54 protein-coding genes and 1 other annotated feature (2 of these 55 cut by a window edge) are annotated in these 55,121 nt (G+C 72.7%); of the genes, 23 read left to right on the top strand and 31 right to left on the bottom strand.

Annotated features, from left to right (window positions below):
• The 5 genes from xoxF5 to EOE48_RS00735 all read left to right on the top strand — a co-directional run.
• Positions 1-1,788, top strand: the 3' portion of a protein-coding gene (gene xoxF5 / locus EOE48_RS00755) for a lanthanide-dependent methanol dehydrogenase XoxF5 (protein WP_127726864.1). 15 nt of this gene lie to the left of the window's left edge; only the last 1,788 of its 1,803 coding nucleotides appear in the window; its start codon lies off the left edge, out of view; the stop codon is at positions 1,786-1,788.
• Between the two features lie 144 nt (positions 1,789-1,932).
• The gene (locus EOE48_RS00750; RefSeq protein ID WP_127726863.1) at positions 1,933-2,544 is read left to right on the top strand and encodes a c-type cytochrome, methanol metabolism-related; all 612 of its coding nucleotides are present in this window, start codon (positions 1,933-1,935) and stop codon (positions 2,542-2,544) included.
• Entirely contained in the window at positions 2,544-3,404 is an 861-nt protein-coding gene (gene xoxJ / locus EOE48_RS00745) for a rare earth element methanol dehydrogenase accessory protein XoxJ (RefSeq protein WP_127726862.1), read from the top strand. Before EOE48_RS00750 ends, xoxJ begins: the two co-directional genes overlap by 1 nt.
• A complete protein-coding gene (locus EOE48_RS00740; protein WP_127726861.1) occupies positions 3,401-3,940 on the top strand; it encodes a PQQ-dependent catabolism-associated CXXCW motif protein in 540 nt (179 codons plus the stop codon). Before xoxJ ends, EOE48_RS00740 begins: the two co-directional genes overlap by 4 nt.
• Positions 3,941-4,335: 395 nt before the next feature.
• Complete coding sequence (locus EOE48_RS00735) at positions 4,336-6,594, top strand: TonB-dependent siderophore receptor (RefSeq protein WP_246153881.1); 2,259 nt, start codon at positions 4,336-4,338, stop codon at positions 6,592-6,594.
• Between the two features lie 28 nt (positions 6,595-6,622).
• Here EOE48_RS00735 and EOE48_RS00730 read toward each other — a convergent pair whose 3' ends face one another.
• From EOE48_RS00730 to EOE48_RS00720, 3 genes are all read right to left on the bottom strand, one after another.
• Positions 6,623-6,943: a c-type cytochrome gene (locus EOE48_RS00730; RefSeq protein ID WP_127726859.1), complete on the bottom strand. Its 321-nt coding sequence runs from the start codon at positions 6,941-6,943 to the stop codon at positions 6,623-6,625.
• Positions 6,944-7,001: 58 nt separating this feature from the next.
• Complete coding sequence (locus tag EOE48_RS00725) at positions 7,002-8,270, bottom strand: PQQ-dependent sugar dehydrogenase (RefSeq protein ID WP_127726858.1); 1,269 nt, start codon at positions 8,268-8,270, stop codon at positions 7,002-7,004.
• A 102-nt stretch (positions 8,271-8,372) separates the two neighbouring features.
• Complete coding sequence (locus EOE48_RS00720) at positions 8,373-9,821, bottom strand: amidase (RefSeq protein ID WP_127726857.1); 1,449 nt, start codon at positions 9,819-9,821, stop codon at positions 8,373-8,375.
• Positions 9,822-10,113: 292 nt separating this feature from the next.
• Between EOE48_RS00720 and EOE48_RS29055 the strand changes: the two genes are divergently transcribed.
• Positions 10,114-10,260, top strand: coding sequence for a hypothetical protein (locus tag EOE48_RS29055; RefSeq protein WP_187371278.1), 147 nt, complete (start codon positions 10,114-10,116; stop codon positions 10,258-10,260).
• A 127-nt stretch (positions 10,261-10,387) separates the two neighbouring features.
• The gene (locus EOE48_RS29050; protein WP_187371277.1) at positions 10,388-10,525 is read left to right on the top strand and encodes a hypothetical protein; all 138 of its coding nucleotides are present in this window, start codon (positions 10,388-10,390) and stop codon (positions 10,523-10,525) included.
• A 60-nt stretch (positions 10,526-10,585) separates the two neighbouring features.
• Here the strand turns inward: EOE48_RS29050 and EOE48_RS00715 are convergent, their stop codons facing one another.
• The 10 genes from EOE48_RS00715 to EOE48_RS29045 form a co-directional block, all read right to left on the bottom strand.
• Complete coding sequence (locus tag EOE48_RS00715; protein ID WP_127726856.1) at positions 10,586-11,863, bottom strand: leucine-rich repeat domain-containing protein; 1,278 nt, start codon at positions 11,861-11,863, stop codon at positions 10,586-10,588.
• Positions 11,860-12,831 (bottom strand): hypothetical protein, encoded by a 972-nt coding sequence (locus EOE48_RS00710; RefSeq protein ID WP_127726855.1) that lies wholly within the window; start codon positions 12,829-12,831, stop codon positions 11,860-11,862. Before EOE48_RS00710 ends, EOE48_RS00715 begins: the two co-directional genes overlap by 4 nt.
• Positions 12,832-12,904: 73 nt before the next feature.
• Positions 12,905-13,849, bottom strand: coding sequence for a YncE family protein (locus EOE48_RS00705; RefSeq protein WP_246153880.1), 945 nt, complete (start codon positions 13,847-13,849; stop codon positions 12,905-12,907).
• Positions 13,846-14,385: an SRPBCC family protein gene (locus EOE48_RS00700; RefSeq protein WP_127726854.1), complete on the bottom strand. Its 540-nt coding sequence runs from the start codon at positions 14,383-14,385 to the stop codon at positions 13,846-13,848. Before EOE48_RS00700 ends, EOE48_RS00705 begins: the two co-directional genes overlap by 4 nt.
• 103 nt (positions 14,386-14,488) lie before the next feature.
• Positions 14,489-15,085: a DUF447 domain-containing protein gene (locus EOE48_RS00695; RefSeq protein WP_127726853.1), complete on the bottom strand. Its 597-nt coding sequence runs from the start codon at positions 15,083-15,085 to the stop codon at positions 14,489-14,491.
• A gap of 4 nt (positions 15,086-15,089) precedes the next feature.
• Positions 15,090-16,562 (bottom strand): DUF6513 domain-containing protein, encoded by a 1,473-nt coding sequence (locus EOE48_RS00690; RefSeq protein ID WP_127726852.1) that lies wholly within the window; start codon positions 16,560-16,562, stop codon positions 15,090-15,092.
• A complete protein-coding gene (locus tag EOE48_RS00685; RefSeq protein WP_246153879.1) occupies positions 16,559-17,176 on the bottom strand; it encodes an amino acid kinase family protein in 618 nt (205 codons plus the stop codon). The genes EOE48_RS00690 and EOE48_RS00685 overlap by 4 nt, the downstream gene beginning before the upstream one ends.
• Before the next feature lie 9 nt (positions 17,177-17,185).
• Entirely contained in the window at positions 17,186-17,884 is a 699-nt protein-coding gene (locus EOE48_RS00680; RefSeq protein ID WP_127726851.1) for a (5-formylfuran-3-yl)methyl phosphate synthase, read from the bottom strand.
• Positions 17,884-18,402 carry a DUF3280 domain-containing protein gene (locus tag EOE48_RS00675; protein WP_127726850.1) on the bottom strand — a complete coding sequence of 173 codons (519 nt, stop codon included), beginning with the start codon at positions 18,400-18,402 and terminating at the stop codon, positions 17,884-17,886. The genes EOE48_RS00680 and EOE48_RS00675 overlap by 1 nt, the downstream gene beginning before the upstream one ends.
• A gap of 178 nt (positions 18,403-18,580) precedes the next feature.
• The gene (locus tag EOE48_RS29045; protein WP_187371276.1) at positions 18,581-18,745 is read right to left on the bottom strand and encodes a hypothetical protein; all 165 of its coding nucleotides are present in this window, start codon (positions 18,743-18,745) and stop codon (positions 18,581-18,583) included.
• Positions 18,746-18,828: 83 nt separating this feature from the next.
• On the opposite strand from EOE48_RS29045, the gene EOE48_RS00670 reads away from it, so the two are divergent.
• Positions 18,829-21,150 carry a leucine-rich repeat domain-containing protein gene (locus EOE48_RS00670; protein WP_127726849.1) on the top strand — a complete coding sequence of 774 codons (2,322 nt, stop codon included), beginning with the start codon at positions 18,829-18,831 and terminating at the stop codon, positions 21,148-21,150.
• Positions 21,151-21,186: 36 nt separating this feature from the next.
• Here EOE48_RS00670 and EOE48_RS00665 read toward each other — a convergent pair.
• Positions 21,187-22,415 (bottom strand): IS3 family transposase gene (locus EOE48_RS00665; protein WP_127726848.1). Its coding sequence is split into 2 segments (ribosomal slippage): positions 21,187-22,127 and positions 22,127-22,415, totalling 1,230 coding nucleotides; the frame shifts between segments, so codons are not numbered across the junction.
• Positions 22,018-22,134: a sequence feature (AL1L pseudoknot), on the bottom strand. It overlaps the preceding gene by 117 nt.
• Positions 22,416-22,513: 98 nt before the next feature.
• Here EOE48_RS00665 and EOE48_RS00660 point away from each other — a divergent pair.
• On the top strand, positions 22,514-22,699 hold the full coding sequence (locus EOE48_RS00660) for a leucine-rich repeat domain-containing protein (protein ID WP_127726847.1): 186 nt from the start codon (positions 22,514-22,516) through the stop codon (positions 22,697-22,699).
• An 87-nt stretch (positions 22,700-22,786) separates the two neighbouring features.
• Here EOE48_RS00660 and EOE48_RS00655 read toward each other — a convergent pair whose 3' ends face one another.
• The 3 genes from EOE48_RS00655 to pyk form a co-directional block, all read right to left on the bottom strand.
• Positions 22,787-24,148 carry a PepSY-associated TM helix domain-containing protein gene (locus EOE48_RS00655; protein ID WP_127726846.1) on the bottom strand — a complete coding sequence of 454 codons (1,362 nt, stop codon included), beginning with the start codon at positions 24,146-24,148 and terminating at the stop codon, positions 22,787-22,789.
• 66 nt (positions 24,149-24,214) lie between these two features.
• A complete protein-coding gene (locus EOE48_RS00650; protein ID WP_246153878.1) occupies positions 24,215-24,550 on the bottom strand; it encodes a hypothetical protein in 336 nt (111 codons plus the stop codon).
• Between the two features lie 82 nt (positions 24,551-24,632).
• A complete protein-coding gene (gene pyk / locus EOE48_RS00645; protein ID WP_127726844.1) occupies positions 24,633-26,063 on the bottom strand; it encodes a pyruvate kinase in 1,431 nt (476 codons plus the stop codon).
• Between the two features lie 207 nt (positions 26,064-26,270).
• Between pyk and EOE48_RS00640 the strand changes: the two genes are divergently transcribed.
• On the top strand, positions 26,271-27,110 hold the full coding sequence (locus EOE48_RS00640) for an AraC family transcriptional regulator (RefSeq protein WP_127726843.1): 840 nt from the start codon (positions 26,271-26,273) through the stop codon (positions 27,108-27,110).
• Between the two features lie 73 nt (positions 27,111-27,183).
• Here EOE48_RS00640 and EOE48_RS00635 read toward each other — a convergent pair whose 3' ends face one another.
• Positions 27,184-28,401 (bottom strand): CoA transferase, encoded by a 1,218-nt coding sequence (locus EOE48_RS00635; protein WP_127726842.1) that lies wholly within the window; start codon positions 28,399-28,401, stop codon positions 27,184-27,186.
• A gap of 202 nt (positions 28,402-28,603) precedes the next feature.
• On the opposite strand from EOE48_RS00635, the gene EOE48_RS00630 reads away from it, so the two are divergent.
• A complete protein-coding gene (locus EOE48_RS00630; protein ID WP_127726841.1) occupies positions 28,604-29,011 on the top strand; it encodes a DUF2000 family protein in 408 nt (135 codons plus the stop codon).
• 73 nt (positions 29,012-29,084) lie between these two features.
• The gene (locus EOE48_RS00625) at positions 29,085-30,467 is read left to right on the top strand and encodes an amidohydrolase (protein WP_127726840.1); all 1,383 of its coding nucleotides are present in this window, start codon (positions 29,085-29,087) and stop codon (positions 30,465-30,467) included.
• A gap of 70 nt (positions 30,468-30,537) precedes the next feature.
• On the opposite strand, the gene EOE48_RS00620 is transcribed toward EOE48_RS00625, so the two are convergent.
• The 3 genes from EOE48_RS00620 to EOE48_RS00615 form a co-directional block, all read right to left on the bottom strand.
• Entirely contained in the window at positions 30,538-31,287 is a 750-nt protein-coding gene (locus EOE48_RS00620) for an outer membrane protein (RefSeq protein ID WP_127726839.1), read from the bottom strand.
• An 80-nt stretch (positions 31,288-31,367) separates the two neighbouring features.
• Complete coding sequence (locus EOE48_RS29040) at positions 31,368-31,535, bottom strand: hypothetical protein (RefSeq protein ID WP_187371275.1); 168 nt, start codon at positions 31,533-31,535, stop codon at positions 31,368-31,370.
• Positions 31,532-31,741 carry a hypothetical protein gene (locus tag EOE48_RS00615; protein ID WP_127726838.1) on the bottom strand — a complete coding sequence of 70 codons (210 nt, stop codon included), beginning with the start codon at positions 31,739-31,741 and terminating at the stop codon, positions 31,532-31,534. Before EOE48_RS00615 ends, EOE48_RS29040 begins: the two co-directional genes overlap by 4 nt.
• Before the next feature lie 129 nt (positions 31,742-31,870).
• On the opposite strand from EOE48_RS00615, the gene EOE48_RS00610 reads away from it, so the two are divergent.
• On the top strand, positions 31,871-32,737 hold the full coding sequence (locus EOE48_RS00610; protein WP_127726837.1) for a DUF6502 family protein: 867 nt from the start codon (positions 31,871-31,873) through the stop codon (positions 32,735-32,737).
• Positions 32,734-33,741, top strand: coding sequence for a DUF5666 domain-containing protein (locus EOE48_RS00605; RefSeq protein WP_127726836.1), 1,008 nt, complete (start codon positions 32,734-32,736; stop codon positions 33,739-33,741). Before EOE48_RS00610 ends, EOE48_RS00605 begins: the two co-directional genes overlap by 4 nt.
• Positions 33,742-33,756: 15 nt before the next feature.
• Here EOE48_RS00605 and solA read toward each other — a convergent pair whose 3' ends face one another.
• The 3 genes from solA to EOE48_RS00590 all read right to left on the bottom strand — a co-directional run bounded on the left by solA (position 33,757) and on the right by EOE48_RS00590 (position 36,648).
• Positions 33,757-34,899: an N-methyl-L-tryptophan oxidase gene (solA, locus tag EOE48_RS00600; RefSeq protein WP_127726835.1), complete on the bottom strand. Its 1,143-nt coding sequence runs from the start codon at positions 34,897-34,899 to the stop codon at positions 33,757-33,759.
• A 104-nt stretch (positions 34,900-35,003) separates the two neighbouring features.
• Positions 35,004-35,552, bottom strand: a complete 549-nt coding sequence (locus EOE48_RS00595; protein ID WP_127726834.1) for a DUF2087 domain-containing protein — start codon at positions 35,550-35,552, stop codon at positions 35,004-35,006.
• Between the two features lie 184 nt (positions 35,553-35,736).
• The gene (locus EOE48_RS00590) at positions 35,737-36,648 is read right to left on the bottom strand and encodes a LysR family transcriptional regulator (RefSeq protein ID WP_127726833.1); all 912 of its coding nucleotides are present in this window, start codon (positions 36,646-36,648) and stop codon (positions 35,737-35,739) included.
• Between the two features lie 111 nt (positions 36,649-36,759).
• Between EOE48_RS00590 and EOE48_RS00585 the strand changes: the two genes are divergently transcribed.
• Complete coding sequence (locus EOE48_RS00585; RefSeq protein ID WP_127726832.1) at positions 36,760-37,965, top strand: MFS transporter; 1,206 nt, start codon at positions 36,760-36,762, stop codon at positions 37,963-37,965.
• A 206-nt stretch (positions 37,966-38,171) separates the two neighbouring features.
• Here EOE48_RS00585 and EOE48_RS00580 read toward each other — a convergent pair whose 3' ends face one another.
• Positions 38,172-39,053, bottom strand: a complete 882-nt coding sequence (locus EOE48_RS00580; protein WP_127726831.1) for an HAD hydrolase-like protein — start codon at positions 39,051-39,053, stop codon at positions 38,172-38,174.
• A gap of 50 nt (positions 39,054-39,103) precedes the next feature.
• A complete protein-coding gene (locus EOE48_RS00575; RefSeq protein ID WP_127726830.1) occupies positions 39,104-39,709 on the bottom strand; it encodes a hypothetical protein in 606 nt (201 codons plus the stop codon).
• A gap of 176 nt (positions 39,710-39,885) precedes the next feature.
• On the opposite strand from EOE48_RS00575, the gene EOE48_RS00570 reads away from it, so the two are divergent.
• Positions 39,886-40,644 carry a Sir2 family NAD-dependent protein deacetylase gene (locus EOE48_RS00570; RefSeq protein ID WP_127726829.1) on the top strand — a complete coding sequence of 253 codons (759 nt, stop codon included), beginning with the start codon at positions 39,886-39,888 and terminating at the stop codon, positions 40,642-40,644.
• Here the strand turns inward: EOE48_RS00570 and EOE48_RS00565 are convergent.
• Positions 40,632-42,383 (bottom strand): AsmA family protein, encoded by a 1,752-nt coding sequence (locus tag EOE48_RS00565; protein WP_127726828.1) that lies wholly within the window; start codon positions 42,381-42,383, stop codon positions 40,632-40,634. The two genes, EOE48_RS00570 and EOE48_RS00565, sit on opposite strands and share 13 nt — an antisense overlap.
• A 320-nt stretch (positions 42,384-42,703) precedes the next feature.
• On the opposite strand from EOE48_RS00565, the gene EOE48_RS00560 reads away from it, so the two are divergent.
• Together EOE48_RS00560 and EOE48_RS00555 are read left to right on the top strand one after the other, a co-directional pair.
• The gene (locus EOE48_RS00560) at positions 42,704-43,459 is read left to right on the top strand and encodes a CoA transferase subunit A (protein WP_127726827.1); all 756 of its coding nucleotides are present in this window, start codon (positions 42,704-42,706) and stop codon (positions 43,457-43,459) included.
• An 18-nt stretch (positions 43,460-43,477) separates the two neighbouring features.
• Positions 43,478-44,143, top strand: a complete 666-nt coding sequence (locus EOE48_RS00555; protein WP_127726826.1) for a 3-oxoacid CoA-transferase subunit B — start codon at positions 43,478-43,480, stop codon at positions 44,141-44,143.
• Positions 44,144-44,200: 57 nt separating this feature from the next.
• On the opposite strand, the gene EOE48_RS00550 is transcribed toward EOE48_RS00555, so the two are convergent.
• The gene (locus EOE48_RS00550) at positions 44,201-44,929 is read right to left on the bottom strand and encodes a prephenate dehydrogenase (RefSeq protein ID WP_127726825.1); all 729 of its coding nucleotides are present in this window, start codon (positions 44,927-44,929) and stop codon (positions 44,201-44,203) included.
• Between the two features lie 389 nt (positions 44,930-45,318).
• Between EOE48_RS00550 and trpS the strand changes: the two genes are divergently transcribed.
• The 3 genes from trpS (at position 45,319) to EOE48_RS00535 (ending at position 48,831) form a co-directional block, all read left to right on the top strand.
• The gene (trpS, locus tag EOE48_RS00545; protein ID WP_127726824.1) at positions 45,319-46,329 is read left to right on the top strand and encodes a tryptophan--tRNA ligase; all 1,011 of its coding nucleotides are present in this window, start codon (positions 45,319-45,321) and stop codon (positions 46,327-46,329) included.
• A gap of 144 nt (positions 46,330-46,473) precedes the next feature.
• A complete protein-coding gene (locus EOE48_RS00540) occupies positions 46,474-47,697 on the top strand; it encodes an MFS transporter (RefSeq protein WP_127726823.1) in 1,224 nt (407 codons plus the stop codon).
• A 75-nt stretch (positions 47,698-47,772) separates the two neighbouring features.
• Entirely contained in the window at positions 47,773-48,831 is a 1,059-nt protein-coding gene (locus EOE48_RS00535; RefSeq protein WP_127726822.1) for an LLM class flavin-dependent oxidoreductase, read from the top strand.
• Here the strand turns inward: EOE48_RS00535 and EOE48_RS00530 are convergent.
• The 3 genes from EOE48_RS00530 to EOE48_RS00520 form a co-directional block, all read right to left on the bottom strand.
• Positions 48,806-50,503 (bottom strand): ABC transporter permease, encoded by a 1,698-nt coding sequence (locus EOE48_RS00530; protein WP_127726821.1) that lies wholly within the window; start codon positions 50,501-50,503, stop codon positions 48,806-48,808. The two genes, EOE48_RS00535 and EOE48_RS00530, sit on opposite strands and share 26 nt — an antisense overlap.
• Before the next feature lie 19 nt (positions 50,504-50,522).
• Positions 50,523-51,533 (bottom strand): extracellular solute-binding protein, encoded by a 1,011-nt coding sequence (locus EOE48_RS00525; RefSeq protein WP_246153903.1) that lies wholly within the window; start codon positions 51,531-51,533, stop codon positions 50,523-50,525.
• Positions 51,534-51,694: 161 nt separating this feature from the next.
• Complete coding sequence (locus EOE48_RS00520) at positions 51,695-52,741, bottom strand: ABC transporter ATP-binding protein (RefSeq protein WP_127726820.1); 1,047 nt, start codon at positions 52,739-52,741, stop codon at positions 51,695-51,697.
• Between the two features lie 174 nt (positions 52,742-52,915).
• Here EOE48_RS00520 and EOE48_RS00515 point away from each other — a divergent pair, with 174 nt between their 5' ends.
• Both EOE48_RS00515 and EOE48_RS00510 read left to right on the top strand, forming a co-directional pair.
• Positions 52,916-53,332 carry a hypothetical protein gene (locus tag EOE48_RS00515; protein ID WP_127726819.1) on the top strand — a complete coding sequence of 139 codons (417 nt, stop codon included), beginning with the start codon at positions 52,916-52,918 and terminating at the stop codon, positions 53,330-53,332.
• Positions 53,333-53,705: 373 nt separating this feature from the next.
• Positions 53,706-55,121 carry the 5' portion of an ArnT family glycosyltransferase gene (locus tag EOE48_RS00510; RefSeq protein WP_127726818.1) on the top strand. It continues 297 nt past the right edge of the window, so only the first 1,416 of its 1,713 coding nucleotides appear in the window; the start codon lies at positions 53,706-53,708; the stop codon falls past the right edge of the window.

Below are 55,121 nucleotides of genomic sequence, written 5' to 3'. Positions count from 1 at the left end.
CTCCTTGCCTTGAGCGCCGGTGTCCTGGGTGTCACGCCAGCCCTGGCCAACGACGACGTCCTGAAGCGCAGCGCCAATCCGGCCGAGCAGGTGCTTCAGACGGTCGACTACGCCAACACGCGCTATTCCAAGCTCGACCAGATCAACGCCGGCAACGTCAACAAGCTCCAGGTCGCCTGGACCTTCTCGACCGGCGTGCTGCGCGGCCACGAGGGCTCGCCCCTCGTCGTCGGCAACGTGATGTACGTCCACACGCCGTTCCCGAACATCGTCTACGCCCTCGACCTCAACAACGAGGGCAAGATCCTGTGGAAGTACGAGCCCAAGCAGGACCCGAACGTCATCCCGGTGATGTGCTGTGACACGGTCAACCGTGGTCTGGCCTACGCCGACGGCGCCGTGATCCTGCACCAGGCCGACACCACCGTCGTCTCGCTCGACGGCAAGACCGGCAAGGTGAACTGGTCGGTGGTCAACGGCGACCCGAAGAAGGGCGAGACCAACACCGCCACCGTGCTGCCGGTGAAGGACAAGGTCATCGTCGGCATCTCGGGCGGCGAGTACGGCGTGCGCTGCCACGTCACCGCCTACAACCTGAAGGACGGCAAGCAGGCCTGGCGCGGCTACTCGATGGGTCCGGACGGCGAGATGCTGGTCGACCCCGAGAAGACCACCCATCTCGGCAAGCCGGTCGGCAAGGACTCGTCGCTGGCGACCTGGGAAGGCGACCAGTGGAAGCAGGGCGGCGGCTGCACCTGGGGCTGGTTCTCCTACGACCCCAAGCTGAACCTCGTCTATTACGGCTCGGGCAACCCCTCGACCTGGAACCCGAAGCAGCGCCCCGGCGACAACAAGTGGTCGATGACCATCTTCGCCCGTGACGCCGATACCGGCATGGCCAAGTGGGTCTACCAGATGACCCCCCACGACGAGTGGGACTACGACGGCATCAACGAGATGATCCTCACGGATCAGAAGGTCGACGGCAAGGACCGCGCCCTGCTGACCCACTTCGACCGCAACGGCTTCGGCTACACCCTCGACCGCACCAACGGCGAGCTGCTGGTCGCCGAGAAGTTCGATCCGGTGGTGAACTGGGCCACCAAGGTCGACATGGACAAGTCGTCCAAGACCTACGGCCGTCCGCTCGTCCAGGCCAAGTACTCGACCGAGCAGAACGGCGAGGACGTGAACTCGAAGGGCATCTGCCCGGCGGCGCTCGGCACCAAGGACCAGCAGCCGGCGGCCTACTCGCCCAAGACCAACCTGTTCTACGTGCCGACCAACCACGTCTGCATGGACTACGAGCCGTTCCGGGTGAGCTACACCCCGGGCCAGCCCTATGTCGGTGCGACCCTGTCGATGTACCCGGCGCCCAACAGCCACGGCGGCATGGGCAACTTCATCGCCTGGGACAACGTGGCCGGCAAGATCAAGTGGTCGCTGCCTGAGCAGTTCTCGGTGTGGTCGGGCGCTCTCGCCACCGCCGGCGACGTGGTGTTCTACGGCACCCTCGAAGGCTACCTGAAGGCGGTCGATTCCAAGACCGGCAAGGAACTCTACAAGTTCAAGACCCCGTCGGGCATCATCGGCAACGTGATGACCTACGAGCACAAGGGCAAGCAGCACGTCGCGGTGCTGTCGGGCGTCGGCGGCTGGGCCGGCATCGGCCTCGCGGCCGGCCTCACCGACCCGAATGCCGGCCTCGGCGCGGTCGGCGGCTACGCCGCCCTGTCGAGCTACACCAACCTCGGCGGCCAGCTCACGGTGTTCAACCTGCCGAACTGAGCCGCAGGGACTTGCACTAAAGAGGGTGCCGGCGCGGGTTTCCGCGCCGGCACCTGTCCTTTAGAGTGGCTCTGATAACGCGGCCGAACGTCGTCGCGGCGGGAGGCCCAGGATCTTCCGTTGAAATACGGGGAGAAACGTCCGTTGCTACACCTCAGCAAAGCTGTCCTGCGGCCAGTCCTGGCCGGCCTCGCCCTAGCAGCCGCCGCTTCGGCTGCCGTACATGCTGAGGATTCCAAGAAGCCCGACCCCGCGCTGGCGAACTCGCTCAGCCCCAACGATCCCACCGCCGAGAAGGACGAGAAGCTCCTCGCCAAGGACGCCGCCGTGAAGGTCGAGGACGGCAAGTACAGCGACGCCGAGGGCCACCCGACCTTCCGCGTCACCAACGACGGCAAGAAGGTCGACTGGTTCACCTATTCCGGCTACCGGCGCTACCACGCCGAGTGCCACGTCTGCCACGGCCCCGACGGCATGGGCTCGACCTACGCCCCGGCCCTGAAGGACTCGCTCAAGCGCCTGTCCTACGAGGAGTTCATCGGCATCCTCGCCGGCGGCAAGCAGGAGGTCAGCGCCAGCCAGCAGCAGGTGATGCCGGCCTTCGGCGACAACAAGAACGTCATGTGCTACGCCGACGACCTCTACGTCTACCTCAAGGCCCGCGCCGCCGGCGCCATCGGCCGCGTGCGGCCGGGCGAGCGCGAGGACAAGCCCGAGGCGGTCAAGAAGGCCGAGAAGGAGTGCCTGGGCGGCTGATGACGGGCTCCCGGTCCTGCGCGCGGGTCGTCGGACTCGCGCTCCTCGCCGCCGCCGCCGGGGCCTCGCGCGCCCCGGCGCAGCACCTGCCCGACCTCGTCACCACCGACGCGCTGCGGATCTGCGCCGATCCCGGCAACATGCCGTTCTCGTCGCGCAGGGGTGAGGGGTTCGAGAGCCGGATCGCCGCGATCATCGCCGACGAGCTGAAGGTGAAGCTGCGCAGCTACTGGCTGACGCAGGGACCCGGCTTCGTGCGCAACACGCTCGGCTCGGGCCTGTGCGACGTCATCGTCGGCTCCGCCTTCGGCTCCGAGCAGGTCCAGAACACCAACCCGTACTACCGCTCGGCCTACGTGCTGGTGACCCGCGGCGGCGAGCTGTCGGGCGTCGCGCGCCTCGACGACCCGCGGCTGAAGGGCCGCCGCATCGGCGTCGTCGCCGGCACCCCGCCGGTGAACCGGATGGGCGAGGTCGGTCTAGTAGGCACGATGCGGGCCTACGCGCCCTACCTGTTCGATCCCGACCGGCCGCACGAGACCGTGGCCGGCCAGATCGTCGCCGACCTCGCCGCGGGCGGGCTCGACGCCGCGGTGCTGTGGGGCCCCGCCGCCGGCTGGCTCGCCCGGCAGAGCGGCGTGCCGATGGAGGTGGTGCCGCTGCTCCAGGAGCCCGACCGGCCCTCGATGACCTACCGCATCGCCATGGCGGTGCGGCCCAACGAGAACGACTGGAAGCGCATCCTCAACACCGCCCTGCGCAAGCGCCGGGCCGAAATCGAGGCGGTCCTGCGCGACTACGCGGTGCCGCTCCTCGACGAGGAGGAGAACCGGCCGCTGCCGGCGGAGGGCAAGCCGTGAGGGTCTGCCACGCCGTCGCCGCCCTGCTGCTCCTCGCCGCGCCCGCCCGGGCCGAGGCGCCCCCGCCCGAGCCCGCCGGCTACCGCAGCGAGGCCTACCGCGCCCCGACGCCGGCCACGCTCCGAGGCGCCCGGGTGGTGACCACCGCCGAGGCCGAGGCGCTGTGGCGCGCGGGCAGCCCCTTCATCGACGTTCTGCCGCTGCCGCCGCGCCCGGCGGCGCTCCCCGCCGGCACGATCTGGCGCGATCCGCCGCACGACAGCATCCCGGGCGCGCGCTGGCTCGCCAATACCGGCTTCGGCGCCCTGGCGCCGGAGACCGACGCCTATTTCCGGCGCGAGCTCGACGCGGCGACGAGGGGCGACCGGGCGAGGCCCGTGGTGTTCTTCTGCCAGCGCCAGTGCTGGATGTCGTGGAACGCCGCCAAGCGGGCGCTCGCCCACGGCTATACCAGCGTCCACTGGTATCCCGACGGCACCGACGGCTGGGCCGAGGCGACGCTGCCGTTGGAGCGGGCCGAACCGGCGGCCCCGTAGGGGAGCTGCCGAAGGTCGGGACGCAGCGCAAGGCAGGACCCCCCAGGTCTCGAGGATCGCGCGAACCGAATCCGCGCCGCCCGGTACGCGGTATGACAAATATGACACTCTCCTCAGCGGCGTCTTCCGCGGGCCGCATTCATTCAAATTATAGTCATTCGAGATATTTTGGAAAATTTCTTACCGGCAGTAACTTATCGCTAGGTTGTCTGGCGCGGCGTAAAATAGATTAAATCGATTCTATGCTGGGCCTCGTCTTGTCATTTGATTTCGAAATGCGGGCTCCATAATCGACATCCAGGCCTCTCCGCGGCGGCGATGCGAAGGGCGAGGCCCCTGATGACCTCTGCCGGGGCTGCTCGATGCGTTGGACTCACTGGGCCGATCATGCAGGCATGGGCGTGCGCGTGGCTCTGGTGACGGGGGTTGCGATCGCCACCCTCACGGCCGGCCCGCGGGATGCCCGGGCCCAGGCGTCGAAGCCGCCCGGCGCCTCCAATACGCCGTCCCAGGCCCAGCCCATGGATGGTGGCGCCATCGCTCTCGACGAGATCTCCGTCGCGGCCCAGAACCCGACCTTCGGGACGACCGGCTTCGTCGCCACCCGCTCGACGGCGGGCATGAAGGGCAACGACTCGATCCTGGAGACGCCCGCGACCGTCAGCGTCATCACCCGCGAGGAACTCGACGTCCGCGGCGTGCAGGATCTCAACACCGCGGTGGCCTATACGCCGAACGTCCAGGCGATCGACTATCCGGCCGGCCAGGGCGGCCCGACCTTCGTCCTGCGCGGCTTCGGCGCCAACAACTTCGACAACGTCTACGAGGACGGGCTGCGCTACGGCTTCAACTCGTTCGACCAGAATGTCGAGCCCTACGCCTACGAGCGCATCGACGTCATCAAGGGCCCGATCTCGGTGCTCTACGGCGCCGGGCAGCCCGGCGGCATCATCAACCTGGTGTCCAAGCGCCCGACCTTCACGCCGTTCAACGAAGTCTTCATCCAGGGCGGCAACCGCAACCGGATCCAGGCCGGCTTCGACCTGTCCGGGCCGGTCGAGGGAGCGCCGGACTTCGCCTATCGGTTGACCGGCCTGATCCGCAACTCCGACACCCAGGTCCGGTACACGCCCGATGACCGCACCTTCATCGCGCCAGCGATCACGTGGCGGCCGGATGCCGACACCTCGCTCACCGTGCTCGCCAAATACGCCGAGTTCCGCGGTGGCGGCTCCGAGCAGAGCCTGCCGATCGTCGGCTCGATCATCCCGAGCGTCCGCGGCTTCTATCCGAGAAACGTCTTCGTCGGCCAGCCGAACTTCAATACCTTCCTCCTTGAGAACAAGGAGATCGGCTACATCCTCGACCATTCGTTTGCGCCCGGATGGCTGTTCCACTCGGCGTTCCGGATCTACGAGGCCTCGACCAAGGCCGACGTCGTCGGCGCCGTTCCCGGCTTCTCGCCGCCGGGGTTCCTCTCGGTGGCGGTCGTCCCGTACCTGCGCCGGCAGTCGAGCTACGGCATCCTGGCCGACAACCACGTCGAAGGCCAATTCGACACCTTCGGCATCAGGCACAACGTCGTCTTCGGGGTCGACGTCCAGGACTACCACCGCAACGATGCGCGCACCTTCCCGCTCGGCTATCCGGCGGCTGCCGGAACGCGGCTGATCGATCTCTACAATCCGGTCTACAACTACGGCTTCACCTTCCCGGACCGGACGAACATCGCGTCGCGCGCCACGCAGCAGCAGATCGGTGCCTACTTCCAGGATCAGATGAAGTGGAACGGCTTCATCTTCACCGGCAGCGTGCGCAACGATTGGGTCGATCAGCAGATCGATACCGTGACCACCTACCCGAACATCCCGCTGCCGGCCTTGAACCGGACGACGGTCAGCAAGCAGGACTTCTCCGCCCTGAGCTACCGCGTCGCCCTCGGCTACGAGTTCGATGCCGGCGTGGTTCCCTACGTGTCCTACTCGACCTCCTTCAACCCGCAGATCGCGGGTCAGCGCGCCGGCGGGGCGGCCCTCGATCCGCGCGAGGCGAAGCAGATCGAAGGCGGCGTGAAGTGGCAGCCCCTCGGCACCAACGCGCTCTTCACCGCCTCGTATTTCGACATCACCCAGACCAACATCCCGCTCGCCGACCCGCGCAACCCGGGCTTCTTCATCCAGACCGGCGAGGCCGTGGCGAAGGGGTTCGAGCTTGAGGGCAAGGCCAGCCTGTTCGACGGCTTCAACCTCGTCTTCGGCTACTCCCATCTCGACACGAAGGTCACGAAGGACACGAACCAGAGGCTCATCGGCAACCGCCTGCCCAACGCCCCGGCCAACACGGTCTCGCTCTTCGCCGACTACGCCTTCCCGCTCGGGTCGCCGCTCGGCGGCCTCCGCGCCGGCGCCGGCGTGCGTTACATCGGCTCGCGGACGGATGCGACCAACGTCGATGACATCCCGTCCTACGCCGTCGTCGACGCGTCGATCAGCTACGATCTCGCGCGGCTCAACCCGGATTGGAAGGGTGCGATCCTGTCGGTCAACGCGACGAACCTGTTCGATCGGCGCTACTACACCGCGGGCTTCTACAGCGGCTACGTCTTCGAGGGGTTCCGCCGCAGCGTGTTCGGAACCCTGACCTATCGCTGGTAGGTCCGCCGGGCCCGCAAGGACCCGTCCCTCACCCCGGCGGGATCACTTCGACCTGGATGCCGCTGTAATAGGCCGCGAGGTTGGCGATGTCGGCGTCGGTGAGCTCCTGGGCGGCGACCGACATCACCTCGTTCTTGCGCGTGCCGTCGCGGAACTCGGTCAGCGCCTTGACGAGGTAGGGCTCGACTTGGCCGGACAGGTTCGGCGCGTCGGGCAGCTTCGAGACGCCGTCGAGGCCGTGGCAGGCCTGGCAGGCGATGGCCTTGGCGCGGCCGGCCCTGGCGTCGCCGGCCTGGGCGAGCGCGGGCGCGAGGAGCAGGACGGCGAGGGGGACGAGACGGAGGATCATGGGGTGTTCCCGCGAAGGAAGGCGGGACCGGAGCCCCGCCTTCCGAAAACCCGAAAACCTACTTCTCGTAGGAGATGCGGTAGATCGCGCCGGCGGTGTCGTCGGAGACCAGCAGCGAGCCGTCCGGCAGGGTGGCGAGGTCGACGGGGCGGCCGAGATACTCGCCGTCGGCGGTGAGCCAGCCCTCGGCGAACGGCTCGGGCTTGCCGGCGGTGCCGTCCTTGTTGACCGGCACGTACATCACCCGGGCGCCGATCGGCGTGGTGCGGTTCCACGAGCCGTGCTCGGCGGTGAACACGCCGCCGCGGTACTTCTCCGGGAACGACCGGCCCTTGTAGACGATCATGCCGAGATCGGCGGCGTGGGGCGGGAGCTCCGCCTTCGGCGGCACGACGTCGGCCGGGACCGTGGCGTCCTTGTACTCGACCGTGCGCACCGCGCCGCCGCCGTACCACGGGAAGCCGAAGTTCTGGCCCGGCTTGGTGATCTGGTTCAGCTCGCCCGGCGGCTGGTCGTCGCCCATGCCGTCGACCTGATTGTCGGTGAACCACAGGGTCTTGTCGGGGGCGAAGTCCATCCCGACCGAGTTGCGGATTCCGGTGGCGTAGACCTCGCGGTTCTTGCCGTCGGCATCCATGCGGATGATGCCGCCGATGCCGGTCTTCGCGTAGAGGTCGGCCTTCTCCTTCGGCGGCACGTTGTAGGGCTGGCCGAGGGAGACGTAGAGCTTGCCGTCAGGGCCGATGCGGCACATCCGGGCGGTGTGATTGTAGCTCTCCTCGGAGGGCGGGATCAGCTCGCCCTGCTTGACCACCACGGCGGCGGCGACGTCCGGGCTCTCGTAGAAGAACTCGGCCGCCGGGAACGCCAGGACGCGGTTCTGCTCCGCGATCGTCAGCACCCCGTCGCGGGAGAAGCAGACGCCGTTGGGGATCTTGAAGTCGAGGCCGGGGGCGAAGACCTTGACCTCGTCGGCGACCCGGTCCTTGTCGCGGTCGGTGACGGTGTAGACCTTCGACTTGCGGGTGCCGACGAAGACCACGCCGGCATTGGGGCCGACAGCGAGGCCGCGGGCGTCGGGCACCACGGCGTAGAGCTCGATCTTGAACCCGTCCGGGACCTTGATCTTCTGCAGCGTGCGGTTGATCGCGTCGGCGCGCCGGCCGGTCTGCGGGATCGGCGGCGGCTCGGCGACGCCGGTCGGCTTGAAGCCCTGGAGCTTCTCCAGGTTGTCGACCTTGGCCTTGGTGTCGCCGGCCTCCTGCTGGGCGAGGGCGGCGGCCGGCACCGCCACGGCGGCGAGCAGGGCCATCAGCAATGGCTTCATCGTGTCCTCCCGGATTGCTGCCGGCCGATTCAATCGCGGCCGAGCTTCGCGTCCCGAAATGTATGAACCCGGCCCCGGCCGGGGGCAAGACGGGCGTCGGGTCTAAACCGGTCCGCCGGCCAGCGGCGGCACGACGCGGTCGAAGCCGGTGGCCTCCTCGTAGGCGGCGGCGATGCGCAGGAGTTCCAGTTCGCCGCGGTTCGGCGCGACGAGCTGCATCCCCATCGGCAAACCCTCGAGCCCGAGCCCGACCGGCACGCTGAGCGCCGGGCAGCCCGACAGCGTCACCGCCACCACCACCTCCATCCAGCGATGGTAGGTGTCCATCGGCCGGCCGGCGATGCTGCGCGGCCAGTCGAGCCCGGCGTCGAACGGAAACACCTGGGCGGAGGGGAGGGCGAGCACGTCGAACCGCTCGAACAGGTCGCAGACGGTTCTCCACCACGCGCTGCGGGTGACGCTCGCGGACTGGACCGCGAAGGCGTCGAGCTTCAGCCCGCCCTCGATCTCCCACACCGCCTCCGGCTTCAGCTCGGCCCGCGTCTCGGGCTTGCGCCAGTGCGGAGCGAGCGAGGCGCCGACGAGCCAGTGCCGCAGCACCAGCCAGGACCGCCAGATCGCCGCGGGGTCGAAGTCCGGCACCAGCGGCTCGACCCGCGCGCCGCGCGCCTCGAACACGGCGAGACCCCGCTCGCACAGGTCGAGGATGCCGGGCTCGAACGGCAGATGGCCGCCCCAGTCGCCGATCCAGCCGATGCGCAGGCCGGCGAGGTCGCGCGGGCGCGGATCGGCGAAGACGCCCGGGTCGTCGGCGAGCGAGTTCGGCGTGCGCGGGTCGTAGCCGGCCTGGACCGAGAGCAGCAGGCCGAGATCGGCGACGTTGCGGGCCATCGGCCCTGTGACGGCGAGTTCGGGCAGGAACACCTCGTCGGTGCGCGCCGGAACCCGGCCGGCGGAGGGGCGCAGGCCGAGCACGCCGTTCCAGGCGGCCGGGTTGCGCAGCGAGCCGCCGAAGTCGCTGCCGTCGGCGAGCGGCACCATCCGCAGGGCGAGGGCCGCCGCAGCGCCGCCGCTCGACCCGCCGGCGCTGCGCGACGGGTCGTAGGCGTTGCGGGTGGTGCCGTAGACCCGGTTGTAGCTGTGCGAGCCGAGGCCGAATTCCGGCGTGTTGGTCTTGCCGATCAGGATCGCGCCGGCCTCGCGCAGGCGGGCGACGTGGGGGGCGTCCACCGCCGGCACGGTGTCGCGGAACAGCGGCGAGCCGAGGGTGGTGACGAGGCCGCGGGCCGGCGCGGTGTCCTTGACCGCGTGCGGCAGGCCGTGGAGCGGCCCGCGCAGGCGCCCGGCGGCGAGGTCGCGGTCGGCCGCGTCGGCCTCGGCGAGCAGGGCGTCGGGGTCGCGCAGGGCGACGATCGCGGTCACCGCCGGGTTGAGCCGGGCGATCCGGTCGAGATGGGCCTGCATCACCTCCCGGGCCGAGACCCGCTTCGTGCGGATCGCCGCCGCGAGGTCGCCGGCACGCATCGTCACGAGGTCGGTCGGGGTGGTCATCGGCGGCTCCTTCGGGACTGCGACGCAACCGAGCACGGCCGGGGCCGCGGGAGCAAGGGCGCCGGATGCAGCCCTCCGCACCGTCCACGGACGCCGCGACTGCATCGCAATGAGGCAATGCTTGCGCATGGGCGCAAGTTTGAGCGGTCGGCTGCCGTGGAATTGCCGACGAACTCATCAAGGCCTGTCGTCAACTTGGGCAGGCGCGTGTAGATCGGTGGAGGGAGGCCCGCGCAGACGGGTGCCCGGGATGGAACGTCGACGGCCGGCACGGCCGCTTCGGGAGGACGACATGCGCCACACCGCCCCGATGCGGGCCGCCCGGCCCGCCGCCGCCGAGACCGCGCCGGCCCTGTGGCAATCGGTGCCGCTCGACCTGTGGGGCGCGATGCTGGCGGTGATCGCCGCCGGGGCGCTCGCTCTCGCGGGCGTGATCTAGCCGCCCCGATCCGGCCGCGAAACCGCCCCTCGGGTAGGGGATCCTGCGTCAACGGTCCGGCAACCGGGCGGCGGCATGCTGCGTGCTCGGGATGGCGGGACCGCATCGCCGCGCAGGAGACGACTGGATGCCGACCGCGTTCCTCGGCCGCATCGCCCGGGTCTGGCAGACCCTGACGACCGCGCTCACCGACCCGTACCGGCCCGAACTGCACTACATGCGCGGCCCCGGCCCGCGCTGGCGCGAGCGGCATCCGGAGGGGTGAGGACATCGAGGTGGCGGTCGGTTTGGTTCTGATCCACCGCTCTGGACGCCGGCAAAGGCGTCAAGATAATGGTATAAGCTCTATCATCTGCCCCGATTTGTTCGGCGGCAATTTATATTTTATGACATCATTATCCATAAATATTGTCAGGCGGCACGCGCTCGAAAGCGGCGTTAGATCGCGCACCGGCGTGCGACTCACGTCGAGGCGCGTCAGCCCGCTCAAGCCCGCAAGTGGCGTTAGATCGTGCACCGACGTGCGACTCAAGTCGAGGCGCGTCAGTCCGCTTAGGTCTGCAAGCGGCGCCAGATCGTTCACCGGCGTGCCGCTCAAGTCGAGGCGCGTCAGCCCGCTCAGGCCCGCAAGCGGCGTCAGATCGCTCACCAACGTGTAATTCATGTCTAGGTTCGTCAGCCCGCTCAGGCCCGCAAGCGGCGTCAGATCGCTCACCGACGTGTAATTCATGTCTAGGTTCGTCAGCCCGCTCAGGCCCGCAAGCGGCGTCAGATCGCTCACCGACGTGCGGCTCACGTCGAGGCGCGTCAGCCCGACCAAGCCCGCAAGCGGTGTCAGACCGCGCACCGACGTGCAACTCACGTCGAGGCTCGTCAGCCCGCTCAGGCCCGCAAGCGGCGTCAGATCGCTCACCGATGTGTAATTCACGTCGAGGCTCGCCAGCCCGCTCAGGCCTACAAGCGGCGTCAGATCGCGCACCGACGTGCGGCTCACGTCGAGGCTTGTCAGCCGGCTCAGACCCGCAAGCGGCGTCAGATCGCGCACCGACGTGCGGCTCACGTCGAGGCTTGTCAGCCGGCTCAGACCCGCAAGCGGCGTCAGATCGCGCACCGACGTGCTGCCCACGATGAGGTTCTTCAGCCGGCTCAGGCCCGCAAGCGGCGTCAGATCGCTCAGATCTGCACGGAAAAAATTGAGTGACGTGATCCAAGGCCGCCACTCCGGCGGAGGCGCCTGCCCGGCGAGGATCATCTCGTGCGCAGCCTCAAGGGAGAAGTCGGGAGGCGGTTGGGACGGCGGGTCTGATCGACCCCCGAGCCTCTCCCACCACACTCGATCCGCCGGATCGAGATCGGCCTCAGCTAGCACGAGCCCTTCCCAACGCACCGCGTGGCGCAGCCCGGTTCCACGCAGATCCGTAGCGGTGAAATCGAATCCGGACAGGTCCGCCCCCGCAAGCGGCCAGCCCGATAGATCCGCTCCGCGGAAATCGGTCGCCGGATCGAGACGGGCGGCAGCAACGAGATCACGGAACTGGCCGCTCGGCTCGGCCTCGATCGCCGCCAGGGTCGCCCACAGCGGATCGTCGGGTGCGAAGCTCACGGCTTTGACTTGCTCTGGCGCCGCGTCGTTCGTGTCGGCAGCCCCGCGGGAATGGCAGGCAGGACTGGCGCCGAGAGTGCCGTGGTGCGCTCCCGCGGCATGTGCGCCCGCACCACGTCCGTCGCCAGAACGAAGACGCTGGGCGGCAGATCGGGATAGCGGTCGGCCTGCTGTGCGCGCAGGGTCTTGCCGACAACCATCCCGCTCAGCCGGTCCTTCAGGCTTCGAGCGATGTCCTCGGCTTCCCCGGCGCCGATCTCCCGCTTGGGTCGACCGAGAGGGTCGAGAAGATAGCCATCGAGCTGCCCCATCCGCACGCGGACTTCCGCCGTGACCGTGGCCAGGGCAGCGCCGGGCTTGACGTCGACGGCACAGAGCGGGTCGTTGCCACGCTCGTGAAAGTACCGCTCCCGCAGGTAGCCGCCATGCCGGGGATCGCCCCGGAACTGGTCACCGACGAACCAGCTCTCGCCGATGAAGCCGATGATCTGAAGCGAGTGCTGCGACGTGAAGGACTCCTCCGCGGTCTGCCCCGAGCTGCGCTGGGCCGAAATCTTGCCGGAACCCTTGACGCCGAGATGGCCGAAGAACTTGCCGGCCAGCCCGGCCTCGGCGGCGGCTTCGCCGCGCCGCGACGCCGCCTTCCGCGACGTTTCCGTGGAAGTCCCGGAAAAAACTTCCCCGGGCAGGGTCCAGGAATAGGCCGAGCGGTAATCCAGCGTGCAATTCTGCATCACCAGATGGACATGGCATTGCCGAAGCCGCAACTCGTAGGAGGCATCGGCTCCGTCGATCGTGTCGATGTTGCAGGCGAGGGTGAGGCGGAGTTGGAACCGCCGCGCCGGCTTGTTCTCGATCGGCGACAATTGCAGGTGGGCCAGTGCGAGAGGCCGCGGTGGCGGGTCGTCGGCCTCGCCGCCCTTGTCGAACCGGCCGTCGTCGGAGTCGGGATGGGCAGCGTCGGTCATCGCGGGGCTCCGGCGGCAACCTTGAGGTTAGGGGCCGCCGCAGTCTCCCGCAAGACGCCGGATCCGGCGCCGTCTACTTTAAAAAATCCCCGAACGCCCGCGGCCCGTCCGCGGTCTTCACCTGTCCGACGACCGTCAGGGTCGCGGTGTCGATGATGCTCAGCGTGTTCGATTCCCAGTTGGCGACGTAGATCCGGCGGCCGTCGCGGCTCGCCGCGATGCCCTCGGGGTAGTCGCCGACGGCGATGCGCGGGCCGGGCGCCAGGGTGGCGGTGTCGAAGGTGCTGACCGTGCCGCCGTACTGGTCGGTGACGAACGCGCGCCCGCCGGTCAGCGCCACCGCGTAGGGCCGCTCACCGACCGGGACCCGGGCGATCTCCTTTCGCGCCGCGAGGTCGATCACCGAGACGTCGTTCGAGCCGACATTGGCGGTGTAGGCGCGCCGCCCCTCGGCATCGATCGTGACTCCGAACGGGCGGGTGCCGACCGGGATCGCCGCGAGGCGCCGGCCGGTGGCGGTGTCGACGAGGGAGACCGCGTCGTCGTCGCGGTCGGCGGCGAGCAGGAACCGGCCGTCGCCGGTGACGGCGATGCCGGAGGGCGAGGTGCCGACCACGATCTCGCCCGCCACAGCCAGCGTCGTCGGATCGACCACCCACAGGCGCTTGGCGTACCAGTCGGCGACGTAGACCGCGCCGGAGACCGGGTTGACCCCGACGCCGAGCGGGCCGCCGCCGAGGGCCAGGGTCTTCGTCACGGTGCGGGCGGCGGTGTCGATCACCGCCAGCGCCTTGGCCTCGGGGGCGGTGACGTAGGCCCGCGTCCGGTCGGGCGAGAGGGCGATGCCGGCGGGCGCGCCCGGCACCGGGATCGTCGCCACCACCTTGCGGGCGTCGAGGTCCACGACCTCGACCACCTCGGCGCTCTGGGCGGTGACGAACGCCTCCTCGGCCCGGGCCGGGAGCGCGGCCAGGAGCACCAGGAGCGGCCCGAGGATCCGGGCCGCGCGGCCCGTCACGAGTTGCCCTTCTCGATCTTCGCCTTCAGGCCCTGCAGCCCGTCCTGGTAGAGGCCCTTCACCGCCTTGATCGCCGCCTCGTCGTTGAGGTCCGGCGGCGGGTCGTTGTTCATGTAGCCGCGGTAGAACGCGCCGTCCCAGGTCACGGTCGACTGGCCGCCGTCGGCCGGCTCGACCTTGATCGTGGACGAGTAGTTGTTGACCGGCAGGGTCTTCACGTCGACCTTGTTGATCCGGTAGGACAGGCTGCGGTTCTCGGCCGAGTACTTGTAGAGCTCCTCGTCCACCGTCGCCCCGCCCTTCAGCGTGAGGGTGCGGGTCGCCTTGATCTCGTTGCCGCCCTGGCCGGTGGTCTTCTCGACCGGCGGCAGCCAGCTCATGTCCTGGAAGTTGCCGACCACGGCCCAGACCTTCTCGGGCGGGGCGTTGATGGTGATCTTCTCCTCCACCTTCTTGCGCGAGGGGCCGTGCGCCTGCGCCGCCAACGGCGCCAGGGCGACGAGCGCCGCGAGGGCGCCCCCGATCACGAGCTTCATTCAGGCGTCTCCTTCCTTTTTCCGCCGGCAAGATGGGGCGGTGCGCCCCCGGCGGATAGTGAACGAATGGACGATCACGGATCGTCATCGAACGAACGGACGATCAGGGATCGTCGGGGACGGGCAGCCTCTCGGCCTCTCCCCAGCCGAGCGCCGCGGCGACCTTGTCCTCGACCCAGGACCACGCCTCGCGCTCGGCCGCGCCGGCGGTCTTGGCGACGGCGATGTGGAGGTAGCGCATCTCGGCTGCGACCTTCTCGGGCGCCAGCATGTGCAGCCGGGTCGACAGGATGGCGGCCTCCAGCACCGCGGCCCTGGCGCGGTTGTCGCCGGCGACGACGCGGTGGGCCTCCTCGTGGACCACCCGGCAGCGGAAGCGCGGGCGCACCGGGTCGTCGCGGGTCTCGACCACCTCCAGCTCCCTGTGCCCGTAGGCGTCGGCGAGGCGGCGGCCGGGGATGCGGGTGCAGGGCAGGGTCGGCCAGTCGCGCCGGCCGGTGACGCAGCCGGCGATGACCCGGATGTCGGCGGGGGCGGCGGCGGCGAGGTAGGGCGAATGCTCCAGGTTGAGGATCGTCGGAGAGGGCCGAAACGGGGCGACGACGTAATCCTCGCCCTCCTGAATGAGTCCGAAGGGCACGAGGTGCAGGGCGCCGTCCGGGCCTTGCGTCGTCACGATGGTTTCGAGGATCAGCGGCACCGGCTCACTCCGCCTCGTCCGGCACGACGACGCCGCAGACGACCCGCCCGGCCGCCGGCGTGTTCGTCGGGGGGAGATCCTCGGCGGCGCGGTCGCCGCTGTGGCGGGTGTGGCCGGCCTGCTTGAACCGGGTGGTGTCCTCGGCAACCGCATCGACGGCGCTGCCCCAATCGAGGGGCTCGTCCTGGACGTAGCGCTTGCCGAGGCGCCAGGCGATCTCGGCCTTGGTCAGTTCGCCGCCGAGATAGAAGGCGTGGGCGCCGTCGCCGGCGACGTCGAGTTGCGGAAAGAACGCCATCGCGTCGGTGCCGGTGGCGTGAACGGCGCGGTTGTAAATGTGGACCCCGTCCTCGGCCACCGCGACGCGGTAGTTCGGGTCGCGGACCTCGGCGGCCAGCCCCGCGATCTCGTCGGGCGTCAGGGTGTAGGGGCGCTTGTCGTGCAGGCTGAGCAACTGCCGGCCGTAGCCCTTGGGGAGCGCCGCGTCGGCGCGGGCGGCGTACATGACGCGGCGGGCGGCGTCGTGCTCCTCGACGGTGCGGCGGGTGTGGTTGGAGACCTGCACGATCAGCACGTTGCGGATCGCCAGTTCCGAACAGAGTCCGACCAGCAGCGCGGTGACGCCGACGCTGTCGGCCTCTGTCAGCTCGGTGAGGTTGCCAGTCCCCATCATCATCTCGATGTCGGGATGGCGGCGGCGGATCTCGTGGTAGCGCACCAAGGAGGCGGCGAAGCCGAAATGGATCGGCTCCAGGATCGGGTCGGCGAGGAAGGGCAGGCCGGCGCGCCGCATCCGGTCGATGGCGCGGTCGAGGGAATCGAGGTCGTCGGGCCGCACCGGCACCACCACCGGCACGGCGCCGGTCTCGAAGGCGAGGTCCAGCGTGTCCTCGCTGAGGCTGAGCAGGTAGTCGGCCCCGGCCTTCGCGCCGCGGGCGAGCTCGTCGCGGGAGAACGAATCGACGCTGACCGCCAGTCCCTCGGCCTTGAGCAGGCGGATCGTGTCCTCGAGATGGGGGAAGGGGGTGTCGGGCAGGCCGCCGAGATCGATCACGTCGGCGCCGCGGCGGGCGAGGTCGCGGGCCCGGGCCAGGATCTGTTCCGGCGTCAGCCGCGAGGCATCGACGATCTCCGAGAAGATTGTCAGGTCGTGCCGCGACAGGTCGAGGGTGCGGCCGGCGAGGCCGAGATGGGCCGGCAGGTCGATGATCTCGTCGGGGCCGCGCTCGACCGGCACGCCGAAATGACGCGAGAGGGCGTCGAGGTCGGCGCGGCAGCGGCCGGGCAGGATGATCCGGGTGGCGCCCTCCGGCACGGCGATGCGGCGGCGGATGATCTCTTCGGTCATCAGCGCCGCGACCTTCACGCCGGCATCGGCGATGCTCCAGGTGAAGCGGTCCTTGGGCAGGGTCGCGGCGACCTTTTCCAGCCGCGCCCGGGCGAGCTTGCCGGTGACGAAGACGAGGTGCTCGCTCACGCCGCGCACTCCCGGGGCCCGGGGGCCGTGCCCCCGGCGGGTCCGGGCGGCGCCCGGCGGGTGCGGGCAGCGCCCGCGCGCAGCCATTCCTTGCCGGGTCCTCGCACCAGGATGTCCCCGTCGAACCGCGCCGCGAAGAGCGGGAAGGCCGCGTCGAGCAGGTCGTCCCGCGGCGGGTCGGCGGACTTGACGATCAGGCAGCGGGCCGCGCGCAGGTCCGCCGCGAGCCAGAGGGCGAGGCTGTCGGAGGTGACGTCCCAGGTCTCGGGGATGTCGGGATGCCCGTCGAGGAGCGGGGAGGGGTCCCAGACCGGAATCCCGCCCGCTGCCAGGGCCACGGCCGGATCGGTCGCCACGGAGAGCCGCGGTTCGAGGGCGGCGAAGATCCGGGCCATGCCGGCCATCGCCGAGAGGGCGAGGCGGTGGGCGAGGGAATCGTCGAAGGCGAGCGCTCCTTGGGCCGCCCGCACCGCGTCGGCGAGGCCGCCGCCGCCCGGCACGACGACGCAGGGGCCCTCGGCGCCGTCCGCGAGGGCGCACAGGAGGCCGCGCAGCCGGCCGCTCTCGGCCACGAGGCTGCCGCCGATCTTCACCACGGTGAGGTCGCGCACCATCGCGGCGTTCTACGCCGCCGCGGCGTCGGCGGGCGCCGCGGCGAGGCGCCGCGCCGCCGCGCGGATCAGGGCCGGATCGAGGCCGCCGCGGCGGTCGGCGCCGGCGCAGAGCCCGCCACGGAAGCCGAGATAGCCCGGTGCCAGGGCCGCGAGGGCCGGGATGTCGTCGAGGCGGAGCGACCCGGCGAGGCCCGAGAGCAGGCCGGCCCGCCGGCAGGCGTCGGTGAAGGCGGCAAGCTGCGGCAGGGCGAGGTGGTCGGTAAGGCGGCGCCCGTCCTTCACGCGCGTGTCGATCATCGCGCCGGAAAACCCCGCTGCGGCAAGGACGGGCACGATGGCCGGGTCTGGCCCGTCCTCGGCGAACAGCACGGCGATCACCGGGGGCACGACGGGCAGGCGCAGGACGGCCGGGTCGAGCCCGGGGGGCACCGCGATCTTGAGGTAGTCGGCGCCGCATCCCGCGAGAGCGGCCAGCATCGCGGCGGCTTCCTCCCCGGAGGCGGGCTCGCCCGCGACGGCGCTGGTCGGCCCGCCGGCGGCGGCGGCGATCACGGCGCGGGTCTCGTCCGGCGGCAGGCCGCCGAGGGCGCCGCGGGCGGGATCCTTGGCGTCGACGAGGTCGGCGCCGGCGGCGCGGGCCAGGGCCGCCTCGGCGGGGTCGCGGACGCTGACGAGGAGGCGCACCCGGCGGGAATCGGCGGGCGGCATCACGAGCGGTCCGGCAGCGGCTCGGCGAGGAGGCGGTTCTTCACCACCCAGCGCACGCCGTGGCGCCAGGTCTCGTCGGTGTCGCCGCTGATGACCGCCTGCCCGCCGCGCAGCACCTTGCCGCTCGCCGTGTCGGTGATCGTGATGGTGACGTTGAGGACCTGATTGGTGTTGCGCTGGACGTAGCCGTAGACCGCGACCGCGGCGCCGGCCTCGCGGGCGATGCGCTCGGCGCAGCCCTCGCACTTGTAGAGCGGCGCGTCCTTGCGGATCTGGGCCGCCTGCGGGGCGAGATCGACGGGGGCGAGGGCGCCGTTCGCGTCGATCTGCCGGCGCAGTTCCTCGGTGGCGAGGCCGAGGCGGCGGGTCTCGTCGGGCCGCAGCGGGCGGGCGACGACGACGCCCGGCTCCAGCAGCTCGACCGGGAACAACGCCGCCTTGACCGGCTCCCCGGCCGCGAGGACCGGCCCCGGCAGCAGCAGGGCGCAGAGGAGGGGCAGGAGTCGGGGGGCGACCATCGCCGGACCCTTGCACGAGGCTCCGGCGGGGCGCAACGGCGGGGGGCGCGGGCGGCGGGTTGGACTTTCGGGTGGGGCGGGCGGGGCGGCAACCCGGGCTGCACCGCACGGCCTGCGAGGGCGCCAAACGAGCGGCAGGGCGGGGAGGTCCCTGCCGGCTCCTAGCGAGGTCACCCTCTCACGCTGCGAGCGAGAGGGCGGCGTAGATCAGCGCCACGGCGAGGACGCAGGCGGCGTGGGCCATGTCGCCGTGAGCGGCATACAGAAGGACGATCGCGACATAGGCGGTCGCGAGCCCCGCATAGCAGCGGCGGTGGTGGTCGAGGTCGTGGGGGCCGGTCATCTCGGGATTCCTCTGGTTGCTCCGGCTCCTCATTCACGCCATCCTGACCGCAATGCTGAGGCTCTCCCCCGCACGGTCCCGCAATGCCCCGCAAACCCGCGGAGCCTGACAGTGCCCAAGGGCGCTTCGCGGCGTTGCTGGCGGGGCACCTGAGCGGGGGGACGCGCCCGGCCCGCTCGGCCGGCGAGCCGTGGACCGACGCTGGCTTCGCCCGCGAGGTGCCGAGCGGTCGCGACAACGACTACGTCTCGCCCCGCACGGTCTCGAACTGGCGCAAGGGCACGGCGCTGCCCGACGCAATCGAGCCGGTCCTGCGCGCCCTGTTCGGGCCGGAGGGCAACCCCCGCCACGCTGATGCCCGCGAGGCCCTGCGCAAAGCCTTCCTCGCCGCGCGGCACGAGAAGGCGGCCCTGGTCGTCGCCCGGGCGAAGCGCGACCCGGCCGGCGGGCTCTGGATTCCCGAGGGCGACCACTTCACCCTCGACCGCACGAGGCGCCCGACCGATGCCCGCGCCGCGGCCGATCCGGTGCGGCGGCAATTGCAGCGGGCGATCTGTGCCGCCGCCGCCGATCTGGCCGGGGAGGCGCGACGGCTCGGCAATTCGCGCACCTGGAAGCCCCTGCCGGCGACGGCGGAGATGTTGTGCGCCATCGTGCAGGGCGAGCCGCAAGCCGTGCTCGACCAGCTCGGCGAGGCCTACGCGGCGCTGCTGCGCCTCGGCCGCTTCCTCGACACCGACACCCGCCTCCAGAACGATCCCGGCCGCCACGACGAGCCCCTCGACGCCGACCTCCACGGCCTGCTCACCGACCTCGTGCGCCTCGCCGCGCCGTGGCTGCGCGGCTTCCCGACCGTGGCGGCGCTGGACGATGCTGCCGGCCGGTTCCTCGCCCGGGAGGATCTTTTTCAGCCCGCCCGCGACTTCGCCCGCGTCGCCCGGGACAGGAAGGCCATCACCGACCGCGACGCCGCCGAACTCGGCCTGCTCGGCGACACCGCTGCACCCGACGACTTCCAGGGCGCCAAGGCCGGCGCCCGGGCGGTGGGCCATACCGGCAACCTGATCCTCGCCGGGGCCGAAGCCCTGGCCCTCGCCCGCCTGCCTGGAACCGAGGCCGATCCGGATCGCGCGGGTCGCGCCGAGACGGCGCGGGCGATGCTCGCGGCAGGGAAGGCGGAGGTGGACGCCCTGTCCGCGTCGTGGCCGGACGACCTGCGGCACGCGCTGCGGCTGTTCGTGGAGGAGGGACCGGCGGGTGCCCGCGCGGCGCTTCCGGGAGCACCGGCGCAGCCGGTGCCGGATGATGTGGAGGCACAGGCCCGCGCGATGATCCTGGAGGGTCGCGCGCCGCCGGCCGAATGGCGGCCCTTCCTTCACGATCTGAACTTCGCTTTCACGCAACTCGATGATTTGAAACTCCTGGCGGGCCTCACCACCCTCCGGAGCCTCGATCTGATGGGCACACAGGTCAGCGACCTGTCGCCCCTGGTGGGCCTCACCACCCTCCAGAGCCTCTATCTGATGAACACACAGGTCAGCGACCTGTCGCCCCTGGCGGGCCTCACCACCCTCCAGAGCCTTGATCTGAGGAACACACAGGTCAGCGACCTGTCGCCCCTGGCGGGCCTCACCACCCTCCAGAGCCTCGATCTGAGCGGCACACAGGTCAGCGACCTGTCGGTCCTGGCGGGCCTCACCACCCTCCGGAGCCTCGATCTGATGGGCACACAGGTCAGCGACCTGTCGCCCCTGGCGGGCCTCACCAGCCTCCAGAGCCTCGATCTGAGGAACACACAGGTCAGCGACCTGTCGGTCCTGGCGGGCCTCACCACCCTCCAGAGCCTCACTCTGATGAACACACAGGTCAGCGACCTGTCGGTCCTGGCGGGCCTCACCACCCTCCGGAGCCTCACTCTGATGAACATACAGGTCAGCGACCTGTCGCCCCTGGCGGGCCTCACCACCCTCCAGAGCCTCGATCTGAGCGGCACTCAGGTCAGCGACCTGTCGGTCCTGGCGGGCCTCACCACCCTCCAGAGCCTCGATCTGAGCGGCACTCAGGTCAGCGACCTGTCGCCCCTGGCGGGCCTCACCACTCTCCAGAGCCTCGATCTGAGCGGCACACAAGTCAGCGACCTGTCGGTCCTGGCGGGCCTCACCACCCTCCAGAGCCTCGATCTGAGCGGCACACAGGTCAGCGACCTGTCGGTCCTGGCGGGCCTCACCACCCTCCAGAGCCTCGATCTGAGGAACACACAGGTCAGCGACCTGTCGGTCCTGGCGGGCCTCACCACCCTCCAGAGCCTCGATCTGAGGAACACACAGGTCAGCGACCTGTCGGTCCTGGCGGGCCTCACCACCCTCCAGAGCCTCACTCTGAGCGGCACTCAGGTCAGCGACTGAACCGCTCCGGGTTTTTCGGAGGCTGTTTGTCTTGGGTCAGGCGGCCAAGGCTTGGTCGCGGACGTGGGTATGATAGCGCGCTTCGGCCTCGGCGGGAGGGACGTTGCCGATTGGCGCGAGGAGGCGACGGTTGTTGTACCAGTCGACCCACTCCAGGGTGGCGTACTCGACCGCCTCGAAGGAACGCCACGGCCCGCGCCGATGGATCACCTCCGCTTTGAACAAGCCGTTGATCGTCTCCGCCAAGGCGTTGTCGTAGCTGTCGCCGACGCTGCCGACCGACGGCTCGATCCCTGCTCCAGCCAAGCGCTCGGTGTACCGTAGAGCTAAGTATTGCGAGCCGCGGTCCGAGTGATGCACCAGTCCGCTGCCCTGAACGGGACAACGCTCGTGCAGGGCCTGCTCCAGGGCATCCAGGACGAAGCTCGCGTGAGCGTTGCGTGAGGCCCGCCAGCCGACGATGCGCCGGGCGAACACATCGATGACGAACGCCACGTACACGAAGCCCGACCACGTCGCTACGTAGGTGAAGTCGCTGACCCACAAGGCGTTCGGTCGGGGAGCCTTGAAGTGGCGGTTGACCCGGTCGAGCGGACAGGCAGCAGCCGGGTCGGGGATCGTGGTGCGCACGGTCCTGCCACGCACCACCCCCGCCAAGCCCAATCGGCGCATCAGCCGCGCCACCGTGCATCGAGCGGTCACGATCCCCTCCCGGGCCAGCTGCCGCCAGATCTTGCGTACACCGTAGACACAGAAGTTGGCCTCGAACACGCGCTTTATCTCGATCATCAACGCGGCTTCGCTGCGAGCACGAACCGGTTGCTTCTCGGAATCGGCACGCCGGGCGGCATGCACGTAGTAGGTCGACGGGGCAATCGGCAGTACCCTGCAGATCGGCTCGACCCCGTAGATCTCCCGATGATCGTCAATGAAGCTGATCATGGCCGCGACCGGCGGTCGAGCTCCGCCATGGCAAAATATGCCGACGCCTTGCGCAGGATTTCGTTGGCCTGGCGCAGCTCGCGGTTCTCACGTTCAAGCGCCTTGATCCGCTCGCGCTCGTCCGTCGTCTGGCCAGGACGTACGCCCTGATCCTGCTCAGACTGGCGAACCCAGTTCCTCAGCGTCTCGCCCGAGCAGCCGATCTTGGCCGCGATCGACTGGATCGCTGCCCATTGCGAGCCGTGCTCGCCTTCGTGCTCGCGCACCATCCGCACGGCACGCTCGCGCACCTCGGGGGAAAACGGGCTTGTTCGCTTCGTCATGGCTCCATCCTCTCAGAAGTTGGAGCCTCCGGGAAACCCGGGGCGGTTCAGACCTGTCGCCTCTGGCGGGCCTCACCAGCCTCCAGAGCCTCGATCTGATGAACACACAGGTCAGCGACCTGTCGGTCCTGGCGGGCCTCACCAGCCTCCAGAGCCTCTATCTGATGAACACACAGGTCAGCGACCTGTCGCCCCTGGCGGGCCTCACCAACCTTCAGATCCTGCACGACCTGAACAAGGCGAAACCTCCCCGCCACCGGAAGCGACTCGCCTCCCGCCGCTGACGTCCTTCCGACTTCGGTCCACGCAGCAGAACGCCCGGCGGGCAACGGCCGGCCGTGGCCGTGAGGAAGCCCGGGCCGCCCCCCACCTCACGCCGCCGCCGGCGCCCGCAGCCAGCGGGCGACGCCCTGGCCGGCGGCATCCGCCAGGATCATCGCCAGGATCGCGAAGCCGGTCAGCGGGAACAGCGCGCCGAGGCCCGCGACGATCAGCGTGACGGTGACGGCGGCGCGGCGGTCGTGCGGCCAGGGCGGCACGCCGAGGCCGCCGGCGGGGCGGCGCTTCCACCACATCACCCCGGCGGTGACCGCGAGCAGGATCGTGGCAAGGCAGAAGGCCAGCATCGCCAACTGATTGGCCCGCCCCCACAGCTCGCCCTTGTGGATCCCGATGCCGTACTGGATCGCCCGCCCGACCGGGCCGATCTCGCCGAAACGCACGTCGACGAGCGGCCGGCCGCTGTACTGGTCGAGGGAGATCATCCGCTGGCGGGTGACGTCGCGAGGATAGGCCGCGGCGGCGTAGATGCCGGTCTCGCCGACCGGCAGGGACAGCTCGTAGCCCGCCGGCATGCCGAGGTCGCGCAGGATTCCGGCCGCGCGGTCGATGCCGATGGGGGCGGCGTCCCGCGGCTGCGAGCGCGGCAGCGGCGCCGCCTCCAGCGCCCAGCCGGCCTGATCGAGAACCGCGCCCGCCGGCACCGCCGAGACCGGAACGCCGGCCCACAATGCCTCCGGCTGGCCGAGGCCGGCGCGGTTCGACAGGGCGCGCAACTCCTGGCCCCACAGGATCGACCACGGCAGGCCGGTGGCGGCGAGGAAGAACAGCCCGGTCCCGGCGACGAGGCCGGTCACCGCGTGGAGGTCGCGCCACCACACCCGGCGCCGGGGCGTGCCGCGCACGGTGACCACGCCCCCCGATTGCCGGCGCGGCCACCACAGGTAGGCCCCGGTCAGGACCAGGATCAGGGTGAAGCCGGCGACGACCTCGATGACGCCGTTCGCCACCGGCCCGAAATACGACAGGCTGTGCAGGCGGCGCACCACCGCCATCGGCTCGCGGTCGGCGCGGGTGCGGTCGAGCACGTCGCCGGTCCACGGGTCGAGGGTGACGAGGGTCTTCGCGACCCCGCCCGCCAGGGTGACGACGGCCGGCGCGGTCGGGCCGGCCGGGTCGAGATAGGTCACCGGGGTCCCGTCCGGCACCGCCTGCGCGGCGATGTAGATCAGCCGGTCGGGCGAGAGCGGCGCGGCGGCGTGCTGCGCGACCACCGTGCGGCGAGGGAACAGAGCGGCGGTGATCTCGTCCTTGAACAGGTAGAGCGCGCCGGTGGTGGAGAGCAGGATCAGGAACGGCAGGCAGAGCAGGCCGGCATAGAAGTGCCAGCGCCACACGGCGCGGTAGACGGCATCGGGCGACGGGCGCGCGAGGCCTCGGGCGAGAGTCGACATGGAGGAGAGGTCCGGGTCTGGGCGATCGGGCCGGGCGCGAGGGAAGCGACCGGAACGGCGGATCGGTCAGGCGAGCGGGGGACCTCGGGGATCGGGGCGGGGGCGGGGCGGCGCCCGGGCCGGCGGCGCCTCGGAGGCCGGGCGGAGCGCGGCGATGACCCGGCGCAGCGGCCACGCCACCGTGACGGCGTCGAGGGCGGGCGACGAGACCGGCGGCACGACCTGGGCGGCGACGCAGCAGGCGTGCTGCGGGCAGGCCGGATCCTTGCCGAGGGGCGCGCCGGCGTCGTCGTGGGCGCAGATCACCTCGGCGGCCGGCACGACGTCGGTCGGCGCCAGCCCGCCGAGGAAGACCCGCAGCACCAGCGCGTAGAGCGCGATCACCGCGATGATCGCGCTCACGGGAAGTGGCTGGTGCCGGAGGCGGCGCATGGGACGGTGATAGGAGCCGCCGCCGACCGGAGTCAACGCGCCCGCGACGCGGTCAGGCCGCGCCGGAGCGGCCGAGTTCCACCACCCGCAGGTTGTTGGTGGTGCCCGGCGTCTTGAACGGGATGCCGGCGACGACGACGACGAGGTCCGGCGCCTGGGCGAAGCCCTCCTGCTGCGCCACCTCTTCGGCTCGCGCGACCATCGCCTCGTAGGAGGCGACGTCCTCCGAGATCACGCTGTGGGCGCCCCAGTACAGCGACAGCCGGCGCGACACCGCACGGTCGGGGGTGGTGGCGAGGATCGGCACGTCCGGCCGCCGGCGGGCGATGCGGGCGGCGGTGGTGCCGCTCAGCGTGAAGGCGACCACCGCCTTGGCCGAGATGGCGTCGGCGAGCCCGGCGGCGGCGGCCGCGACCGCGTGGGGCGGGGTGTCCTCCACGTCGGGCTCGGTGGCCTGGACCAGGGAGCGGTAGAGCCGGTGCTGCTCGGTGCGGCGGATGATCCGGTCCATCATCGAGACCGCCTCGATCGGGTACTGGCCGACCGCCGATTCCGCCGACAGCATCACCGCGTCGGCGCCGTCGTAGACGGCGGTGGCGACGTCGGACGCCTCGGCCCGGGTCGGGGAGGGGGCCGCGACCATCGAATCCAGCATCTGGGTCGCGACGATCACCGGCTTGACGGCGTGGCGGCAGGCCCGGACCAGTTCCTTCTGGCGGCCCGGCACGTCCTCGGGCGGCAGCTCGACGCCGAGGTCGCCGCGGGCGACCATCACCCCGTCGGCGAGGCGGATGATGTCGTCGATGTGCTCCAGCGCCGAAGGCTTCTCGATCTTGGCGATCAGCCCGGCCCGGCCGCGGATCAGGCCGCGGGCCTCGATCATGTCGGAGGGCGTCTGGACGAAGGACAGCGCGACCCAGTCGACCCCGAGGTCGAGGCCGAAGGCGAGGTCGGCCCGGTCCTTCTCGGTCAGCGGCGACAGCGACAGAACGGTGCCGGGCAGGTTGACGCCCTTGCGGTCCGAGATGGTGCCGCCGGTGACCACGTCGGCCTCGATGGCGTCGTCGCCGAGCCCGACCACCCGCACCCGGACGCGGCCGTCGTCGATCAGCAGGTCCTGGCCCGGCGCCACGGAGGCGAAGATCTCCGGGTGGGGCAGCGGAATCGCGTCGGCGCCGCCGGCGCGGCCCCCGGGCACGAAGCGGATGCGGTCGCCGAGGGCGAGGTCGAGGCGTCCGCCCGCCAGCGTCCCGATGCGGATCTTCGGCCCCTGGAGGTCCTGGAGGATGCCGATCGGCCGGCCGGTCTCGTCCTCGATGGCCCGGATCGCCGCGTAGACCTTGGCGTGGTCCTCGTGGCTGCCGTGGGAGAAGTTGAGCCGGAAGGTGTCGACCCCGGCCAGGAACAGGGCGCGCAGCCGCTCGGGCGAGGCGCTGGCGGGGCCGACGGTGGCGACGATCTTGGCGTGGCGGTGACGGCGCATGGGGTGTCCTCTCCTCCGCATCGGTCGCCGGGCGTGGGGCCGCGACGGGACGACGGGCACGACCGAGGGGGCGGTCGCCGTGCAGGGCCGGGGCGGCCGCGGTCCCGCGGGCAAGATAGGGCACGGCCAGGATTCCGGTAGCGCGGACCGGGCCCGCCGGCGCGGGCCGTGCTCCCGCCGGACCGGCACCCGTGCTACCCTCGCCCGATGCCCGGCCCCGACTTCCTCCGCCTGACGCGCGATCCCGATTCCGGGATCGAGGCGGTCGAGGCACGGTTCTCCGGCCACGCCTACGACCTGCACCGCCACGACGAATGGCTCGTCGGCGTCACCGGCCACGGGGTACAGGACTTCTTCTGCCGCGGGGCGCGCCGGCGCAGCACCGCCGGGCGCGTCATCCTGATCGAGCCCGGGGAGGCGCATGACGGGCAGGCGGTGACGCCGGAGGGGTTCTCCTACGCCATGCTGTACCTGCCGCAGGCGTGGCTCGGCCGCGACGGACCGCTGCCGCCGGCCCGCGGCGGCTTCCGCGCCACCCTGTCGGACGATCCCGCCCTCGGGCGGGCCATCCTGCGGGCCTGCCGCGGCCTTGCCGGGCCGGGGCCGCGCCTCGCCCGCGAGGCCGCCCTCGACGCGGTGCGCGCCGGGCTGTGCCGCCATCTCGGCGCCGTCCCCGGACCGGAGGCGCCGGTCCGGCAGCCGGCGGTCGCACAGCGCGCACGCGATCGCCTGCATGCCGGCCTCGCCGAGGACCCCGGCACCGACGCCCTGGCGCGGGAGGCCGGCGCCGCCGACCGGTTCCAGCTCGTCCGCGCCTTCCGGGCGGCCTACGGCACCTCGCCCCACGCCTATCTCGTCCAGATCCGCCTCGTCGAGGCGCGCCGCCGCCTGAAGGCCGGCGAGACTCCGGCCGCGGTGGCCGCCGCCTGCGGCTTCGCCGACCAGAGCCATCTCGGCCGGTGGTTCCGGCGGGCCTACGGGGTCACCCCGGCGGCGTACCGGGCCGGTGGCGCGGATCCTCTCTCGCGCGCGGAACCGTCGTCTTGACCATCCGAGGAGCAGCTCACGCCCGGCGGAGGCTCTTCGCTCGGCAAGACGACGGCGTCCGGCGTCGCGGCCGTTACGGGCGCGGTCCGGCCACCACCCCGTCGTCGTGCAGGCGAGCAACCTCTCCGTCGCTGTAGCCGATTTCGGCCAGGATCTCGTCGGTGTTCTCTCCCAGGCTCGGCGCGCGGGTCGGCGGCACGCGCTCCACGTCCGAGAACACGATCGGGTTGCCGGGTGTGAGGTACGCGCCGATGCCCGGGTGATCCAAGCGGGAGAACATCGGGTTGTCGGTCGAGCAGTCCGGATCCTCCTCGACGACCTGCCGGAACGACCGATAGCGCGACCACGTCACGCTTCGGGCCTGGAAGTCGCCCGCGAACTCGTCGAGCCGCCGGCTCGCGAAGAAGGGAGCCAGCACCGCCGTGATGCCGTGGCGGTGGCGGTAGCGCTCCCCCTCGTGCCGCAGGTCGGCGCCGAGCCGCGCGGCCAGCGCCGCCATCTCGGCCGTGGTACCGGTGGCGGCCTGGAGGTTGTCCCATTGCCGCGGTGTCAGGGCCACCACGATCACCCGCTCGCCGTCGCGGCAGGTGAAGTCCTGGGCGTAGGCGCCGTAGAGCGCGTTGCCGACCTTCGGGCGGTCAACGCCGTTCACCGTCACCTCGCCGATGATGCCGAGATTGCCCAGCATGGCGAGCGCCATGTCCTTGAGCGCGAGCTCGACCACCTGGCCGCGGCCGGTGAGGCGGCGGTGGCGTTCGGCCGCCAGGATGCCGAGGGCGGCCTGCTGGCCGGTGATGCAGTCCCAGGCCGGCAGCACGTGCCCGACCGGCTCGGACGAGCCCTCCGCCCCGGTGGCGCCGGGAAAGCCCACCGCCGGATTGACCGTGTAGTCGACCTGCGGCCCGCCGTGGCGGTCGCCGGTCACCGACATCATGATCAGGTCCTCGCGGTGTCGGCGCAGCGCGTCGTAGTCCATCCAGCCGCGCACGCGCAGGTTGGTGAGGAAGATGCCGTTGCCCTCGCCGGGCGCGCAGATGAGGCGGGTCACGACCTCCTGGCCGCGGGGCGTCGCCATGTCGACCGCGAGGCTGCGCTTGCCCTTGTTCAGCCCGGCCCAGAACAGGCTGCGCCCCTGCTCGGTCACCGGCCAGCGCGCGTGGTCGAGCCCGCCGCGGATGCGGTCGAAGCGGATCACGTCCGCGCCCATCTGCGCCAGCGTCATGCCGGCCAGCGGGGCCGCCACGAAGGCCGACCCCTCGACGATGCGCAGTCCCGCCAGGATCTTGACCATGTCGTCCTCCCCGCACGGCTTCTGCGAGCGATGCGATCGTTGTCCGTGTCGGCGGCCCGAGCTTACGAGCGCGGAGGCTGCCGTAAAGACCGCGTCTCACTGCTTGCGGAGCGCACCGCCGACACCGCCCCGCGCACGGACGTTCCAGACGCCGGCTCCCGCCCCGGCTAATCCGCACCCTCCATCGGCACGGGAGCGGCGAATGTTCGAGACGAAGGTGGCGATCCTGGTCGCAGGGGATCTCGCACCCTGGCAGAAACTGAACGTGACGGCGTTCCTGGCGACCGGCATCGCCGGGGCGGCGCCCGAGGCGATGGGCGAGCCCTACGAGGACGCGGCGGGACGGGTCTTCGCCCGGCTGCTCGGCCAGCCGATGCTGATCTTCGCCGCCGACCCCGGCGACCTCGCCCGCGCCCACCGGATCGCGGGCGAGCGCGGCCTGACCTGTGCCGCCTACGTGCGGGCGATGTTCGCGACCGGGCACGACGCGGCCAACCGCGACGCCTTCCGGGCCGAGCCGGCGGAGGCACCCGACCTCGTCGGCCTCGCCCTGCGGGGGCCGCGCAAGGACGTCGACAAGGCGGTGAAGGGCGCGAGGCTGCACCCGTGAGGTCGGCGCTTCCGCTTCAGCCCGGTCGGTCCTACCCTGCGTCAGGCGGCGGCCGGACCGGCGGGAGGCGACGATGCGGACCAGATTGCGCGCGGCGAACGGGTTCCGGGCGGAGGCGGTCTCCTCCGATCGCCGCACCCTGCTGAAGCGGGCCTGCGCCTGCGCGGCCCTGGCGTTCCTGCCGGCGGTCGCCGACGCCCAGGCGCCGCCGCCGGCGCGGCCGGTCCACGGCGACCTCGACCGCGCGGCGGCGGAAGTCGAGGCGGCGATGATCGGCTGGCGGCGGGACATCCACGCCCATCCTGAACTCGGCGACCGCGAGCACCGCACCGCCGCCCTGGTCGCCGCCCACCTGCGCGGCCTCGGCTACGAGGTGCGCGAGGGCGTCGCCCGCACCGGCCTCGTCGCGGTGCTGACGGGCGGCGGCGGGCCCGGCCCGGTCGTGGCCCTGCGCGCCGACATGGACGCGCTGCCGGTCACCGAGGAGGTCGACCTGCCCTTCGCCTCGACGGTGAAGACCGAATGGGGCGGCCAGCAGGTCGGGGTGATGCACGCCTGCGGCCACGATTGCCACGTCGCGATCCTGATGGCGGCGGCCCAGGTGCTCGCCGCCCGGCGGGCGCGCCTGCCCGGCACGATCAAGCTGCTGTTCCAGCCCTCCGAGGAGGGCGTGATGAGCGACGGCCCCGCCGGCGCCCGCCTGATGGTGGAAGAGGGCGCGATGCGCGACCCGAAGCCCGACATGGTGTTCGGCCTCCACGTGGTCAGCGCGCTGCCGGCCGGGCAGGTCGGCTACCGCCCGGGCCCGACCCTGGCGGCGAGCGACCGCTTCCGCATCGCGGTCACCGGGCGTCAGACCCACGGCGCGATGCCGTGGAACGGGGTCGATCCGATCGTGATCGGCTCGGCGATCGTCACCGCGCTGCAGACCGTGGTCAGCCGCGAGACCGACATCGTGCGCAACCCGGCGGTGCTCAGCGTCGGCATCTTCCGGGGCGGGGTGCGCAACAACATCATCCCGCAGGGCGCCGAGCTGGAAGGGACGCTGCGCACCTTCGACGAGGGCCAGCGGGCGACGATCCGGCGCCGGGTCGGCGAGATCGCGCAGTCGATCGCCGCCGGCATGAACGGCCGGGCCGAGGTGACCTGGGACCGCAACGGCTACCCGTCGGTGCAGAACGACGCCGCCCTGACCGACCGCTGCGCCCCGACCCTGGCGCGCCTGTTCGGCGACAGGGCCCGGCGGATCGACCCGGTGATGGCGAGCGAGGATTTCTCGTACTTCGCCCGGGAGGCGCCGGGCTTCTACTACTTCGTCGGCATCACGCCGCCCGGCACCGACCCGGCGACGGCGGCGCCGAACCACTCGCCGCGCTTCCGGGTCGACGAGAGCGGGCTGATGGCCGGGCTGCGGGCGACCCTGCACCTCGTGGCCGACGCGACCGGCATGGCGTGAGACCTGGGGTGGGCCGGGAGCCCGCAGGATCCCGGCCCTCTCGGCATCCCTCGCGTTCGGGGGGACGGGCTCAGAACGCCGAGAAGCGGTAGTTCAGCCCGGCCCGGATCAGGCCGAACTCGTACTGGCTGCGCGACACGCCGTAGAAGGCGGTGGTGGCGGTGTCGTAGGTGACGCCGCCGGTGCCGCCGCGCCGGTCGAGGTTGACGTAGAGACCCTCGATCCGGGCGCTGAGCCGGTCGGTGACGGCGTATTCGAGCCCGCCGCCGGCGGTCCAGCCCGTGCGCAGGGTGTCCGGCAGGGTGCCGGCATAGGTCGAGGCGACGCTTGGCAGGCTGCCGCCGCCATAGGTGAAGCCGGCGGTGCCGTAGACGAGAAAGCGGTCGAAGGCGTAGCCGAGCCGGCCGCGCGCCGTGCCGAACCAGTCGAGGCTCGGGGACACGTCGGTGAAGGGCAGGGTGTCGACGAGCCCGGCGCGCCGCCGCCCGAAGCCGGTGCCCTGGATGTCGGCCTCGAGGCCGGCGACGAAGCCGGAGCCGGGGGTGAACTGGTAGGCGTAGCCGACCTGCCCGCCGCCGACGATGCCGCCGCTTGCGTCGCCCGGCGCCACGGTGCCGTAGGTCGGATCGGTGAAGCGGCGGCCGTCGCTGCCGGTGCCGTAGCCGAGATTCACGCCGGCGTAGAAGCCGGTCCAGTCGAACACCGGAACCTGCGTGAAGACCGGCGGCGCCGCGCGGGCGGGCAGGTCGGCGGCCAGGGCGGGATGAGCGAGGGCGGCGCCGCACAGGAGCGCGAGGCCGGCGGCCGTTGTCTTGGTCATGGGGGATTGCCGTTCTGGTGGAGGGAGCGGAGGCCGCCGGGGACAAGCCCGCCGGAGCCCGCGTCGTGGACGCCCGACGGTCAGAGGATCCGGGTCAGGCAGAGCACCTGGAGCGCCAGCAGGGCGATCGCCCCGCCGATGATCAGGCAGAGGGCCGCCAGCACGACGGTCTCGCCGCCGTCCTCCGGCGCCGCGAGCACCGTCCGCGGACCGAGGCCCTCCGGCGGGAGCCGGACCGGGTCGCTCACCGGACGATCCGCGGCGCCGGGTGGGCGAGATCCGCCACCGAGGCGGCGGCGACCGGCAGCGCCAGGGCCGCCAGCACGGCGAGGCCGCGCGCCAGCGCCGCGAGCGGCGGCACCGGGCGGTGCAGGGCCGCCGGCGAGCCGGGGACGACAGGCCGGAGCGGCGCGAGGGCGGCGGGCCGGTAGGGAGTGGGAGCGGCGCGGTTCATCTCGAGTCCGTGGGAAATCTGACCACGCCGTTCCGGTATGTGTGCAAATTTCCCACGTCAAGCCAAAACAGCCGGACCGGGATATTTCGTGGGATTGTGTCCCACTCCGCCTCGGGTACAAGGACGGCGATGTCCGACTCGGTCTCGACCCCGCTGCCGCCGGAGGGCGCGCGGCTCCAGGCGCCCCTGGCCCGCCTGCTGCGCCCGCTGGTGCGGCTGTTCGTGCGCACCGGCATCACCTTCCCGGCGCTGACGACCCTGCTGCGGGAGCTCTACGTCAACGTCGCCGAGTACGATTTCGCCCTGCCGGGCAAGGAGCAGACCGACAGCCGGGTCAGCCTGCTCACCGGCATCCACCGCAAGGAGGTTCGCCGCCTGCGCGGGGCCGGCGCGCCGGTGAGCGCGGTACCGGCCTCGGTCTCGCGCACCAGCCGCATCATCGCCCGCTGGCTGGCGGCGCCGGACTTCACCGATGCCGAGGGGCGGCCCCGGCCGCTGCCGCGCGCCGGCGAGGACGGGCCGTCCTTCGAGAGCCTCGTCGCCTCGGTGACCCGCGACCTGCGCCCGCGGGCGGTGCTCGACGAATGGCTCGACCGCGGCCTCGCGGTGCAGGACGCGGAAGGACGCATCGTGCTCGCCGAGGCCGCCTTCGTGCCCCAGGGCGGCGGCGAGCAGCAGCTCTACTATTTCGGCCGCAACCTGCACGACCACATCGCGGCGGCGGTGGCCAACATCCTCGACGACAGGCCGCGTTTCCTGGAGCGGGCGGTGCATTACGACGGGCTGTCGCCGGACCTCGCCCGCCGCCTCGAGGCGCGGGCCCGGGAGATCGCCATGGCAGCGTTGCAGGAGGCCAACCGCGAGGCGCATGCCGCCTGCGAGACCGATCCCGGCGGCGACGCGCGCTGGAACTTCGGGGTCTACGTCTACGCCGAGGAGGCGCCGGCCGCGCCCCGGCCCGATCCGGCCGCGCCCCGGCCGGACCCGGCCGCATGAGGACGACGCCCGTGCGCTTAACCCCGAGCCGCCGCCGCGTGCTCCACTGGCTCGCCGCCGCGGCGGGCGTGCTCGCGCCCCGGCCGGCGCGGCCGGCCGGCGACCGGGTCCTCGACCAGGGCATCGGCGGCACCGGGATCCGGCCGGGCCCCGGCCAGGACCCCGAGGGCGACCGCGGCATCGGCGGGACCGGCGTGGTCGGCACCATCCGCGACTTCGGCAGCATCGTGGTCAACGGGCTGCGCATCGCCTATCCGGCCGACGCCGCGGTGACGGTCGACGGCCGCCCGGCCTCGGTCGCCGCCCTGCGCCGCGGCCAGGTGGTGCGGGTGGTGGCGCGCGAGGGCGGGAGCGGCCTCGCGACCGGGCGGATCGCCGTCGAGCGCGAGGTGTCCGGGCCGGTCGAGGCGGTCGCCCGCGGCCGCCTGCGGGTGCTCGGCCAGCGCGTGACCACCGCGGGGCTGATCGGGCCGGCGGGAACGTGGCGGGTCGGCGACCGGGTCGCGGTGAGCGGGCTGCGGCGGCCCGACGGCAGCATCGCCGCGAGCCTGATCGAGCCGGCGGGCGAGGCCGGCGACCGGGTGACCGGCCCGGTGCGCCGGGCCCGCGACGGCGGCGTCGAGATCGGCGCCCTGCGGCTGCGCGGCCTCGACCCGGCCCTGGTCGGCCGGCGCGTCACCGTCGAGGGCGAGTCGGTCCGCGGCGGCCTCGCGGTGAGCGGAGCGCAGGAGGCCGCGACCGGGTTCGGGCCGGGCGTCGCGCGCCTGTCGGTCGAGGGCTACGTCACGCGAACGGGCGGGACGCTGCGCCTCGGCTCCGGGCTGGTCCTCGACGGGGCCGGGACACGGGTCCGGGACGGCTTCGCGGTGATCGAGGCGCGGGTGGGGGCCGACGGGCGGCTGCGGGTCGAAGCGGTGCGGGCCGAGGGGCGGGGTCCCGGGGCAGAGCGCCCGGCGGGGCCCGGCGGCCAGGGCGGACCCGGCCCGCATGGCGGGCGGCGCTGAGGCCGCCCCTCCTGGTCAGGCCGCGAGCCCGGGCCTGTGCGGCCCGGCGCGCAGGAAGCCGATCTCGTGCCGGGTGGTGCCGTCGCCGGTGGCGAGGTCGGCGATCACCTCGCCGATCACCGAGCAGAACTTGTAGCCATGGCCCGAGCACGGCGAGGCGAGCACCACCTCGGGATGGTCGGGGTGGTGGTCGAGGATGAAGTGCTCGTCGGGCGTGTTGGTGAACAGGCAGGTGCGCAACGCCATGGTCGGGCCGCTGCCGTCCGGGAAGTAGCGCTCGCTGAAGCTGCGCAGCAGGCGCTCGTCGGCCTCGTCCGGCTCGCGCCGGAGCGCGTCGGCCGCGGTCGTCTCGCCGAGATGGTGGTAGCGACCGAACTTGAACCCCGGCACCTCGTAGACCGGGAAGCCGTAATAGTGCCCCTCCTCGACCATGAGGTTGAACACCGGGAAGCGCTCGCGGGCGAACAGCTCCGGCCGGGTCGGCTGGAGCCAGGCCAGGACCTGCCGCTCGGGGATCGCCACCGGCTTGAGCAGGGGCACGAGGTCGCCCATCCACGGCCCGGCGGTCAGCACCAGCCGCTCGGCCTCGTAGCGGCCCTGGTCGGTGGTCACGCTCACGCGCCCGCCCGACGCCTCCCAGCCCCGCACCGCCTCGCGGGCCCGGATGGTGGCGCCGGCGGCCTGAGCCGCGCGGACATGGGCGACGATCGCCCGCTCGCTCGCCACGAGGCCGCCCTGGGCCTGGAACACCGCCCGGTGCGCCGCCGGCAGCCGGTAGCCGGGAAACCGCGCGTTGACCTCGGCGCCGGTGAGGACCTCGTGGTCGAGGCGGTGCAGCCGGGCCGAGGCGAGGGCGCCCTGGAAGGTGCGCGCATCCTCCGGGCTGGCGTCGATCGAACCGGTGATGACGAGGATCTCCTCGCGGGTCTCGGCCTCGAGCTCGCGCCACAGCTCGTAGGCGCGGTGCAGCAGCGGCACGTAGGCCGGGTCCTCGTGGTAGGGCAGGCGGATGATCCGGCTGATCCCGTGCGACGAGCCCATGGCGTGCGGGATGTCGAACCGCTCCAGCCCGAGTACACGCTGCCCGCGCCGGGCGAGCTGCCACGCGGCGGCGCTGCCCATGCCGCCGATGCCGATGATGATGACGTCGTAGACCATGCCGGGATCCTACCGGGTGCGGCGGGGCGGGGACAGCCCCACCGCGTCAGGGCTTCGGCATGTCCCCGCGGCTCTGAGGGACGGCTCCTCCGAAGCAGATCCGATTACCGTTGCGCCGCCGCGGCCGAGCCGACGCGCCGGATCAGCGCCAGCCCCTCCGGCGATGGCGCGACCTCGACCCTTCGGTAGACCCGGCCGTCGGCGGTGCGGGTCATCAGCCCGAGGGCGCACAGGGTGCGCCGCATGATGGCCGCGTCGCGAAAGCCGTGCAGCGTGTTGAGGTGCGCGCTGATCTCCCGCTCGCTGAAGCTCCGGCCGCGCGGGATGCGCGACCACGGGACCCAGAGGCAGAGGTGCTGGAGGCGCGTGCGCGCCGGCCAGCGCACGAGTCCTCCGCCGCCGTCGAAGTGGCGCAGGGCCTTCAGGACAACGGGGTCGTCCGCAAGCGGCGGGGGAGGCGCTCCCGGAACCGCCGGACCGGCGAGCGCCTGTGCCCGCAAGTGCTGGTGGTTGCGCCGGCCCGCGGCGCGGGCGAGCATGTTGAGCAGGTCGAGGTGGCTCGGCAGCGCGTCGCGGGACGCCAGCTCGCGCCGCAGCGCCTTGGCCAGCGCCGACAGGTCGGGGGCCGAGAACGGGATCGGGTCTCTTGGCACGGTCGCTCTCCGCGTGCCGTCCCCGGAGCGGGGGTGCGAGGGTCACCGGCTTGTCGACGGGGCACGAGAACGAGGTGGCCTGAGGACGAGACGAGCAGGTTTAGCTTCCCTCGCGGGACGGTGACGCCTGGGTGAACTGCGGACCCGGACACCGGCATAGCCGGCCGGCGCCTCCGCGGCAACCTCACCCCCGTCCCGGCCCGCGCATCCGCTCGGCGAGGAAATCGACCAGCACGCGCACCCGCGCCGGGGTGGTGGCGCCGCCGACGAAGACCGCGTGGATGCTCTCGCGGTCGCCCGGATTGTAAGGCTCCAGCAGCGGCACCAGCCGGCCCGAGGCCAGTTCCTCGCCGATGTGGAAGTTGCCGACGCGGGTGATGCCGACGCCCTGGAGGGCGAGCTGCACCAGGGTCTCGCCGTTGTTGGCGGTGAGGTTGCCGGACACCGCCCGCACGACCTCGCGCCCGTCCTCGCGGAACGGCCAGCCGGGCTCGATGCGGCGGAAGCTGAAATCGAGGCAGTTGTGCCGGTCGAGGTCGGCGGGCGTCGCCGGCACCCCGGCGCGGGCGAGATAGGCCGGCGAGGCGACGACGGTGCGGCCGGTCTCGCCGAGGCGGCGGGCGGTGAGGGGCGAATCCGCGAGCGGCCCGAACCGGACCGCGACGTCGGCGCGCCCGCCGAACACGTCGGCGAGCTGGTCGCTGAGGTCGACCTCGACCGTGATCCCGGGATGGCAGGCGACGAACTCGCCGAGCAGCGGCACGATCACGAGCCGGCCGTGGGCGGTGGCGGCGCTGACCCGCACCTTGCCGCGCGGGCGGGCCTGATCGGCGAGCGCCGCCTCGGTCTCGGCGATGTCGGCGAGGATGCGGCGGGCGGCGCGGGCGTAGGCGTCGCCCTCGGCGGTCAGGCGCAGGCGGCGGGTGGTGCGCACCACCAGCCGGACGCCGAGCCGCGCCTCGATCCGCGCGACGATGCGGCTGATCGCCGAGGGCGTCAGCCCGAGGCTGCGGGCCGCCGCCGACAGGCTGCCCTCCCGCGCCACCGCCACGAAGGCGGCCATCTCCGCCGCCCGGTCGGCCCCGTCCCGCAGCATCGGCGTCTCCATTCGTGCCGCCGGCGCACGGATGTCGGTCCGCGCCCGGGACTACCGCCCCCGCGTCTCATCCGCCAAGTGCCCGGGCAGCACAAGCGGACGGAGCTTTCGATGCGGATCAACCCACCCCTGCTGGCCCTGGCGGTCGGCGCCTTCGGCATCGGCGTCACCGAGTTCGCGCCGATGGGCATGCTGCCGGTGATCGCCGGCGACCTCGGCGTCTCGATTCCCGCGGCGGGGCTGCTGGTCAGCGCCTACGCGGTCGGGGTCCTGGTCGGCGCGCCCGTGATGACGCTCGCCTTCGCCCGCACCCCGCGCCGGACCCTGCTGATCGGCCTGATGGGGATCTTCACCCTCGGCAACCTGCTCTCGGCCGTCTCCGACGGCTACGCGATGCTGCTCGCCGCGCGGATCGTCACCTCGTTCAACCACGGCGCCTTCTTCGGCGTCGGGGCGGTGGTCGCCGCCGGCGTGGTGGCGCCGGAGCGCCGGGCCGGCGCGGTCGCGGCGATGTTCTCGGGGCTCACCCTCGCGACGGTCGGCGGCGTGCCGCTGGCCGCCTGGATCGGCGGGCAGGTCGGCTGGCGCACCGCGTTCTGGGGCATCGCGGCGATCGGCGCCCTCGCGATGCTGGCCCTGCGGCTCTCGCTGCCGCCGCTGCCGGTCGCCGGCCGCGACGACCTGCGCGCCGAGTTGCGGGTGCTGGCCCGCGGGCCGGTGCTGGCCGCCCTGCTCCTCACCGTGGTCGGGGCGAGCGCGATGTTCACGGTGTTCACCTACATCGCGCCGATCCTGCGGGTCGAGACCGGGGCGTCCGCGTCCTTCGTCACCGCGATGCTGGTGGTCTACGGGCTCGGCCTGACCGCCGGGAACTGGCTCGGCGGGCGGCTCGCCGACCGTTCCCTCGACGGCACGCTGATCGGCTCGCTCGCCGCCCTGGTTCTCCTGCTGGTGCTGTTCGCGCCGGGGATGCGGGTCGAGGCGGCCGCCGCCCCGCTGATCTTCCTGTGGGGCGTGGCGAGCTTCGCCATCGTGCCGCCGCTGCAGATGAAGGTGGTGGCGGAGGCCGCGCAGGCGCCGAACCTCGCCTCGGCGATGAACATCGGCGCCTTCAACCTCGGCAACGCGGTCGGCGCGGCGCTCGGCGGCGGGGTGATCGATGCCGGGCTCGGCTACCCGGCGGTGTCGCTCGCGGGTGCCGCCATGGCGGCGGCCGGGCTGGCGCTGCTGCTGGCGCTGCGGCAGTGGCCGCGCTCCGGGTCCCGCCCTGCGGCGGCCATCGAGCAACCGGTTCCGGGTCGTCGGGAGCACGTCTGATATCAATGGCCCGAGATGCCGACGCATCGACGTCGATCTCGGGCAAGATCGAGATCGACAGGGCCATCGACCCCTCTCGACTTGTCGATGCCGAGCCCAGACGTTCGGTACCTTGTCTTGACGGAAACTCGAGAACGGAACCGAAGGCCGGCTTCGACGCCCGTTGGCATGATGCGACTTTCGGACGATCACGTCCGGCAATCGTATCAACGGAGCGTGCGCCCATCCTCGGACTCGATCGAAGCACGTCCTGCCGAGTGCGTGCCGCTCGGTTCCGAAGCACGCGGCGAACGCGATGGTTCGGAGCAGGGTCCGGTTGCAGCGCCGGACACTGGTCCGGCACTCGCCGAGCCCTGCGCCGCGAGGGGCTCGCATCGCGAAAGCGGCTGCCCGCGGTCGCCGCAAGCGACCGTCCGGTCATCGTCCGGCCTCACGCCGGTCGCGCGCTCGGGCAGCAGTGCCGCCAGGACGGCCGCGGGATCGGCGAACAGATGGTCGGGCCCGGCCTCCGCCAGGGCCACGGTACGGGTGAAGCCCCAGGTCACCGCCCCGAAGGCGAGGCCGGCCCGGGCGGCGGCCTGATGGTCGCGCAGCTCGTCGCCGAGGCAGAGCACGGCGTCGGGGGGGATCCCGGCCGCCCGCACGACGCGTCGGAATGCCCTCGCCTTGCCGAACGTCGCGGCGCCGCAGGCGTAGTGCCCGATCAGGGCGGCGCTGTCGGGGCCGAGGACGCGGCGCACCACGTCCTCGCGGTTCGACGAGACCACGGCGAGCGCGATCCCGCCGCCGCGCAGCCGGAAGAGCATGTCGGGAATGCCGGGGAACACCGCCAGGGTCGCGGCGTCGCGCGCCGCGAGGCGGCGCATATGCCGGGCGATGAGCGGCAGCTTCCAGCGCGGCACGGCGAGCCGGCGCATCACGGCCCGGGCATCCAGGCCGCGCAGGGTCTCGACGGCATCCGGCTCCACCGCCCGGAAGCCGTAGCGGGCGGCCGTGGCGTTGAGCACGCCGGCGAACCACGGGAAGGTGTCCGCGAGCGTCCCGTCGAAGTCGAGGATCACCAGCCGGTAGGACGGCGCGGGTTGCATCGCCGGCGCCGCGCCTCCCTGCAGGCCGGATCCGGCCGGGACGGCGCGTCCTACCAGCAGACCCGCGGCAGGCGCCGCTTCCAGCGCTGGCCGGCATTGAGGTCGGCGTCCCGGCGGCGCGGCGGACGGGGCCGGGCCTCGCTCGGGGCCGCGGCGGACGCGTCCTCCTGCGGCTCGATCAGCCTGGGAGCGGGCGCCGGCGGGGGCGCGACGGTCACGACCGGCTCGTCGGGCCAGTCCTCGGGCCACACGAAGGCGGTGCGGGCCGGACGTTGCGCGGGCTTGGCCTTCTTCTCGAGGGCCTGGGGCCGGCGCACCGGCGGCAGCCGCTCCTCGCGGTGGACCTCGATCGGCTCGGGCGCCGGCGGCTCCGGCGGAGCGATCAGGCTGGGGAGCACCCGGCGGGGCTGCGCCGCGGCGGGGGAGGGCGCCTTGGCGGCGACCGGCTCGGGGAGCGGCTCGGAGTCGAAGCGGCCGGAACTCTCGGCGGCCGCCACCTCCTCGAAGAGGCTGGTTCCTTCCCAGAGGCCGCGGCCCGAGCTTCGCTTGACCGGCTCGCTCGGAACGTGGTCGGCATCGCCGGCGGCAAGGACAGGGGCAGGGCGGTTGCGCTTGATCTCGACCGTGAACGACGGTCTCGCGCGATTGCGCGTCATTGAGTGTCCTGAAGCGATCTGTTCGGATGGGCCCGGCGCCTGTGCACGCCCGGAGCCCTTCCTCACTTAGGATGAGACGGGACGATTGTCCATGCCAAGCATTGCCAGAACGTCAACGGCGGAGAAAAAATGATGGTTCAGACTGGCCCGTTACTGACGAACCAGGATCACGCACGATGATCGCCCCGCGGCCGGCGGCCGGGACCCGCCTGTTCGTGCTCACCGGCGCGGGAATCTCGGCCGAGAGCGGGCTCGGGACGTTCCGGGATCCGGGCGGGCTGTGGCGCCGCTTCGACCCGATGCGGCTGGCGACCCCCGAGGCCTTCGCACGCGATCCCGAGGAGGTCCACGCCTTCTACAACCTGCGCCGGGCCGGCGTGAAGGCCGCCGCCGCCAACCCCGCCCATGCCGCGCTGGCGCGGCTCCAGGCCGGCCTCGCCGCGGCGGGCGGAGGCCTGTTCCTGTGCACCCAGAACGTCGACGACCTGCACGAGCGCGCGGGCGCGGGCGCGGTCGTGCACATGCACGGCGAGCTGATGCGGGCGCGCTGCCTCGCCTGCGGTGCCGGCACGCCGTGGGAAACGGATCTCGGGACGGACACCCCCTGTCCCGCCTGCGGAGCCCGCGGCGGGATGCGGCCGGACGTGGTGTGGTTCGGCGAGGTGCCGCTGCACCTCGACGCGATCGAGGCGGCGCTGGCGGCGGCCGACCTGTTCGTCGCGATCGGCACCTCGGGCTCGGTCTACCCGGCGGCCGGCTTCGTCGCGCGGGCGCGGGCGGACGGCATTCCGACCCACGAGATCAACCTCGCCCCTTCGGACACCGCCGGGGCGTTCGACACCGCCTGCTACGGCCCGGCCTCCCGCACCGTGCCGGCCTTCGCCGAGGCGGTGCTCGCCGGGCGGCCGCTGCCGCAGGGCGATCAGGGCGCGTAGGCGCTCGCCGCCGCCGGCAGACCGGGGTTGCGGGTGGGGACGAGGCGGATCGCCGGCTCGGCCCAGGGACCGCTGATCTCGACGAGGCCGGCGGCGGTGTCGGCGCCCGCCGGGAGCCGGGGCTCGATCTCGACCCAGAGGCCGAGCCGGCGGTCCGGAAGCCACACCCGGCCGCGCAGGCCCGCCGCGACCGCCGATCCGCGGATCTGGCCCTGGACGATGTCGCCGACGCCGTCGCTGAGGCTGAGGGTGACCTGGGCGCGCTCGAACGGCGTGCGCCCGCCCCGCCGCAGGGCGGCGCCGGTGCGGTGGGACATGTCGGCGAGGCCGAGGCCGAGGATCTCGCCGCCGTCGAGCGTCAGCGAGGCGCGGCCGGCGACGCGGCGGCTGATCTCCGACAGGTCCCAGCCGCTGCCCTCCAGGCTCAGGGTGCCGCGGGCCCGGCCGAGGAGCCAGCGCGGGGCGCCGAGATCGGCCAGCACCGCGCCGAGATCGACCCGGTCGAGGCTGCCCTGCGCCTTGGCGTCGAGGCCGGCGCTGCCGGAGACCAGGGTGGCGCGGCCCTTGACGGTGCCGCCCCGCACCGTCGCGCGCCCGAGGGTCGCCTCGACGACGCCGTCGCGGATCAGCAGCCCGCCGGCGACGTCCTCGGCACCGAGCGTGCCGAGGCGGGCGGCACCGATCGACAGGCGCAGGTCGAGGTCGCCGCCGGTATAGGGCGCGAGGTCGAGGGATCGGCGCTCCCAGCCGGCGAGGCTCCCGGGCGGCAGGTCGAGCTCGAACCGTTCCGCCGCGAGGGTCGCCGAGACCGCCGGCCGCCCGCCGCCGAGCACCACCGCGCCGGCGCCCTCCAGGCTGTTGCCGCCGAGCCCGATGCGCAGGTCCGGCAGCTCGATGCGGTCGGGCCGCGACTCGAACCGGCCCTCCAGGCTCATCGCCCCGACCAGCGGCGCCAGGGGAAGCCGGCCGCCGAGCCAGTCGAGGGTGTCGGGCAGCGAGGCGGTGAGCAGCCGGCCGCTCCCCGACAGCCGCGGGCCGGCCTGCCACTGGCCGGTGCCTTCGAGGTCGAGGCTGCCGGCGCCCGGGCTCGCCGCCGCCCAGGTCGCCGAGGCGACGAAGGGGCTCGCCTCGCCGGCCGCGAGGGCGGCCGGGCGCAGCCCCGAGACCGCGACGGTGGCCGGGATCCCGCGCCAGACCAGCGAGGCGGTGACCGAGAGACCCGAGGAGGCGCGCGGCCAGGTCGCCACGAGGTTGAGGCCGCTCACCGTCTCGCCGAGGCCGGTCCGGGCGTCCGGCACGGTGAGGGAGGCGTCGGTGAGGACGAGGCGGCGCGGGAACAGCCGTTCCGAACTCTCCGGCAGCCGGTCGAGCAGGTCGGCGCCGGGCGCGGCCCAGTCCGGCTCCTCGGGCAGGGTGAAGCGGGTGCCCGACAGCGCGACCGCCGCGACCTCGGCCCGGCCGAAGACGAGGCCGCCGAGGCCGAACTGGACCTGCATCGTCCCGCCCTCGGCCAGGAGGTGGTCGCGGCTGCGAAGGCGGATGCCGGCGAAGGACAAAGCCGGCGCGGGCAGGAGCGAGAGCTCGACCGGCCCGGCGGCGTCGAGGGCGAGGCCGTAGGGAGCCAGAGCCCGGTCCGCGAGGGCCACCGCCCAGGGCGTCGCCACCGTCCAGGTCAGGCCGGAGGCGCCGGCCACGAGCACGGTGGCGGCGCACAGCATCAGGACGGACCAGCGCGGCATCGCACCCCAGTTTCTCGACGGGCCAGTTCGCGACGGTCAGGCCCGGTCGACCGCGCCCCGAAAGACACGGCCGGCGAAAATCGCCATCCCCCGGTGCGCTCCTTAACCCGGCCGACAGGTTTTGTCTCGCGCCCCGCCGGCCGGGACCGCCGCCGTCCACCGCCGTCCGCCGCCGCCGCGCGCCCGCCACCGCCCGAGGGTCCTTGCGGCACCGCACAGCGGGGCTCTAGAAGGAGGCGGCGAAGCGTCACAGACGCGCGGGAGGTCGGCCGGCCTCGCGCTGTGCCGGCCGGGAGAGCCGGCCAGGAGAGGAAGCGAGAATGAAGAAGGTCTATCCCGATGCCACCGCGGCGCTGGCGGGCGTGCTGCGCGACGGCATGACGATCATGGCCGGCGGCTTCGGCCTGTGCGGCATCCCGGACGTGCTCATCGACGCCGTCCGCGAGAGCGGCGCCAAGGACCTGACGGTGATCTCCAACAACGCCGGCATCGACGGCGTCGGCCTCGGCGTGCTGCTGGAGACGCGCCAGATCAAGAAGATGATCTCGTCCTACGTCGGCGAGAACAAGACCTTCGCCAAGCAGTACCTCGCCGGCGAGCTCGAGATCGAGTTCAACCCGCAGGGCACCCTGGCCGAGCGCATCCGCGCCGGCGGCGCCGGCGTCCCGGCCTTCTTCACCAAGACCGGCGTCGGCACCCTGATCGCCGAGGGCAAGGAGGTCCGCGAGTTCGACGGCGAGACCTACGTGATGGAGCGCGGGCTGTTCGCCGACGTCTCGCTGGTCCATGCCTGGAAGGGCGACACCGAGGGCAACCTCGTCTACCGGAAGACCGCGCGCAACTTCAACCCGATGATGGCGACCGCCTCCCGGATGACCATCGCGCAGGTCGAGCACCTGGTGAAGCCGGGCGAGATCGACCCCGACCACATCATCACGCCCGGCGTGTTCGTGAAGCGGATGATCCACGTGCCGGACGCGCAGAAGCGCATCGAGCAGCGCACCACCCGCAAGCGCCAGGAGGCGGCCCCCGACGCCGCGCCGGCTCCCGCGCCGACCGGCGGCGGCGCCATCTAACCCGAGGAGGACCGACCCATGGCCTGGACCCGCGACCAGATGGCGGCGCGCGCCGCCAAGGAGCTGCAGGACGGCTTCTACGTCAATCTCGGCATCGGCATCCCGACGCTGGTGTCGAACTACATCCCGGACGGCATGTCGGTGCAGCTCCAGTCGGAGAACGGCATGCTCGGCATGGGGCCGTTCCCCTACGAGGGCGAGGAGGACCCGGACCTCATCAACGCCGGCAAGCAGACCATCACCGAACTGCCGACCACGAGCTACTTCTCGTCGTCGGACTCGTTCGGGATGATCCGCGGCGGCCACATCGACCTGTCGATCCTCGGCGCCATGCAGGTGGCCGAGAACGGCGACCTCGCCAACTGGATGATCCCCGGCAAGATGGTGAAGGGGATGGGCGGCGCGATGGACCTCGTCGCCGGGGTGAAGAAGGTCGTGGTGGTGATGGAGCACGTCGCCAAGGGCAAGGACGGCTCGGAGAGCGCCAAGCTGCTCAAGGCCTGCGACCTGCCGCTGACCGGGACCCAGGTCGTCGACATGGTCATCACCGATCTCGGCGTGTTCACCATCGACAAGAAGGGCGACGGCGGCATGAGCCTGATCGAGCTCGCCGACGGCGTCAGCGAGGACGAGGTCCGGTCCAAGACCGAGGGCACGTACCGGGTCGCGCTGAAGAACGCCTGAGCGCAACCGCACCGGCCGGCCCCGCCGCGGGCCGGCCATCGTCGGGCCGGCTGCGCCTCACCCGTCGACCGCTCCGGCCAGAGCCGCGAACCGCCGCCGCATCTCGGCGGCGTAGGGGTTCGCCCGCACGATCGCCTCGAACACCTCCGGCGCGTCGTGCCGGACCATGCCGACCGCCTCCATCAGCAGGTCGAAGCTGCGGGTGGTGATGCGGCTCGGGAGCGGCTCCATCCGCACCACGAGCCCGGCGATGAGGTGGGTGAGACCCTGCGCCAGGGCGGCGTCGCGGTCGTGGTCCTCCGGCGTCGTCACGATCACGTCGAGGCCGAAGGCCCGTCGCAGGAACGCCGCGACCCGCCGGGCGGACCGGCCGCGCACCGGGCAGACCGCGATCTTGAGCCCGGCGAGGCCGTCGCGGGCGCTCTGCGGCCCGAACAGCGGATGGGTCGCGACGATCTCGACATGGTCCGGCAGTCCCTCGCGCATGAGGCGCGCCGGTTCCTCCTTCACCGAGCCGACGTCGAGGACGAGGGCCCCCGGCCGAAGGTGCGGCGCCACCGCCGCGACGGTCTCGGCGAGACGGCAGACCGGCACCGCCAGGACGACGACCGGACAGGACGCGGCCTCGGTGAGGCCGACGAATGCGACGCCCGCCTCGTCCGCCGCCGCCGCGGGATCGTAGGCGAGGACCCGGAAATGCCGCCGCAGTTGGCGGGCCGCGAGCCGGCCGAAGGCACCGAAGCCGATCAGTCCGAGAGCCGGGGCGTCCGTGGAGGTGTGGGGCACGAGGGGATCTCCGCGAGGCGCCGCGGAGCCGGTGCAGTCCCCATCCTCGGATCCCAACCGCCGGCGTGCCGCAGCGGTTGAAGGACGACACGCATCCCGCCGCTATGTGAGCGGCGCGGAATACGATGCGGCGAGGGGCGACCGGGTCGTCATCGGGCTGCGGTACCGGGGCCGGGGGCGCCTGTCAACGCCACGCTTGCGCACCGAACGCCGGCATGCGAGCCTGGCGGCGATGACCCGCGCCGGCCACTCCCCTTGCTTCGCCTGGTGGCGCTTCCTCTGAGGAAGCGGCCGTCGTCATCTTTTTGCGACCGATGCCGCCGTTTCGGCAGGCTCGGTCGTTCCCCGCATCCGGTCCCGACGCGGCGGCTCCCTCCCCGGAGAGCCCGATGCCCCCCGACAGACCCGTCATCCTCACCGGCGACCGCACCACCGGTCCGCTCCATCTCGGCCACTACGTCGGCTCGCTGCGCAACCGCGTCGCGCTTCAGTCCAGCCACCGCCAGTTCCTGCTCCTCGCCGATGCCCAGGCGCTCACCGACAACGCCGACGACCCGGCCCGGGTCAGCCGCAACGTCGTCGAGGTCGCGCTGGATTATCTCGCGGTCGGCATCGATCCGGCCGTGACCACGATCTGCGTCCAGTCGGCGCTGCCGGCGCTCGCCGAACTGACGATGCTGTATCTCAGCCTCGTCACCGTGGCGCGGCTGGAGCGCAACCCGACGATCAAGGACGAGATCCAGGCCCGCGGCTTCGGCCGCGACATCCCGGCCGGCTTCCTGTGCTACCCCGCGGCCCAGGCGGCCGACATCACCGCGTTCAAGGCGACCCTGGTCCCGGTGGGAGAGGATCAGGTGCCGATGATCGAGCAGACCAACGAGATCGTCCGCCGCCTCAACCGTCAGGCCGGCCGCGCCGTGCTGCCGGAGGCGAAGGCCCTGGTGCCGCGCCACGGACGGCTCCCGGGCGTCGACGGCCGCGCCAAGATGAGCAAGTCGCAGGGCAACGCCATTCCGCTGTCGGCCTCCGACGCCGAGATCGATGCGGCGGTGCACCGGATGTATACGGATCCCGACCACCTGCGCGCCAGCGACCCGGGCCGGGTCGAGGGCAACGTGGTGTTCACCTATCTCGACGCCTTCGATCCCGACGCGGTGGCGGTCGAGGCGTTGAAGCGGGACTATCGCCGCGGCGGCCTCGGCGACGTGGCGCTCAAGCGCCGGCTTTCCGGCCTGCTGCGCGACCTGATCGGCCCGATCCGCGAGCGCCGGGCGGCCCTCGCCCGCGACCGCGACGGCGTGATCGACGTCCTGCGCGCCGGGACCGGGCGTGCCCGCGCGCTGACCCGGGCGACGAGGGACGAGATCCATGCCGGCCTCGGCCTGTTCGCCTGGGCCTGACGGAACCCGGATCCGCTGGCTCCTCCAGAACGCCGGACGGGGTTGCGCCCGGGCGGCTACCGGCATCCGGGGGCGCCTGCTAGAGCCGCGTCCTGCCCGATCCGGCGCCAAGTCCGGACGGGCCTCGCTTTCAGGGAAACGCCCGTGACCGCCTCCCCGCTGCCGGCCGACGGGCCGGATTCCGCCGCCGCCTGGCGACGCCTCGTCGTGGCCGTGCTGCTGTCGACCCTCGGCGGCGCCAGCATGTGGTCGGTCGTCGTGGTGCTGCCCGCCGTGCAGGCGGAGTTCGGCATCGCCCGCGCCGCGGCGTCGCTGCCCTACACGATGACGATGGTCGGATTCGCCTTCGGCGGCGTGCTGATGGGGCGGCTCGCCGACCGGTTCGGCGTCACCACCCCGCTGCTGATCGGCAGCGTCTGCCTCGCGATCGGGTTCGGGCTGTCGGCCCTGTCGGGCGGGCTCGCCGGCTTCACCCTCGCCCACGGGCTGCTCATCGGCGTCGGCAGTTCCTGCGCGTTCGGCCCACTGATGGCCGACATCTCGCTGTGGTTCGTGCGCCGGCGCGGCATCGCGGTCTCGCTCTGCGCCGCGGGCAACTACCTCGCCGGGACCCTGTGGCCGCCGCTGGTCCAGGCCGCGGTCGCGGCCTTCGGCTGGCGCCTGACCCAGCTCGGCCTCGGCCTGTTCTGCCTCGCCGCCATGGTGCCCCTCGCCCTGCTCCTGCGCGGCCCAGCGCCCGCCGTCGAGACGGCCGCCCCCGCGGGGCGGGACGGCGCACTCGGCGTGGCCTCGCCGCGGCTGGTGCAGGGGCTGCTGGTGCTGTCGGGCTTCGCCTGCTGCGTCGCGATGGCGATGCCGCAGGTCCACATCGTCGCCTATTGCGGCGACCTCGGCTACGGCGTCGCCCGCGGCGCCGAGATGCTGTCGCTGATGCTCGGCTTCGGCATCGTCAGCCGGGTCGGGTCCGGCTTCCTCGCCGACCGGATCGGCGGCGTCCGCACCCTGCTCCTCGGCGCCTCGCTCCAGGGCGTCGCCCTGGTCCTGTACCTGCTGTTCGACGGCCTGGTCTCACTCTACGTGGTCTCGGCCCTGTTCGGCCTGTTCCAGGGCGGGATCGTGCCGGCCTACGCGATCATCGTGCGTGAGATCTTCCCGGCCCGCGAGGCCGGCGGCCGGGTCGGCCTCGTCATCATGGCGACGCTGTTCGGCATGGCCTTCGGCGGCTGGGTCTCGGGGGTGATCTTCGATCTCAGCGGGACCTACGCCGCCGCCTTCGCGCACGGGATCCTGTGGAACCTCGTGCCGGTGTCGATCGGCCTGTGGCTGCTGGTCCGGCCGACCGAGCACGGGCGCGTCGCACCGGCCTGACCCCGGGCGCGCCGCATGCCTGCTCCCGCGGCGCGGCCATTCCCCCTGTGACGCGCCTGCGCCATGGTGGCCGGCATGACGCAGACCCTCGAACTCGGCCTCGACACCTTCGGCGACGTGACCGCGGCGCCGGACGGGACCCTCCTCCCGCACGCACAGGTGCTCCGCAACGTCGTCGCCGAGGCGGTGCAGGCCGAGGAGGCCGGCCTCGACTTCTTCGGCGTCGGCGAGCACCACCGCGAGGATTTTGCCGTCTCCTCGCCCGAGACCGTGCTCGCCGCCATCGCCGGGCGGACCCGGCGCATCCGGCTCGGCTCGGCCGTGACGGTACTGAGCTCGGACGATCCGGTCCGGGTGTTCCAGCGCTTCGCCACGCTCCAGGCGGTGTCGGAGGGGCGGGCCGAGGTCATCCTCGGGCGCGGCTCGTTCACCGAATCGTTCCCGCTGTTCGGCTACGCCCTCGACGATTACGAGACGCTGTTCGAGGACAAGCTCGACCTGTTCGCGGCGCTCCTCGCCGGCGGGGCGGTGACGTGGCGGGGCACCACCCGGGCGCCCCTGGACGGGCAGCGGGTGTTTCCGACCGTCGAGACGCCGCTGCGGACCTGGATCGGCGTCGGCGGCAGCCCGAACTCGGTGGTGCGGGCGGCGCAGTACGGCCTGCCGATGATGCTCGCGATCATCGGCGGCGCGCCCGGGCGCTTCCGCCCCCATGTCGACCTCTATCACCGCGCCTTCGCGGCGCTCGGCCGGCCGGTGCCGCCGTTCGGCGTCCACTCCCCGGGCTACGTCGCCGAGACCGACGCCCAGGCCCGCGAGGAGTTCTTTCCCGACTACAAGCGGATGCGCGACCGCATCGGCGCCGAGCGCGGCTGGCCGCCGATGGCCCGCGACGAGTTCGAGCACGAGGTTGCGCACGGCTCGCTCTATCTCGGCTCGCCCGAGACGGTGGCGCGCAAGATCGCCGCCACCGTGACGGCGCTGGGCCTGTCGCGGTTCCAGCTCAAGTACAGCGCCGGGCCGCTGGCGCACGAGCGGCTGATGCGCGGGATCGAACTCTACGGCACCCGCGTCGCCCCGCGGGTGCGTGCGATGCTGGCCGACGGCGTCACGTCTTCGGGGTCGAGACCCTGAGCAGCAGGGCCACCGGCAGCAGCCCCACCGCGACGATCAGCAGGGCGGCGACCGCGCCGTCCTCGTAGGTGCCGCGCGCCGCCTCGCCGTAGAGGTGGGTCGCCAGCGTCTCGACGTTGAGCGGGCGCAGCAGCAGGGTCGCCGGCAGTTCCTTGACGCAATCGACGAAGACCAGCAGCGCGCCGCTCAGCACGGCGGGGGCGGTGAGCGGCAGGTGGACCCGCGCCAGCGCGCCGCCGGGGCCGCGGCCGAGCACACGGGCGGCGTCGCCGAGCGAGCGCGGCACCCGGGCCAGCCCCGCCTCGCTGCTCCCGACCGTGATCGCGAGGAAGCGCACGACGTAGGCGTAGACCAGGGCGGTGCCGCTGCCGAGCCCGACCAGCGCGAGACCGGTGCCGGTGATCTGACGGCTCAGGGCGTCGAGGGCGCCGTCCAGCGCCGAGAGCGGCGGCATCAGCCCGATCGCCAGGATCGCGCCGGGCACCGCGTAACCGAGGGTGGCGCAGCGCAGCAGCGCGTCCCGCCACGCCGCGCCGCCCGCCGAGAGGAGGGGGCCGGCCGCGACCACGAGGCCGAGGCCCGTGGCGAAGAGCGCCGCCACGCCGGCATAGGCGAGGGTGGCCAGCGTCTCGCTGACGATCGCCGCGCTGAGGCCGGCGCTGCCGAGGCGCTCCAGCGCCGCGACCGCGAGGTAGCCCGCCGGCAGCAGGAACCCGACCGTCACCGGCGCGAGGCCGAGCCCGAGGGCGAGGAGGGCCGGGAGGCCCGACAGGCGCGTGCGGCTCATCCGCCGCGAGCGCTGGGCCGCTCCGGCATAGTGCCGGCGCCGGCGCGCAGCCCGCTCCACCGAGATCAGGGCCAGCACGAGGACGAGCATCACCAGGGCGATGCCGGCCGCGCCCGGCAGGTCCGAGCGGTTGACCCAGGTGGCGTAGATCGAGACCGTCAGGGTGCGCACCCCGAGGAATTCCGCCGCCCCGATGTCGTTGAGCGCCTCGAGCAGGGCGAGGCTGGCGCCGAGGGCCAGGGCGGGGCGGGCGAGCGGCAGGGCGACCCGGCGGAACACCGCCGCCGGCCCGAGCCCGAGGCTGCGGCCGGCCTCGATCAGGCTCGCCGACTGCATCAGGAACAGCGCCCGCACCGGCAGATAGACGTAGGGGTAGAGCACGAAGCCCAGCAGCAGGATGCAGCCCGGCAGCGAGCGCACGTCCGGCAGCACGAGGTCGCGCGGACGGGCGTAGCCGAAGAGCGCCCGCAGCCCGCTCTGGATCGGTCCGACCGGGTGCAGCAGGTCGAGATAGGCGTAGGCGACGATGTAGGTCGGCACCGCCAACGGCAGCAGCAGCGCCCAGTCGAGCAGCCGCCGGCCGGGGAACTCGTAGGCGGCGACGAGCCACGCCGCCCCCGCCCCGACCGCCACCACCACGAGTCCGACGCCGGCCAGCAGCAGCACCGTGTCGCGCACCGCCTGCGGCAGCACGTAGGCGAGGAGGTGTGGCCACAGCCCGCTCGATCCCCGCAGCGCCTCGACGGCGAGCGAGGCGAGCGGCGCGAGCACGAGCAGGGCGGCGAAGCCCGCCACCAGGGCCCAGACCCGCGGGCTCCAGGCGGCCGGACCGGCCGCGCGCAGGCGCGGGGCGAGGCGGCCCAGCGCGGCACGCTCCGTCGGCATGGCAGCCGGGTCCCGCCGGCTACTTGTCGAAGCCGACCTTGTCGACGAGCAGGCTCGCGGCCTTGCGCCGGCGGGCGATCTCGACGAGCGGCGTGGCGTCGATCTTGAGCGGGCCGAGTTCGGCGAGCAGCGGGTCGACCGGCGCGCCGGGCTTCACCGGATACTCGTAGTCGGCCTTGGCGTAGAGGCCCTGCGCCTCGTCGGAGACGAGGTATTCGAGCAGCTTGACCGCGTTGTCGCGGTTCGGGGCGGACTTCGCCACCACGGCGCCCGACACGTTGACGTGGGTGCCGCCGCCCTCGAAGACCGGCAGCGCCACCGTGATGCCGTCGCCCCACTTCTTCTGCTCGGGGCCGCCGCGGCCGCTGCGCATCAGCCCGACATAGTACGAGTTCGCCAGACCGATGTCGCAGAGGTCCGCGACGATGTCGCGGGCGACGTCGCGGTCGCCGCCGCCGGCCTTGCGGGCGAGGTTGTCCTTCAGCCCGCGCAGCCACGCCTCGGCCTTCTCCTCGCCGTGCTTCACGAGATAGGCGGCGATCAGCGCGGTGTTGTAGGGATGCTGGCCCGAGCGCAGGCAGACCTCGCCCTTGTACTTGGGGTCGGCGAGGCTCTCGTAGGTGATGCCGTCGAGCCCCTTGAGGCCCGGCTTGGCGTAGGCGACCCGGGCGCGGATCGACAGGGCGAGCCAGCGGCCCTCGGGGTCGCGCAGGGAGGCCGGCACCGCCGCCTCGATCGCCGGCGAGCGCACCGGCTGGGCGAGGTCCTTGTCGACCAGCTCGATCAGGTTGCCGATGTCGACGGTCATCAGCACGTCGGCCGCCGAGCGCGCGCCCTCGGCGGCGACCCGCTCGGCGAGGCCCTTGTCGACGAACACCGTGTTGACCTTGACGCCGGACTTCGCCGTGAAGGCGTCGAGGAGCGGGCGGATCAGGCCGGGCTCGCGGGTGGTGTAGAGGTTGACCTCGCCGGAGGCCGGGGCGGGGGCCTGCGCGCGGGCGGGGCCGCAGACGAGCGCGGCGAGCGTCAGCAGACCCAGGGCGAAGCGATGGCGTGACAAGGCGGATGTCTCCACGGAGAGGCACCCCGTAGAGAGACAGAACGGCCATGAAAGCAAGCACAATATATTAGACTTGTTTCAATGTAAAGCTGTTCGACTTGACTCAGCAGCGTCACGTCCGGCGCGCGACTTTAATCCTCGTCGGGCAGCACGAGGACGGATTCCGGACTCAGCGTCACGCCGGCGGCGTCGCCGGCGCCGTAGGGGCCGCGCCCGGCGAGGCGCGCGCGCAACGGCGCGTCGAGGCCCGGCACCGCGAGGTGGAGCAGGGTCGCGGCGCCGAGGAAGGTCCGGCGCAGCACCCGGGCGGGCGTCCCGCTCCCCGGCGGCCCGGCCACCACCGCCTCGGGCCGCAGGCAGACCCGCAGGCGGACGCCCTCGGAGAAGCCCGGCGCCGGCACCGGCCCGAGCGGCGTCGCCACGGCGCCGTCCCGGCAGGTTCCGGGGATCTCGGCGGCGTCGGCGAGGAAGCGGGCGGCGAAGAGGCTGGCCGGGCGGCGATACAGCGTTTCGCCGCTCGCCACCTGCACGATGCGGCCGCCGCGCATCAGCGCGACCCGCGAGGCCACCGCCAGCGCCTCCTCGGGATCGTGGGTGACCAGCAGCGCGGTGGTGCCGGTGCGGCGCAGCAGCGCCACGGTGTCCTCCCGCACCCGGTCGCGCATCCGCCGGTCGAGGTTGGAGAACGGCTCGTCGAGGAGCAGCAGACGTGGCCGCGGCGCGAGCGCCCGCACGAGCGCGACGCGCTGCTGCTCGCCGCCCGACAGGGTCGGCGGGTAGCTCTCGGCGAGGGCCGCGAGGCCGACCTGGGCCAGGAGGTCGAGGGCCGGGTCGCCGTCCGCCCGCGTCCGCCCGGCGAGGCCGAAGCGGACGTTCTGCGCCACCGTGAGGTGGGGAAACAGGGCGTAGTCCTGGAACATCAGGCCGACGCCGCGGGACTCCGGCGGCACCGACGGGCCGGCCCCGGCCACCACCTGCCCGTCGATGGCGATGCGGCCGCGGGACGGCTGCTCCAGCCCGGCGACGATGCGCAGGAGGGTGCTCTTGCCGCAGCCGGAATCGCCGAGCAGCGCCACCACCTCGCCGGGCCGGACCTCCAGCGACACGCCGTCGAGGGCCTGCACCGCGCCGAAGCGGCAGGCGACGTCCTCGATCGCGAGGGCGGGAGGAGGGGTCATGGAGCGGCCTCGGCGCGGGGAGCGCGGCGCCCCGTTCTGGCACAGGCCGATGCCGGAGCCGCGGCGCGTGGTCAATCGCGCGTTAAACCGATCGGTCGAATGCTGCGCTCGACGCCGCGATTCGCCGTCAGGCGACGATGCGGCCCGACTTGAACGCGACCCAGGGTTATGCGTATGCGTCAGCACGCGAACGAAGCCGGCACCGTGGTGCCGTTCCGGCGCTCCCGTGCCGTTCCGATCCCGGCTTCCGGGGCGTTCGACCCCGATCTCGGTCCCGGCCCCGTCGTGGCCGCAGCCCGCCGCGACCAGCGCCGGCTGATGGACACGGTCTACGAGGCCGGCAGCCTGCCGGTCGCGGCCGGCGACCGGGCGACCAAGCTCCTCGCCTCCCGCCTGCAGGTCTACGGCTTCCTCACGATCGAGGAGGTGGCCGAGGACGGCGCCGCCCGCCGCCTGCGCCCGTCCGAGGCGGTGCGCGCGACGCTGGACCGGCCGTGGCGGCTGTCGCGCTCGTCCTGCGGCGTCAGCCTGTCGGTGCCGATCCCGGCCCGCGACGGCTTCCTGTTCGAGCCCACCGCGCACCCGGCTTAAATGGAAACTGACTCCAAGCAACTGATTTGGCGGTCGAATTCCAAAGCGCGGGATCCCCTCTCCCGAGTGGGAGAGGGGTAGGGGTGAGGGTGGAGACGGTTCAGGATAAAACACGAGAAGTTGAGCTGCGCAGCTCAACCCTCACTATTCCATTCTGAACCCGAGCCACCCTCACCCCCGGCCCCTCTCCCACTCGGGAGAGGGGAGGCGCGGGTCTGTTTCATTTCCTAACAGCCACGTAAGGACGAGCGCCAGTCAGACTGCTCCAAAGCGGTGAACCTGCCGCCCCAGGCCAAAGAAATTGACTTTCGGGGCGGGATCATCGACATCGGCGCCCGCCGCGCGGCCCTCCGGGCCGGCCCCGGATCTGTGCATGACGAGCCTCGCCGCCGGGCGCCGCCCCGGCCTCGCCGCCGTGGCGGGCGCCTACGCCGACTCCCTCCTCTCCCTCGGCGCCCGCAGCCACGCGACCGCCTGCGCGCTGCTGTTCGCCCTCGCCCTCGTCTGCTTCCTGCCGGGCTTCGCCTCGCTCCAGCCGATGGACCGCGACGAGCCGCGATTCGCGCAGGCCTCCAAGCAGATGCTCGAGACCGGCGACCTCGTCGACATCCGCTTCCAGGGCGAGGCCCGGCACAAGAAGCCGGTCGGGATCTACTGGGCCCAGGCCGCCGTGGTCTCGGCCGCCGAGCGCCTCGGCGTGCCGGAGGCCCGCACCACCATCGCGCTCTACCGCCTCCCCTCGCTCGCCGGCGCGGTCGCGGTCGTGCTGCTGAGCTACTGGGCGGCGCTCACCTTCCTGCCCCGGCGCCTCGCCTTCCTCGCCGCCGCCCTGGTCTGCGCCTCCGCCATGCTCGGCGCCGAGGCGCGGCTGGCCAAGACCGACGCGCTCCTCACCGCGACCACGGTCGCCGCCATGGGAGCGTTCGCCCGGGCGTGGCTGTCGCGCGAGGCCCGGCTCGGCTGGGGCACCGCCCTGGTTTTCTGGCTCGCGGTCGCGCTCGGCATCCTGGTCAAGGGACCGATGGTGCCGCTCTTCGCCGGCCTCGCGGCGCTGGCGCTGTCGGTCAAGGCGCGCTCCGGCGCGTGGCTGGCGCGGCTGCGCCCGCTGCCCGGCCTCGCCCTCGTGCTGGTGCTGGTGGCGCCCTGGTTCGTCGCCATCGCGCTGCGCAGCCACGGCGCCTTCTTCGGCGAGGCGGTCGGACACGACATGCTCGGCAAGGTCGGCACCGCCCAGACCCAGCACTGGGCGCCGCCCGGTACCTACCTGCTGGTGATCTTCGCGACCTTCTGGCCCGCCGCCGCCTTCGCCGCCATGGCGCTCCCGTTCGCCTTCGCCCGGCGCCGCGACGACGCGGTCGCGTTCCTGATCGCCTGGGTCGTCCCGTCCTGGCTCGTCTTCGAGGCGGTGCCGACGAAGCTGCCGCACTACGTCCTGCCGCTGTGCCCGGCGCTGGCGATCCTCGCCGTGATGGCGGTGGCCGCCGGGGCGGTGCACCGCGACCGGCCGGGCGCGCGCCTCGTCGCGCTGCTGGTGCCGCTGATCCCCCTCGGGCTGATCCTCGGCCTCGGCTTCGCCGGCTGGCGCCTCGACGGCGCCGTCCCGGCGGCCGGCCTCGCCGCCCTCGCGGTGGCGCTCGCCGTCGCGGCGCTGGCGTGGCGGCTGTTCGCCGACGGCGCGCCCGAACGGGCGCTCGCCGTGGCGGTCATCGCTGGCGCCGTCGCCGGGCCGGCGGTGTTCGGTCTGGTCCAGCCGGCCCTGGCCGCGCTGAAGGTGTCGCCGCGCCTCGCC

The organism is Methylobacterium oryzihabitans (assembly GCF_004004555.2).
Classification (GTDB): domain Bacteria; phylum Pseudomonadota; class Alphaproteobacteria; order Rhizobiales; family Beijerinckiaceae; genus Methylobacterium; species Methylobacterium oryzihabitans.
The sequence above is the reverse complement of the archived record's forward strand: the minus strand, read 5'-3'. Positions and strand labels throughout refer to the sequence as shown.

Excerpts from the sequence above, each read along its gene's own strand:
- EOE48_RS00735 (WP_246153881.1), top strand. The coding sequence starts at position 4,336 with ATGGGCGTGCGCGTGGCTCTGGTGACGGGGGTTGCGATCGCCACCCTC.
- EOE48_RS00560 (WP_127726827.1), top strand. The coding sequence starts at position 42,704 with ATGAAGAAGGTCTATCCCGATGCCACCGCGGCGCTGGCGGGCGTGCTG.
- EOE48_RS00580 (WP_127726831.1), bottom strand. The coding sequence starts at position 39,053 with ATGCAACCCGCGCCGTCCTACCGGCTGGTGATCCTCGACTTCGACGGG.
- EOE48_RS00530 (WP_127726821.1), bottom strand. The coding sequence starts at position 50,503 with ATGCCGACGGAGCGTGCCGCGCTGGGCCGCCTCGCCCCGCGCCTGCGC.
- EOE48_RS00700 (WP_127726854.1), bottom strand. The coding sequence starts at position 14,385 with ATGAAGCTCGTGATCGGGGGCGCCCTCGCGGCGCTCGTCGCCCTGGCG.
- EOE48_RS00725 (WP_127726858.1), bottom strand. The coding sequence starts at position 8,270 with ATGAAGCCATTGCTGATGGCCCTGCTCGCCGCCGTGGCGGTGCCGGCC.
- xoxJ (WP_127726862.1), top strand. The coding sequence starts at position 2,544 with ATGACGGGCTCCCGGTCCTGCGCGCGGGTCGTCGGACTCGCGCTCCTC.
- EOE48_RS00630 (WP_127726841.1), top strand. The coding sequence starts at position 28,604 with ATGTTCGAGACGAAGGTGGCGATCCTGGTCGCAGGGGATCTCGCACCC.
- EOE48_RS00675 (WP_127726850.1), bottom strand. The coding sequence starts at position 18,402 with ATGGTCGCCCCCCGACTCCTGCCCCTCCTCTGCGCCCTGCTGCTGCCG.
- EOE48_RS00720 (WP_127726857.1), bottom strand. The coding sequence starts at position 9,821 with ATGACCACCCCGACCGACCTCGTGACGATGCGTGCCGGCGACCTCGCG.
- EOE48_RS00615 (WP_127726838.1), bottom strand. The coding sequence starts at position 31,741 with ATGAACCGCGCCGCTCCCACTCCCTACCGGCCCGCCGCCCTCGCGCCG.
- EOE48_RS00570 (WP_127726829.1), top strand. The coding sequence starts at position 39,886 with ATGATCGCCCCGCGGCCGGCGGCCGGGACCCGCCTGTTCGTGCTCACC.
- EOE48_RS00585 (WP_127726832.1), top strand. The coding sequence starts at position 36,760 with ATGCGGATCAACCCACCCCTGCTGGCCCTGGCGGTCGGCGCCTTCGGC.
- EOE48_RS00655 (WP_127726846.1), bottom strand. The coding sequence starts at position 24,148 with ATGTCGACTCTCGCCCGAGGCCTCGCGCGCCCGTCGCCCGATGCCGTC.
- EOE48_RS00590 (WP_127726833.1), bottom strand. The coding sequence starts at position 36,648 with ATGCTGCGGGACGGGGCCGACCGGGCGGCGGAGATGGCCGCCTTCGTG.
- EOE48_RS00710 (WP_127726855.1), bottom strand. The coding sequence starts at position 12,831 with ATGACCGACGCTGCCCATCCCGACTCCGACGACGGCCGGTTCGACAAG.
- EOE48_RS00625 (WP_127726840.1), top strand. The coding sequence starts at position 29,085 with ATGCGGACCAGATTGCGCGCGGCGAACGGGTTCCGGGCGGAGGCGGTC.
- EOE48_RS00620 (WP_127726839.1), bottom strand. The coding sequence starts at position 31,287 with ATGACCAAGACAACGGCCGCCGGCCTCGCGCTCCTGTGCGGCGCCGCC.
- EOE48_RS00555 (WP_127726826.1), top strand. The coding sequence starts at position 43,478 with ATGGCCTGGACCCGCGACCAGATGGCGGCGCGCGCCGCCAAGGAGCTG.
- EOE48_RS29055 (WP_187371278.1), top strand. The coding sequence starts at position 10,114 with ATGCGCCACACCGCCCCGATGCGGGCCGCCCGGCCCGCCGCCGCCGAG.
- EOE48_RS00660 (WP_127726847.1), top strand. The coding sequence starts at position 22,514 with ATGAACACACAGGTCAGCGACCTGTCGGTCCTGGCGGGCCTCACCAGC.
- EOE48_RS00640 (WP_127726843.1), top strand. The coding sequence starts at position 26,271 with ATGCCCGGCCCCGACTTCCTCCGCCTGACGCGCGATCCCGATTCCGGG.
- EOE48_RS00685 (WP_246153879.1), bottom strand. The coding sequence starts at position 17,176 with ATGGTGCGCGACCTCACCGTGGTGAAGATCGGCGGCAGCCTCGTGGCC.
- EOE48_RS00680 (WP_127726851.1), bottom strand. The coding sequence starts at position 17,884 with ATGCCGCCCGCCGATTCCCGCCGGGTGCGCCTCCTCGTCAGCGTCCGC.
- EOE48_RS00520 (WP_127726820.1), bottom strand. The coding sequence starts at position 52,741 with ATGACCCCTCCTCCCGCCCTCGCGATCGAGGACGTCGCCTGCCGCTTC.
- EOE48_RS29050 (WP_187371277.1), top strand. The coding sequence starts at position 10,388 with ATGCCGACCGCGTTCCTCGGCCGCATCGCCCGGGTCTGGCAGACCCTG.
- EOE48_RS00515 (WP_127726819.1), top strand. The coding sequence starts at position 52,916 with ATGCGTCAGCACGCGAACGAAGCCGGCACCGTGGTGCCGTTCCGGCGC.
- EOE48_RS29045 (WP_187371276.1), bottom strand. The coding sequence starts at position 18,745 with ATGACCGGCCCCCACGACCTCGACCACCACCGCCGCTGCTATGCGGGG.
- solA (WP_127726835.1), bottom strand. The coding sequence starts at position 34,899 with ATGGTCTACGACGTCATCATCATCGGCATCGGCGGCATGGGCAGCGCC.
- EOE48_RS00535 (WP_127726822.1), top strand. The coding sequence starts at position 47,773 with ATGACGCAGACCCTCGAACTCGGCCTCGACACCTTCGGCGACGTGACC.
- trpS (WP_127726824.1), top strand. The coding sequence starts at position 45,319 with ATGCCCCCCGACAGACCCGTCATCCTCACCGGCGACCGCACCACCGGT.
- EOE48_RS00565 (WP_127726828.1), bottom strand. The coding sequence starts at position 42,383 with ATGCCGCGCTGGTCCGTCCTGATGCTGTGCGCCGCCACCGTGCTCGTG.
- EOE48_RS00610 (WP_127726837.1), top strand. The coding sequence starts at position 31,871 with ATGTCCGACTCGGTCTCGACCCCGCTGCCGCCGGAGGGCGCGCGGCTC.
- EOE48_RS00605 (WP_127726836.1), top strand. The coding sequence starts at position 32,734 with ATGAGGACGACGCCCGTGCGCTTAACCCCGAGCCGCCGCCGCGTGCTC.
- EOE48_RS00730 (WP_127726859.1), bottom strand. The coding sequence starts at position 6,943 with ATGATCCTCCGTCTCGTCCCCCTCGCCGTCCTGCTCCTCGCGCCCGCG.
- EOE48_RS00635 (WP_127726842.1), bottom strand. The coding sequence starts at position 28,401 with ATGGTCAAGATCCTGGCGGGACTGCGCATCGTCGAGGGGTCGGCCTTC.
- pyk (WP_127726844.1), bottom strand. The coding sequence starts at position 26,063 with ATGCGCCGTCACCGCCACGCCAAGATCGTCGCCACCGTCGGCCCCGCC.
- EOE48_RS00575 (WP_127726830.1), bottom strand. The coding sequence starts at position 39,709 with ATGACGCGCAATCGCGCGAGACCGTCGTTCACGGTCGAGATCAAGCGC.
- EOE48_RS00670 (WP_127726849.1), top strand. The coding sequence starts at position 18,829 with ATGCCCCGCAAACCCGCGGAGCCTGACAGTGCCCAAGGGCGCTTCGCG.